The 57671-nt window shown below is 60.9% G+C and carries 47 protein-coding genes, 1 pseudogene and 1 riboswitch (1 of these 49 running past the window's edge); of the genes and pseudogenes, 20 read left to right on the top strand and 28 right to left on the bottom strand.

From position 1 onward, the window contains the following. Both BN1139_RS15640 and BN1139_RS15635 read right to left on the bottom strand, forming a co-directional pair. Window positions 1–1070, bottom strand: the 5' portion of a protein-coding gene (locus tag BN1139_RS15640; RefSeq protein ID WP_005352775.1) for a TerC family protein. It extends 466 nt beyond the left edge of the window; the window shows 1070 of its 1536 coding nt (coding positions 1–1070); the start codon lies at window positions 1068–1070; its stop codon lies beyond the left edge, outside the window. Between the two features lie 302 nt (window positions 1071–1372). Beyond that, window positions 1373–2299, bottom strand: coding sequence for a cation diffusion facilitator family transporter (locus BN1139_RS15635; protein WP_005352774.1), 927 nt, complete (start codon window positions 2297–2299; stop codon window positions 1373–1375). A 167-nt stretch (window positions 2300–2466) separates the two neighbouring features. On the opposite strand from BN1139_RS15635, the gene ydiJ reads away from it, so the two are divergent. From ydiJ to BN1139_RS15615, 4 genes are all read left to right on the top strand, one after another. After that, window positions 2467–5538: a D-2-hydroxyglutarate dehydrogenase YdiJ gene (ydiJ, locus tag BN1139_RS15630; RefSeq protein ID WP_013723637.1), complete on the top strand. Its 3072-nt coding sequence runs from the start codon at window positions 2467–2469 to the stop codon at window positions 5536–5538. Further along, on the top strand, window positions 5538–6026 hold the full coding sequence (locus BN1139_RS15625; protein ID WP_013723638.1) for a hypothetical protein: 489 nt from the start codon (window positions 5538–5540) through the stop codon (window positions 6024–6026). The genes ydiJ and BN1139_RS15625 overlap by 1 nt, the downstream gene beginning before the upstream one ends. A 168-nt stretch (window positions 6027–6194) precedes the next feature. Then, window positions 6195–6656 carry a hotdog fold thioesterase gene (locus BN1139_RS15620; protein ID WP_005352771.1) on the top strand — a complete coding sequence of 154 codons (462 nt, stop codon included), beginning with the start codon at window positions 6195–6197 and terminating at the stop codon, window positions 6654–6656. Window positions 6657–6836: 180 nt separating this feature from the next. Next, a complete protein-coding gene (locus BN1139_RS15615; RefSeq protein ID WP_005337260.1) occupies window positions 6837–8738 on the top strand; it encodes a DEAD/DEAH box helicase in 1902 nt (633 codons plus the stop codon). Between the two features lie 490 nt (window positions 8739–9228). Here BN1139_RS15615 and BN1139_RS15610 read toward each other — a convergent pair whose 3' ends face one another. From BN1139_RS15610 to BN1139_RS15600, 3 genes are all read right to left on the bottom strand, one after another. Then, window positions 9229–10551: a Na+/H+ antiporter family protein gene (locus tag BN1139_RS15610; RefSeq protein WP_005352770.1), complete on the bottom strand. Its 1323-nt coding sequence runs from the start codon at window positions 10549–10551 to the stop codon at window positions 9229–9231. A gap of 291 nt (window positions 10552–10842) precedes the next feature. After that, the gene (rnt, locus tag BN1139_RS15605) at window positions 10843–11520 is read right to left on the bottom strand and encodes a ribonuclease T (protein ID WP_005333780.1); all 678 of its coding nucleotides are present in this window, start codon (window positions 11518–11520) and stop codon (window positions 10843–10845) included. A 99-nt stretch (window positions 11521–11619) separates the two neighbouring features. Beyond that, entirely contained in the window at window positions 11620–12363 is a 744-nt protein-coding gene (locus tag BN1139_RS15600) for a phosphatase PAP2 family protein (protein WP_005352769.1), read from the bottom strand. A 247-nt stretch (window positions 12364–12610) separates the two neighbouring features. On the opposite strand from BN1139_RS15600, the gene BN1139_RS15595 reads away from it, so the two are divergent. The 9 genes from BN1139_RS15595 (at window position 12611) to BN1139_RS15555 (ending at window position 22893) form a co-directional block, all read left to right on the top strand. Next, window positions 12611–13732, top strand: a complete 1122-nt coding sequence (locus tag BN1139_RS15595) for a 4-phosphoerythronate dehydrogenase (RefSeq protein WP_005352768.1) — start codon at window positions 12611–12613, stop codon at window positions 13730–13732. A gap of 193 nt (window positions 13733–13925) precedes the next feature. Continuing rightward, window positions 13926–14942, top strand: a complete 1017-nt coding sequence (locus BN1139_RS15590; protein WP_005352767.1) for an aspartate-semialdehyde dehydrogenase — start codon at window positions 13926–13928, stop codon at window positions 14940–14942. 271 nt (window positions 14943–15213) lie between these two features. After that, entirely contained in the window at window positions 15214–17418 is a 2205-nt protein-coding gene (locus tag BN1139_RS15585; RefSeq protein WP_005352766.1) for a FimV/HubP family polar landmark protein, read from the top strand. A 201-nt stretch (window positions 17419–17619) separates the two neighbouring features. Further along, window positions 17620–18429: a tRNA pseudouridine(38-40) synthase TruA gene (gene truA, locus BN1139_RS15580; protein ID WP_005352765.1), complete on the top strand. Its 810-nt coding sequence runs from the start codon at window positions 17620–17622 to the stop codon at window positions 18427–18429. 119 nt (window positions 18430–18548) lie between these two features. Beyond that, window positions 18549–19412 carry an acetyl-CoA carboxylase, carboxyltransferase subunit beta gene (accD, locus tag BN1139_RS15575; protein ID WP_013723642.1) on the top strand — a complete coding sequence of 288 codons (864 nt, stop codon included), beginning with the start codon at window positions 18549–18551 and terminating at the stop codon, window positions 19410–19412. A gap of 2 nt (window positions 19413–19414) precedes the next feature. Next, on the top strand, window positions 19415–20674 hold the full coding sequence (gene folC / locus BN1139_RS15570; protein WP_041202717.1) for a bifunctional tetrahydrofolate synthase/dihydrofolate synthase: 1260 nt from the start codon (window positions 19415–19417) through the stop codon (window positions 20672–20674). Window positions 20675–20748: 74 nt separating this feature from the next. Next, window positions 20749–21549 (top strand): cell division protein DedD, encoded by an 801-nt coding sequence (dedD, locus tag BN1139_RS15565; RefSeq protein WP_005352757.1) that lies wholly within the window; start codon window positions 20749–20751, stop codon window positions 21547–21549. 171 nt (window positions 21550–21720) lie between these two features. Next, window positions 21721–22038, top strand: a complete 318-nt coding sequence (locus tag BN1139_RS15560; protein ID WP_005352756.1) for a heavy metal-binding domain-containing protein — start codon at window positions 21721–21723, stop codon at window positions 22036–22038. Window positions 22039–22290: 252 nt separating this feature from the next. Further along, window positions 22291–22893 carry a hypothetical protein gene (locus BN1139_RS15555; protein WP_005352755.1) on the top strand — a complete coding sequence of 201 codons (603 nt, stop codon included), beginning with the start codon at window positions 22291–22293 and terminating at the stop codon, window positions 22891–22893. 100 nt (window positions 22894–22993) lie between these two features. On the opposite strand, the gene cysG is transcribed toward BN1139_RS15555, so the two are convergent. The 5 genes from cysG to BN1139_RS15530 all read right to left on the bottom strand — a co-directional run bounded on the left by cysG (window position 22994) and on the right by BN1139_RS15530 (window position 28548). After that, a complete protein-coding gene (gene cysG / locus BN1139_RS15550; protein WP_005352754.1) occupies window positions 22994–24385 on the bottom strand; it encodes a siroheme synthase CysG in 1392 nt (463 codons plus the stop codon). A 197-nt stretch (window positions 24386–24582) separates the two neighbouring features. Next, window positions 24583–25593 carry a sulfite reductase subunit C gene (gene asrC / locus BN1139_RS15545; RefSeq protein WP_005352753.1) on the bottom strand — a complete coding sequence of 337 codons (1011 nt, stop codon included), beginning with the start codon at window positions 25591–25593 and terminating at the stop codon, window positions 24583–24585. Between the two features lie 11 nt (window positions 25594–25604). Beyond that, window positions 25605–26444 (bottom strand): anaerobic sulfite reductase subunit AsrB, encoded by an 840-nt coding sequence (asrB, locus tag BN1139_RS15540; protein ID WP_005352750.1) that lies wholly within the window; start codon window positions 26442–26444, stop codon window positions 25605–25607. 1 nt (window position 26445) lies between these two features. Further along, window positions 26446–27504, bottom strand: a complete 1059-nt coding sequence (asrA, locus tag BN1139_RS15535; protein ID WP_005352749.1) for an anaerobic sulfite reductase subunit AsrA — start codon at window positions 27502–27504, stop codon at window positions 26446–26448. Between the two features lie 201 nt (window positions 27505–27705). Then, on the bottom strand, window positions 27706–28548 hold the full coding sequence (locus BN1139_RS15530; protein ID WP_005333746.1) for a patatin-like phospholipase family protein: 843 nt from the start codon (window positions 28546–28548) through the stop codon (window positions 27706–27708). A gap of 265 nt (window positions 28549–28813) precedes the next feature. On the opposite strand from BN1139_RS15530, the gene BN1139_RS15525 reads away from it, so the two are divergent. Continuing rightward, on the top strand, window positions 28814–29830 hold the full coding sequence (locus tag BN1139_RS15525) for a S66 family peptidase (protein ID WP_005352748.1): 1017 nt from the start codon (window positions 28814–28816) through the stop codon (window positions 29828–29830). A 64-nt stretch (window positions 29831–29894) separates the two neighbouring features. Here the strand turns inward: BN1139_RS15525 and BN1139_RS15520 are convergent, their stop codons facing one another. Beyond that, the gene (locus BN1139_RS15520; RefSeq protein WP_005352747.1) at window positions 29895–32150 is read right to left on the bottom strand and encodes an LTA synthase family protein; all 2256 of its coding nucleotides are present in this window, start codon (window positions 32148–32150) and stop codon (window positions 29895–29897) included. Window positions 32151–32405: 255 nt separating this feature from the next. On the opposite strand from BN1139_RS15520, the gene BN1139_RS15515 reads away from it, so the two are divergent. Next, window positions 32406–33491, top strand: a complete 1086-nt coding sequence (locus BN1139_RS15515) for a protein kinase family protein (protein WP_005333743.1) — start codon at window positions 32406–32408, stop codon at window positions 33489–33491. Between the two features lie 82 nt (window positions 33492–33573). On the opposite strand, the gene lysC is transcribed toward BN1139_RS15515, so the two are convergent. Continuing rightward, on the bottom strand, window positions 33574–34926 hold the full coding sequence (lysC, locus tag BN1139_RS15510) for a lysine-sensitive aspartokinase 3 (RefSeq protein ID WP_005352746.1): 1353 nt from the start codon (window positions 34924–34926) through the stop codon (window positions 33574–33576). A gap of 90 nt (window positions 34927–35016) precedes the next feature. Then, window positions 35017–35240: riboswitch (Lysine riboswitch) on the bottom strand. A 107-nt stretch (window positions 35241–35347) separates the two neighbouring features. Next, window positions 35348–36676 carry an amino-acid N-acetyltransferase gene (gene argA / locus BN1139_RS15505; protein WP_005345063.1) on the bottom strand — a complete coding sequence of 443 codons (1329 nt, stop codon included), beginning with the start codon at window positions 36674–36676 and terminating at the stop codon, window positions 35348–35350. A 268-nt stretch (window positions 36677–36944) separates the two neighbouring features. Here argA and msrA point away from each other — a divergent pair, with 268 nt between their 5' ends. Continuing rightward, window positions 36945–37577: a peptide-methionine (S)-S-oxide reductase MsrA gene (gene msrA, locus BN1139_RS15500; RefSeq protein WP_005352745.1), complete on the top strand. Its 633-nt coding sequence runs from the start codon at window positions 36945–36947 to the stop codon at window positions 37575–37577. A gap of 261 nt (window positions 37578–37838) precedes the next feature. On the opposite strand, the gene BN1139_RS15495 is transcribed toward msrA, so the two are convergent. From BN1139_RS15495 to BN1139_RS15485, 3 genes are read right to left on the bottom strand one after another with little or no spacing between them, the layout of a single operon-like run. Next, window positions 37839–38174 (bottom strand): DUF3802 family protein, encoded by a 336-nt coding sequence (locus BN1139_RS15495; protein WP_005333735.1) that lies wholly within the window; start codon window positions 38172–38174, stop codon window positions 37839–37841. A gap of 57 nt (window positions 38175–38231) precedes the next feature. Continuing rightward, a complete protein-coding gene (locus BN1139_RS15490) occupies window positions 38232–38708 on the bottom strand; it encodes a GNAT family N-acetyltransferase (RefSeq protein ID WP_005352744.1) in 477 nt (158 codons plus the stop codon). Then, complete coding sequence (locus tag BN1139_RS15485) at window positions 38705–39088, bottom strand: MmcQ/YjbR family DNA-binding protein (protein ID WP_005333730.1); 384 nt, start codon at window positions 39086–39088, stop codon at window positions 38705–38707. The genes BN1139_RS15490 and BN1139_RS15485 overlap by 4 nt, the downstream gene beginning before the upstream one ends. A 118-nt stretch (window positions 39089–39206) precedes the next feature. Here BN1139_RS15485 and BN1139_RS15480 point away from each other — a divergent pair, with 118 nt between their 5' ends. Together BN1139_RS15480 and BN1139_RS21075 are read left to right on the top strand one after the other, a co-directional pair. Next, window positions 39207–39989: an alpha/beta fold hydrolase gene (locus BN1139_RS15480; RefSeq protein WP_005352739.1), complete on the top strand. Its 783-nt coding sequence runs from the start codon at window positions 39207–39209 to the stop codon at window positions 39987–39989. Between the two features lie 252 nt (window positions 39990–40241). Further along, window positions 40242–40461 (top strand): annotated as a pseudogene (locus BN1139_RS21075) (IS481 family transposase); the annotation flags it as partial. An 84-nt stretch (window positions 40462–40545) separates the two neighbouring features. Here BN1139_RS21075 and BN1139_RS15475 read toward each other — a convergent pair. The 4 genes from BN1139_RS15475 to BN1139_RS15460 form a co-directional block, all read right to left on the bottom strand. Next, window positions 40546–40911 (bottom strand): hypothetical protein, encoded by a 366-nt coding sequence (locus tag BN1139_RS15475; RefSeq protein ID WP_005352731.1) that lies wholly within the window; start codon window positions 40909–40911, stop codon window positions 40546–40548. A gap of 301 nt (window positions 40912–41212) precedes the next feature. Next, entirely contained in the window at window positions 41213–42298 is a 1086-nt protein-coding gene (locus BN1139_RS15470; protein WP_005352729.1) for a lipocalin-like domain-containing protein, read from the bottom strand. Beyond that, window positions 42295–44724 (bottom strand): ABC transporter permease, encoded by a 2430-nt coding sequence (locus BN1139_RS15465; RefSeq protein ID WP_005352719.1) that lies wholly within the window; start codon window positions 44722–44724, stop codon window positions 42295–42297. Before BN1139_RS15465 ends, BN1139_RS15470 begins: the two co-directional genes overlap by 4 nt. A gap of 30 nt (window positions 44725–44754) precedes the next feature. After that, the gene (locus BN1139_RS15460; protein WP_005352714.1) at window positions 44755–45435 is read right to left on the bottom strand and encodes an ABC transporter ATP-binding protein; all 681 of its coding nucleotides are present in this window, start codon (window positions 45433–45435) and stop codon (window positions 44755–44757) included. Window positions 45436–45632: 197 nt separating this feature from the next. On the opposite strand from BN1139_RS15460, the gene BN1139_RS15455 reads away from it, so the two are divergent. Together BN1139_RS15455 and nhaD are read left to right on the top strand one after the other, a co-directional pair. Further along, complete coding sequence (locus BN1139_RS15455; protein WP_005352711.1) at window positions 45633–46100, top strand: DUF4357 domain-containing protein; 468 nt, start codon at window positions 45633–45635, stop codon at window positions 46098–46100. Between the two features lie 107 nt (window positions 46101–46207). Then, a complete protein-coding gene (nhaD, locus tag BN1139_RS15450; protein WP_005352707.1) occupies window positions 46208–47632 on the top strand; it encodes a sodium:proton antiporter NhaD in 1425 nt (474 codons plus the stop codon). 76 nt (window positions 47633–47708) lie between these two features. Here nhaD and BN1139_RS15445 read toward each other — a convergent pair whose 3' ends face one another. The 8 genes from BN1139_RS15445 to BN1139_RS15410 form a co-directional block, all read right to left on the bottom strand. Then, the gene (locus tag BN1139_RS15445; RefSeq protein WP_005352704.1) at window positions 47709–48920 is read right to left on the bottom strand and encodes a Bcr/CflA family multidrug efflux MFS transporter; all 1212 of its coding nucleotides are present in this window, start codon (window positions 48918–48920) and stop codon (window positions 47709–47711) included. A 70-nt stretch (window positions 48921–48990) separates the two neighbouring features. Further along, the gene (locus tag BN1139_RS15440; protein WP_005352701.1) at window positions 48991–50298 is read right to left on the bottom strand and encodes a hypothetical protein; all 1308 of its coding nucleotides are present in this window, start codon (window positions 50296–50298) and stop codon (window positions 48991–48993) included. A gap of 158 nt (window positions 50299–50456) precedes the next feature. After that, window positions 50457–51017 carry a hypothetical protein gene (locus BN1139_RS15435; RefSeq protein ID WP_005352698.1) on the bottom strand — a complete coding sequence of 187 codons (561 nt, stop codon included), beginning with the start codon at window positions 51015–51017 and terminating at the stop codon, window positions 50457–50459. A 34-nt stretch (window positions 51018–51051) separates the two neighbouring features. Then, the gene (locus BN1139_RS15430) at window positions 51052–52476 is read right to left on the bottom strand and encodes an NAD(P)/FAD-dependent oxidoreductase (RefSeq protein WP_005352695.1); all 1425 of its coding nucleotides are present in this window, start codon (window positions 52474–52476) and stop codon (window positions 51052–51054) included. A 102-nt stretch (window positions 52477–52578) separates the two neighbouring features. Beyond that, entirely contained in the window at window positions 52579–53418 is an 840-nt protein-coding gene (locus tag BN1139_RS15425; RefSeq protein WP_005352689.1) for an FTR1 family iron permease, read from the bottom strand. Further along, entirely contained in the window at window positions 53418–56408 is a 2991-nt protein-coding gene (locus BN1139_RS15420) for a YncE family protein (RefSeq protein ID WP_005352688.1), read from the bottom strand. Before BN1139_RS15420 ends, BN1139_RS15425 begins: the two co-directional genes overlap by 1 nt. A gap of 4 nt (window positions 56409–56412) precedes the next feature. Then, window positions 56413–56862: a hypothetical protein gene (locus tag BN1139_RS15415; protein WP_005352687.1), complete on the bottom strand. Its 450-nt coding sequence runs from the start codon at window positions 56860–56862 to the stop codon at window positions 56413–56415. Between the two features lie 128 nt (window positions 56863–56990). Continuing rightward, entirely contained in the window at window positions 56991–57476 is a 486-nt protein-coding gene (locus BN1139_RS15410; protein WP_005333692.1) for a YqhA family protein, read from the bottom strand. Between the last annotated feature and the right edge of the window lie 195 nt (window positions 57477–57671).

The following is a 57671-nucleotide window of genomic DNA, read 5'->3' as shown; positions in this document are numbered from 1 at the left end:
TCGTTCAAGGCAAACAGCAGATCGCGTGCCTTGACCACTCCGATCACCTCGTCCAGATCCCCGTCACAGATAGGGAACAGGCTGTGGGGCTCGCGCTGCAACAGGGCGCGGATCTCGTCGCTGGAGTCGTTGATATCGATCCAGGCCATCTCCGAGCGCGGGGTCATGATGGTGCGAATGGAGCGCTCGGCCAGCGACAGTACGCCGGTCACCATATAGCGCTCCTCTTCGCCAAAGCTCACCGGCGCTACGGCCGGGGTATCCAGATCGTCATCCGGCTGATCCTGATAGGCTTTGCTCCCCATCAGCTTGAAGATGGCGGCTGTGGTGCGCTCGCGCAGCGGCTGTTTGGATTCGTGACGCATGGCGCTGCGCTGGGCAAGCTGGTTGAAAAACTCGATCAGCACCGAGAAGCCGATGGCTGCGTAGAGGTAGCCCTTCGGAATATGGAAACCGAACCCTTCCGCCACCAGGCTGAAGCCGATCATCAGCAGGAAGCTCAGACAGAGCACCACCACGGTGGGGTGGGCGTTGACGAAGCGGGTCAGCGGTTTGGAGGCGAGCACCATCACCACCATGGCGATGGTCACGGCGGCCATCATCACGCCCAGGTGTTCCACCATGCCGACGGCAGTGATGATGGAGTCGAGCGAGAAGACCGCATCGAGCACCAGAATTTGGGCGATCACCACGCCGAAGCTGGCGTAGGCGCCGACCGGGCCATCATCCTGGGGTTTGGCTTCCAGCCGCTCATGCAGCTCGGAGGTGGCCTTGAACAGCAGGAACAGGCCGCCCCCCATCAGGATCAGGTCCCGACCGGAGAAGGGGTGATCCCACAGGTGCAAAATCGGGGTGGTCAGGGTGACCAGCCATGACATGACGCTCAAGAGCCCAAGTCGCATCAGCAGGGCCAGCGACAGGCCGATGACGCGTGCCTTGTCCCGTTGGGCGGGGGGCAGTTTTTTCACCAGGATGGCGATAAAGACCAGGTTGTCGATCCCGAGCACGATTTCCAGAATGATCAGGGTAAACAGACCGATCCAGATATGGGGATCCAGCAGCAATTCCATTGTGACGACCTCAATAAAAACAGACAGAGCAAACAGTGATCACGGCGCACGATGGCCGCAGTAACAGCAAGGCAAAGGTGTTATTCAGAGGCGCTGATTAAGCAGAAAAAGATAGGCTTTGACAGAGAGAGACGAAGGGCAACTTCGGGGATTGTCCATGATGGGCAATAAAACCTCGGGTGAAAAATGAGCCCTGATGATAGCGGCTGGCGCCAATTTGGCAAGCGCAGCGTCAGTGGGGCGTCAGTGGGGTTGTGATGCGACAGGGGGAGGCAGCGGTGCCGCTCTCCCCCGTGCGGTCGTTACAACCAGCGCTTTTCGCGGGTGAAACAGACCGACAGCCAGGCATCCCCCAGGGTGTCGCCAAGGCGAGACCAGAGCTCCTGGCGCAGGGCATCCTGACGTTCGACGGGCCACTCCTGACCCGGCGCCACCAGAATGTTCAATTCCAGATCGAAGCGGCGACCGCTCTTGGCCAGATGGCTGTAGCACTCGATGCCATGGCGCTGGCGCAGCGCCTCGATCTCCTGCTCGACTTGCCGTGGCACATCCCCCTTGGGGGCGATCTTCAACACTTCCCGCAGGTTGCGACCGAGCACCTTGATGGGAATGAGGGTGGCACAGAGGGCCAGCAGCGAGACCAGCACCGGGTCTATGTAGCGGTTGTATTGGCCGTAGCCGATGGCATCGAGGCCGATGGCGACCACGAAACCGATAAGCAGGGTGGCGCTGAGCAGGGTATCCACCAGCCACTCCTTGGAGTCGACCCGCACCAGCTCGGAGTCTACCTGTTCGGCGACCTGGGCTTCGATGCGATAGATGATGGCGCAGAAGAAGGTGGAGACGGCGGCATAGATAAGGGCGTGGCCGAGATCGATCTCCCGTCCGCCATCCAGCAGGGTGGTGATGCCGCTATAGAGGGCGCCGAGACAGAGCAGCAAGATAATAGCGCCATTGATGACGTTGGTGATGGGCTCGAAGTGGGCGTAGCCATACTGGAAGCGCGCATCGGAAGGGCGGGTAACGAGATAGGCGGTAACAAGACCGAGGCCCGTCATGCCCATGCTGAACAGGGTGAAGATACCATCGAGCATGATGGCGTTGGAACCGACGAAGAGGCCGTAGCCGATGCCGAAGATGGCAAAGGTGATACAACCGAACAGCGACAGGGTAAGCGCCTGTTTTTCGGTGGTGACCAGCGTACTGATAACATGGCTGTGGTGAGCCATAAAAGTCCTCCTTTCAAATGGTGAATATTGCCAAGCGCAAGCGGTTTTCTAGCTGATATACTGCCCGCTCACATGTGAGCGGACTGGCCTGACTGCCATTGACAGGCGGCTGGCCAGTCGTTGTCGCCGGCGTGCCGGCATCAAGCAAAGGATGGGAACAAGGATTCATGATCCCGAGACTCGATTACCAGGACAGTTTGTCACCCGCAACCCTGCAGTTTCTTGAGTTGCTAGAGCGCAGCGCATTTCGTGGTGATATCGAAAAGTCTTATGCAAGCCGGTTGGCGATGGCGACGGATAACAGCGTCTATCAGGTAGTACCTCAGGCGGTTCTCTATCCGCGCAGTGCGGACGACATAGCAGCAATGCTCAAGCTGGCCGCAGAGCCGGCGTTCGCCTCACTGAGTTTTTTCCCTCGCGGTGGCGGTACCGGCACCAATGGTCAGTCATTGGGCGGCGGCATTATCGTCGATCTCTCCCGTTATATGAACCAGATCATGGAAATTAATCTGGAGGAGGGGTGGGTACGCGCCCAGGCTGGGGTGGTGAAAGACCAGCTCAACGCCTATCTCAAGCCCCACGGCTACTTCTTCTCGCCGGATCTCTCCACCTCCAACCGCGCCACCTTAGGCGGCATGATCAACACCGACGCCTCGGGGCAGGGGTCTCTGGTCTACGGCAAAACCTCGGATCACGTGCTGGGGCTCAAGGCGGTGCTGGAGAACGGCGACCTGATGGCCACCGAGCCGCTGACCGGTGAGCGGCTTGCCGACAAGCTGGCGCTGGAGAGTCGCGAAGGAGAGATCTATCGCACCCTCTATCGCATCGGCAAGGAGCGCCGCGCCTACATCGAGGCGACTTTCCCCAAGCTCAACCGCTTTCTGACCGGTTACGATCTCAAGCACCTCTATCAACCCGACAGCGACACCCTGGATGTCAGTCGGGTGCTGTGCGGCTCGGAAGGATCCTTGGGATTCATCACCGAAGCCAGACTCAACATTACCCCCATTCCGCGCTACCGCACCCTGGTCAACGTCAAGTACGACAGCTTCCCCTCCGCCCTGCGCAACGCCCCCTTTATGGTGCAGGCGCAAGCTCTCTCGGTGGAGACGGTGGACTCCCGGGTGCTCGGGCTGGCCCGTGCCGACATCATCTGGCATTCGGTGAAAGATCTTATTCAGGATGTGCCCGGCAAGGATCTGCAGGGGCTCAACATCGTCGAGTTTGCCGATACCGACGAGGCAGAACACAAGGCCAAGGTGGCAGAGCTGTGCCGTCGTATCGACGAGCTGCTGGCCAAGGGCGAGGCCGGGATTATCGGCTATCAGGTGTGTGACCACCTGCCGAGCATCGAAACCATCTACACCATGCGCAAGAAGTCGGTGGGGCTGCTTGGCAACGCCGAAGGACGCAAGAAGCCAGTGGCCTTCACTGAAGATACCGCCGTGCCGCCAGAGTCACTGGCCGATTTCATCATGGAGTTTCGTGCCCTGCTGGACGCCCACGGCCTCGACTACGGCATGTTTGGCCACGTTGATGCCGGTGTGCTGCACGTGCGCCCGGCGCTGGATTTGTGCGATCCCGAGCAGGAGGAGGTGCTGCGGCGTATCTCCGATCAGGTGGTAGCGCTCACCGCCAAATATGGCGGCCTGATGTGGGGGGAGCACGGCAAGGGCTTTCGCTCCGAATACAGCCCCGCCTTCTTTGGCGAGCTGTGGGAAGAGCTGCAGCGGGTCAAGGGGGCGTTCGACCCGGCCAACCGCATCAACCCGGGCAAGATCTGTATCCCCTACGGTAGCGGCGCCGAGCTGGTGTCGGTGGATGGCCCCAAGCGTGGCAAGTATGACCGCCAGATCCCGCTCGCGGTGCGCACCAGCTACACCCGCGCCATGGATTGCAACGGCAACGGTCTGTGCTTCACCTTCGAGACCGACTCCCCCATGTGCCCCTCGGTCAAGATCAGCCGTGATCGCCGCCACTCCCCCAAAGGGCGGGCGGGTCTGATGCGTGAATGGTTGCGTCAGCTGGCGGAGCAGGGCTTCGATCCGCTAGCGGAAGAGGTGGCGCTGCAATCCGGTGGTGTGCGCTTCAAACAGCTGGTGGACAAGGTGCGCAACAGCTGGGCCAAACAGCGCGGCGAGTATGATTTCTCCCACGAGGTGATGGAGGCGATGGCTGGCTGTCTGGCCTGCAAGGCGTGCACCAGCCAGTGCCCGATCAAGGTGGATGTGCCCGATTTTCGCGCCCGCTTTATGCAGCTTTATCATGGCCGCTACCTGCGCGCCCCCAAGGATTACTTCGTCGGCACGGTGGAGAGCTATGCGCCGTTGCTTGCCAAGGCGCCGAAGCTGGTCAACTTTTTCCTCGAAAAAGAGTGGGCCCAGAAGGCGACCGAGAAGAGCATCGGCATGGTCGATGTGCCGCTGCTCTCGGTGCCGACCCTGGCCGAGAGCCTGCATGACAACCGCGCCCGCTATTTTGATCTGCCGGGTCTGGAGCGGATGAGTGCCGAGCAGCGCAAGCAGGTTGTGCTCATCGTGCAGGACCCCTTCACCAGCTATTACGACGCCCCTGTGGTGCGCGACCTGGTGAAACTCGCCAGCAAGCTCGGGTTCCAGCCCTACTTGCTGCCCTTTAAACCCAACGGTAAACCCCAGCATATCAAGGGGTTCCTGCGCGCCTTTGCCCGTACCGCGGCCAACAGCGCCCAGTTCCTCAACAAGGTGGCGGCGCTTGGCATTCCCATGGTGGGGGTGGATCCGGCCATGGTGCTCTGCTATCGCGACGAGTATGCCAAGGTGCTGGGGTCGGCTCGCGGCGATTTTCAGGTGTTGTTGCCGCAGGAGTGGCTGCTCTCGCTGCCGGCAGATCAGTTGCCTGCTCGAACCGACAAGACCAAGAGCGGGGAGGGGTGCGAGCCCTGGTATCTGTTTGCCCACTGCACCGAGAAGACCGCCAAGCCCTCCACTCACGGTGACTGGAGCACCCTGTTTGGCCGTTTCGGGGCCAGCTTGCAGCCGGTCTCTGTGGGTTGCTGCGGTATGGCGGGCACCTATGGTCACGATGTCAAACAGGTGGAGAACTCCAAGGGCATTTATGGGTTGAGCTGGGCTGACCCGCTCGCCCGTCTACCCAAAGCGCGCTGTCTGGCGACCGGCTATTCGTGCCGCAGTCAGGTCAAACGGATGGAGGGGGAAAAGCTCAAACATCCATTGCAAGCCCTGCTGGAGCTGCTCTGATGCTGACGTTTCCCAAGCGGTTTCGGGTGCCGAAGGCCTATCGGCATCCGCGTTTCTTGCTATTACCCGCCACTCCCGCTCAGGCGGTGGTGGAGTTTGTCGCCATGTTGCGCGAGCGCGAGCAACTCCATCAGCTGTTTCGCCCGCACGATATCTGGCCCTCGGCCAACTTCAGCCTGAGCCAGCACGAAGGAGATCTGGAGTGGCAGCAGTCGGAGTTTCTGGCCAAGCGCTCCTTTGCCTATGGCCTCTGGAGCCCGGATCGGGAGCCGCAATTTTGGGGCGGGGTTTATCTCTACCCCTCGGTGCTGCCGGAGGTAGCGGTGGAGCTCTTCTTCTGGAAGGTGGCAGAGGCGCCCATCACGGATGAGGAGCTGGAGATTCAGCTGCGCGAGTGGCTCGCCAGGGTGTGGCAGTGGCCAGACCCCCGCTTGCCGGGGCGAGAAGTGCCTTGGTCCGAGTGGCCCGGCGTTACCTACCCCTGGTGATATCCCGCTTGAGGGCATGATTGTGTAACACGCAGCGCCGGGTCGGAGCTGCGTTGTTACCACGTCACCCGGTAACCAACAACTCACATAACCGAACCATTTTGCCGATGGAGGGCGTTTCACTCATATCGGTACGCATTCATCGCTTACATAAGGAGTCTGCTCGCAATGAGTCACGATATTGCGCCCATCTGGCGTAAACCCATGAGTTTGGAGGGGCTCAATGCCACCTCTCGCAACACCCTGATGGCCCATCTCGATATCGTCTACACGGCTTTTGGCGCCGATTGGCTGGAAGCGACCATGCCAGTGGATCACCGTACGCACCAGCCCCTTGGCATGCTCCATGGTGGCGCGTCCGTGGTGCTGGCGGAAACCTTGGGCTCGATTGCCGCCAACATGGCGGTGGGACCAGATAGCTACTGTGTGGGGCTGGAGGTGAATGCCAACCATCTGCGAGCCAAACGGGAAGGGGTGGTGACCGGGCGTTGCACGCCGCTCCATCTGGGAGCAACAACCCAGGTGTGGCAGATTGAAATTCGGGACGAACGTGAGCGTTTATTGTGCACCAGCCGACTGACCATGGCGGTGCTCAAACACAAGCGGGGCAAGGACTCCAGCGAGGAGTGATCTGCAATAACGCACTATGAGTGCAAAATAAGCAAGCCATACTCGTCAGATCCCTCTATAATTGCCAACGTCTTGAGAGGCTTATCACATTTTTCAAGACAGCAGAACAAAGTGGCGCTATAATCGCCGCCTTTTTGCTATTCCGCGGTGTTAGCCGCCTGCCTTAATCTGGAAGAATCTATGTCTGATACCGAACAACTGCCCCTTTTTAGTGAGCTTGGACTGGCCGCGCCTGTATTGAAAGCGCTGCAGGACGTGGGCTATGAGCGCCCGTCACCGATCCAGGCCGCAGCAATTCCCCACCTGATGGCGGGACACGATCTGCTGGGGCAGGCGCAAACCGGTACAGGGAAGACCGCTGCTTTTGCCTTGCCTCTGTTGTCTCGTCTGGAAGCTGGTAACCGCAACACCCAGATCCTGGTGCTGGCGCCTACCCGCGAACTGGCGCTGCAGGTGGCTGAAGCGTGCCAACGCTATGCCCACCACATGCCTGATTTCCACGTGCTGCCCATCTACGGCGGTGCCTCCTACGAAACCCAGACCCGCGCTCTGCGTCGCGGTGCCCAGGTTGTCGTCGGTACTCCGGGCCGCGTGATGGACTTGATCCGTCGCAAGAACCTGGACCTCTCCGGCCTGAAAGCCCTGGTACTGGACGAAGCTGATGAAATGCTGCGTATGGGCTTCATCGACGACGTTGACTGGATCATGGAGCAGTGCCCGAGCACTCGTCAGGTTGCCCTGTTCTCTGCCACCATGCCGGAGCAGATCCGTCGCGTGGCCCAGAAGCACCTGAAGCAGCCCAAAGAGATCAAGATCGCCTCCAAGACTGCTACCGCTACCACTATTCGCCAGCGCTACTGGCAGGTAACCGGTCTGCACAAGCTGGACGCCATGACCCGTCTGCTGGAAGTGGAATCCTACGAAGCCCTGCTGGTGTTCGTGCGTACCAAGAACGCTGCCGAAGAGCTGGCTGGCAAGCTGGCCGCCCGTGGTCACGCCTGTGAAGCGCTGCACGGCGACATCCCGCAGAAACTGCGTGAGCGTACCGTTGACAAGCTGCGTCAGGGCCAGCTGGACATCCTGATCGCCACCGACGTTGTCGCCCGTGGTCTGGACGTTGAGCGCATCACCCACGTAGTGAACTACGACATTCCGTACGACACCGAATCTTACGTTCACCGTATCGGCCGTACCGGTCGTGCCGGTCGTAAAGGCGAAGCCATCCTGTTCGTCGCTCCCCGCGAGCGTCGTATGCTGCGCGCCATCGAGCACGCAACCCGTCAGGCCATCGAGCCGATGAAGATGCCGAGCACCGAGGACATCAACCAGCATCGTCTGGCCAAGTTCAAAGAGCGCATCCGCGAAACCATGATGGGTGAAGAGCTCGAGATCTACCACAACCTGGTAAACGAGCTGATCGAAGAGGATTCTGCCGATCCGCTGGAGCTGGCTGCCGCATTGGCCAAGCTGGTACAGGGTGACCAACCGCTGCTGCTGGATGATTCCATTCCGGATCCGCTGCTGAACGCTGGCAATGATCGTGGTGGCTTCGAGCGCCGTGACTTCAACGACCGTGGCGGTCGTGATTTCGGTGACCGTGGTGATCGTCCTGCCCGTCGCATGCCGTCCCTGGAGCCCCGTCCGCTGAAAGACAACCCGGATGTGGAGATGGAGCGCTATCGTGTAGACGTGGGTGCTCATCACGGCGTCAAGCCGGGCCAGATCGTGGGCGCCATCGCCAACGAAGCGAACATCGAGAGCCGCTTCATCGGCAACATCGACATAGCCGATGACTTCTCCACCGTCGATCTGCCGAAAGGCATGACCGCCGATGTACTGGAAGTGATCAAGAAAGCCCGTGTTTGCCAGCGTCCGCTGCAAATCACCCGCTACACCGAAGTGCCTGCCGGTGGCAACACCAGCAGCCGCCCGCCCCGTGGTGATCGTCCGTTCCGTGGTGACCGTCCTTTCAACAAGGATCGCCGTCCCCAGGGTGACCGTCCGTTCAACAAGAGCGGGGAGCGCCGTGAAGGTGGCTTCAACAAAGATCGCAAATTCGGTGGCAAGCGTCGCGAAAGCTGATTGCTGATCCCGTTATGAAGAAGGCCGCTCATTGAGCGGCCTTTTTTCTGCCTGCGGTTTACCCTGTGTTCTTACTGAACGCCAGATCGGCATAAGCCGTTACATGGGTGAGCGCATGATGGCCACTATTTGATAACTGGATGTCGGGGAAAGAGAGAATACCTTTTCTACTCGACAGGCGGTTGTTACGTGGTCGGGTATCATCCGCCGTTCTGCCATATGTCTGAGCTGGCAGCCGTTTCTTTGTATTGGCAAGCGTTGGGACGTGTGCACTTGGGCGGATGGTTGGATGGGGAGTGACAGCATTGCGCCCGCTGACTCCGGCGGTCGCAAGGGGGGGCGACTAGGTGGCCGCTCAGAGGCTTTGTCTGGCAGGCAGCCATTATTCATATCGAGCGGGGTAATTGGTTGGCATCAATGAAGAAGGCGACCATCTGGTCGCCTTCTTGTTGTGCATTGTGACGTGCGGAGTTCGCAGCCCGAGGGGCTATCAGAGCACCATGGCGGCAATCCAGCCGAAGATCACCAGCGGGATGTTGTAGTGAATAAAGGTGGGCACCACGCTGTCCCAGATATGGTCGTGCTGACCATCTGCGTTGAGGCCGGAGGTGGGCCCCAGAGTCGAGTCGGAGGCCGGTGAACCCGCATCCCCCAGCGCGCCTGCGGTACCGACCAGGGCGATGATCGCCATCGGTGAGAAGCCAAGCTGCAGGCAGAGCGGCACATAGATGGTGGCGATGATGGGCACGGTGGAGAAGGAAGAACCGATCCCCATGGTGATGAGCAGACCCACCAGCAGCATCAGGAAGGCGGCGATGCCTTTGTGCTGGCCGATGCCTGAGGCAACCACCTGAACCAGAGAGTCGACCCCGTGGGTTGCCTTCATCACCGCGGCAAAACCGGCGGCGGAGATCATGATGAAGCCGATCAGCGACATCATCCGCACCCCCTGAGTGAAGGCATCCTGGCTTTCGCGAAACTTGATGACGCCGCCGCAGGTGAAGATGACAAAACCGGCTAGCGCACCCAGTACGATGCTGTTGGTCATCAGTTGCAGCCCCAGCGCTACGCCAATGGCCAGCAGAGCTACCCAGATGTGGGTAAGGTTGAGCTCGACCGCTTCGGGCTCGGCATCCAGGATCTTGGCCAGATCGTACTGGCGCGGTTTGCGATAGCTGATGAATACCGCAATCAGCAGGCCCAGTACCATACCGGCGACCGGAAGGGCCATCGCCAGCGGGATCTGGCTGGTGGTGATGGGCACGCCGTTATCGATCAGGTTCTTGGCCAGAATGTTGTTCAGGAAGATGCCACCAAAGCCGACCGGTAGCACCATGTAGGTGGCGGTCAGACCAAAAGTGATGACACAGGCCACCTGACGACGGTCGATCTGCATCTGCGCCATCACATGGAGGAGGGGCGGGATCAGGATGGGAATAAAGGCGATGTGAACCGGGATCAGGTTCTGGGAGGAGATAGCCACGGCCAGCACGGAAGAGAGCAGCAGGGTTTTGACCCACATGATGCGGGTCGAGCTGGCATCCTTGCCCAGCTGGTTGATCACCTTGCGGGCCAGCAGGTCGGTGATCCCGGAGCGGGAGATGGCAACCGCAAAGGCGCCCAGCATGGCGTAGGAGAGAGCAATCTCGGCGCCACCGCCCAGGCCACCGCTGAAGGTGGTGAGGGTATCGGTTAACGACAGCCCACCGACCAGGCCGCCAGCAATGGCCCCCAGCGCCAGCGAGACCACCACATTGATCCGCAGCAGACTGAGCACCAGCATCAGCCCGACTGCGATAACAACTGGATTCATTTGATTTCCTTATAGTTTGTTATTGCTGTCTGTCATGTGAAGGGGAGTTAGTTTGCGAAAAATGTGACAAATGTCGAGAAAAAAATCAGTCAACCCCCTCATATCGCAGCAGCATGTGGCACAAGGTTGCTCAACATGAGGGTTTGTGACCTGTTTGTCTCCCTGCATCCCGTGCATCCCGTGCATCGCATGCGCAGCGATTGATAGTGACATTGATGGCTATTTCCGGTGCGCCGTGCAATCAATCACGTCCCAAAATAGCGAAGGCTGCCTGTGGCAGCCTTCGTCCGTTTATTCTTGTCCCTCATCGTCGGCAGGGGCATCGGTTGTGTCATCATCCGGATGCGCTGGCGGCCAACCCCCCATGCTCTTCCAGCGGTTAACGATATGACAGAACAGCTCTGTGGTGCGTTCGGTGTCATAGAGGGCAGAGTGCGCCTCTTTATTGTCAAACGGGATGCGTGCGCTCTGGCACGCTTTGGCCAGCACGGTCTGACCCAGCGCCAATCCGGAGAGAGCAGCGGTGTCGAAGGTGGCAAACGGGTGGAACGGATTACGCTTGAGGCCAGCGCGCTCGGCGGCCGCCATCACGAAGCCGTGATCGAAGGTGGCGTTGTGGGCCACTATGATGGCGCGGCCGCAATCCTGCTCCTTCATCCCCTTGCGGATCCCCTTGAAGATCTCGGTCAGTGCCTCTTTTTCGGAGACAGCGCCACGCAACGGGTTGTAGGGGTCGATGCCGGTGAACTCCAGCGCGGCTTTCTCCAGGTTGGCCCCTTCGAAGGGTTCGACATGAAAGTGGAATACCTGATCGGGAACGAGCCAGCCCTGCTCATCCATTTTCAGGGTGTAAGCCGCGATTTCGAGCAGGGCATCGGTCTTGGCGTTGAACCCGGCTGTTTCAACATCGATGACGACGGGGTAAAAACCACGGAAACGGCCCTTGAGGGTATGAACTGCGTCGGTCATGGGATCTCGGTCGGGATAAAATGAGGCGGCATTATGGCAAAAAAGTGCTGGCTTGTCCTCCCATCCCACGCAGGATGCGGCGCCAAGATGGCGCAGGATTCAATATCTGTGCAGCCACCAGCGGGCGGCAATCAGCGCCGTGAGCGACCCCAGCAGGGCGCTGGCCAGCACATCCACCGGCCAGTGCATCCCCATTACCATGCGCGACAGACCAATTCCCAATGCCCACAGTGGCAGCAGCCAGACGCCCGTGGGGGCACGGGCCAGCCAGATAAGGCCAAAGAACTGGGCCAGGCTGATGGCGGCGATACTGTGGCCGGAGGGGAAGGCGTAGTTCACCTCGGCCTGCCAGTGGTGGCCGAGCCACTCTGGCAGGGCCAGCAACTGGCTGGCGGCGTGAACCTGTTCACTGCGCACATCGACGCTACTGGCGTAGAAGTGCTTGATGGCCGGGATCAGCGCCAGACTCTCCAGCCAGAGCAGATAGGGTCTGGGCTCTTCGGTCAGGTGCTTGATCAGGCTCTTGAGCCCCCAGTCGCTGGCAAGCAGGGCCGCCAGTGCACACCCCAGCGCAATGAAAGAGGCCCACTCCAGTCTCAGTTTGTAGCGAGTCAGCAGCAGCAAGAGGGCGCCACTGACCCCGATCCCGGGAAGATCGACCATGCGGGTGAGGGCGTATGACCACCATAACCAACCTGATTGCAGGGAGCCGGTCAGAAAAGGCTGCCAGGGCAGGGTGGCGAGCAGTAACAGGGGCAGGATCAACAGGGCAGTGAAGCCAAGCACCTGGCTGCGGGTGAGTGAGGCGGTTGACGTTGGGAGCGACGAAGCGTGTGGCGGCATGGTGGGTATGGGCGATCGCGAAAAAGAGGGGCATTGTGCCACCGTGATATGCCCGGACAAAGCCGAGCAGCACGTTTGTTACCTCTGCTTACACATTTGTGGCGACATCCTCTGTTTGAGCGGGCGGATGGAGCGGCTGCCGCGCAATGTGGTCCCGTTTCGCGCCGGATTGCATCACAGGCTGAAATCTCGGGCGGCTTTGCGCTAGAATGGCGCCCCCGTGGCGGTTGTGACCAAAGAGAGCCCGATGAAGATAGTCGTTGATGAGAATATGCCCCATGCCGTGGAGCTGTTTGCCGAATTTGGCGAGGTGATCCCCTTGCCCGGACGGCAGATGCAGGCCTGCGATCTGCTCGATGCCGATGTGCTGCTGGTGCGTTCGGTCACCCGCGTCAACGGCGATTTGCTGGCGACCAGCCCCAAACTCGGGTTTGTCGGCACCGCCACCATAGGTACAGACCATGTGGACAAGGCGTTGCTGGCAAGCCGCAATATTCCCTTCTTCAGCGCTCCCGGTTGCAACAAGTATTCGGTGGGGGATTATGTGCTCTCCGCTTTGCTGGTGCTAGCGGAGCGCTATGAACTCGACCTCTCGGCCATGACTTTGGCGGTGATTGGCGCGGGCAATACCGGCGAGTGCGTGGCTGGCAAGGCCCAAGCACTCGGCATGCGGGTGCTGCGCTGCGATCCACCCAAGGCGCGTAATACCCCCGATGCGGGCTTTGTCGATTATCAGACCGCTCTTGGTGCCGATATCGTCAGTTTCCACGTGCCCATCACCCGTGAAGGGCTGGATGCCACCTACCATCTGCTCGATGCCGAACAGATTGCCGCGCGCCCTGCCGGACAGATCCTGATCAACGCATCCCGTGGCGAGGTGTGGGATAACCGGGCCCTGCTGGCGCGCCAGTTGAGCGATAAGCCGTTGCGACTGGTGATGGATGTGTGGGAGAACGAGCCCGAGCCACTGGCAGCGCTGGTGCCCCATACCGAGATTGCCACCCCCCATATCGCCGGTTACAGCCTGGAGGGGAAGGCGCGCGGTACCTGGATGCTCTATCAGGCGCTCTGCCAGCAGCTGGGACGCCAGCCTCGTCAGGATTTGAGTCAGCTCCTGCCTGCCCCCGATGTGCAGGCGGTGGTGCCGGGCCGCGCACCGGATCAGGCGTTGATCAAGCAGCTGGTGCATCTGGTTTATGACGTGCGTCGCGATGATGCCCGCTTCCGGACCCGACTCGGCTTGCCCGGCAGCTTTGACGAGCAGCGCAAACACTACCCCGAGCGCCGTGAACTATCCTCCCTGCAGGTTGAGGGGGCGTTTGCCGACCAGGCGCTGGGCGAGCTGGGATTTGCGCTGTCACGCCCCTGAATCGGGGCCTAGGAGTTGGAAGATAACCGGAAGGGGTGAGCCTTACTGGCTACCTCGCCCCCATTTTTTACTGAGCAGGCTCAGATGCTACTGCGCCGGCTCAGCCATATCTGGCAGCGTCATCTCGCAGCGCGGGAGCCTGCCGACCATGGCGCCACCCGGCGCCATTGCAGCATTATCAGAGGAGAACAGAATGAGCCAGCAGTTTAACGTAGCGGTATTGGGTGCCAGCGGCGCCGTGGGTCAGGCGATGATCGAGATCCTGGAAGAGCGCGAATTTCCGGTAGCGACCCTCTATCCGCTGGCTTCCAGCCGCAGTGCCGGTGATACCGTGCGCTTTGGCGGCAAGAACTTCGATATCCTCGATGTGGAGGAGTTTGACTGGAGCCAGGTACAGATCGCACTCTTCTCCGCCGGTGCCGAGGTCTCTGCCAAGTGGGCGCCGATTGCTGCCGAACACGGCTGCATCGTCATCGACAACACCTCCTGCTTCCGTTACGACGAAGATATCCCGCTGGTGATCCCGGAAGTGAACCCGGATGCGCTGGCCGATTTTCGCAATCGCAACATCATCGCCAACCCCAACTGCTCCACCATCCAGATGCTGGTGGCCCTGAAGCCGCTGCACGACGAAGTGGGCATTGCCCGCATCAACGTGGCCACCTATCAATCCGTGTCAGGCTCCGGCAAAGAGGGGGTCAGCGAGTTGGCGGGTCAGACCGCTCATCTGCTCAACGGTCGTCCGGTGGAACCGACCCTCTATCCGCAACAGATCGCCTTTAACCTGATCCCGCAGATCGACAGCTTCACTGACAACGGCTACACCCGTGAAGAGATGAAGATGGTATGGGAAACCCAGAAGATCCTCGGCGATGCCAGCATTGCCGTGAACCCCACCTGCGTGCGGGTGCCGGTCTTCTACGGCCACGCCGAGGCGGTACACGTCGAACTGCACCAGCCGCTCGATGCCGAACAGGTCAAGGATCTGCTGCGCAATGCGCCGGGTGTGACCCTGTTTGATGACGAAGGGGACTATCCGACCCCGGTGCGTGACGCAACCGGCAAGGATGAGGTGCTGGTGGGTCGGGTGCGCCAGGATATTTCTCATCCAAGTGGTATCAATATGTGGATCGTGGCCGATAACGTTCGTAAGGGCGCGGCAACCAACAGTGTACAGATTGCCGAGCTGCTGGTTCGCGACTATCTGTAAGGCTGGTCAGATGCCACAGATGCGCAGCAGGGAGTGCTGCGCATCCGGCCTGTGATCAAACCGGGGTGTGACCCATGCCGCACTCCGTCACTTCAAGATTCTGTTGCGATATCAACTGATTAAGTTTTTTCCTACACTCAGGGTCAAGTTGGGTGCTAAATGTGTCGGACTGCTGGCTTGCCAGGCGAGCCTGATTTATATTGAACCGACTGTTTTGGGGTAACTATCCAGATTTTTCAATGTGATAGGGCCGTCATACGAAGGAACGAATATGGGACATTCCCGCATAACATTGGCAACGCTACTCGCATTGGGTCTGCTGGGCACCGTCCAGGCTGAAGACTCGGCGCGGGAGCCTTTTTTTGTCGAGCTAAAAGGCCCTGACGAACCCGCACCTCCCGCCGTCAATTCCCAGCCGCTGGCGCAGCCGGTCGCCAGACCCGCCGCACAACCGGTGCGTACAACCGCCCAGCCGGTGGTGCGTCAGGTCACTGCCAATGCCGGTAGCTATGGCCCTGTTCGTCCGACCGATACCCTATGGAGCCTAGCGAGCAAATATCGCCCCTCCAATCGGGTCAGCGTCTACCAGACCATGGTGGCGATTTACGAGAAAAACCCCCGCAGTTTTGCCGATGGCAATATCAACCACATTCTGGTGGGATCCCGCATTCTGCTGCCGACCGCGGCCGAGGCGAGCGTCATCACTGATGCACAGGCCCGCGCCAAGTTCCGCAGCGACAACGCCAGCTGGAAGGGGTTAAGCCCCAAATATCTGGCTGACAAGCAGGCCCATACCGCCAAGCCGGCTGCCGCCAAACCCGCGAAGGTGGAAGCCGCCAAGACCGAGCCGGTGAAGGCTGCGCCTGCGCCGCTGCCAGTGGCGAAAGCCGCCCCCATTCCCGCCCCGGTGGTGGCACCGCAACCGGCTGCTGAAACCAAAGAAGTGGCCAAGGTGAGCGAGCCTGCGCCGAAAGAGGCGGTAGCACCTGCTCCTAGCGCTGCAGAAGGCACCACCCCGGCGCCTCTGCCTTCCGATCTGGATAAACCGGTGGGCAAACCGGCTACCGAGATGGCGCTGGCACTGGAAGATGCCAATGCCCAGCTCGGCCAGGTGACCGAGATGAATCATAGGCTCAAGCTGCGTCTGCAATCCCTGACCGAAGAGGTGGAGACCCTCAAGGCCCAGCTGCAGGATCAGACGGCGCTGCAAAAAGAGATTGCCGAGCTGAAGGCCCAACCGGTCCCGCCGGTGGCAGCCGAGCCTGAGCCTGAGAAAAACTGGTTGATGGATCTGCTCTCCTCACCGCTCAACCTCGCCATGATCATTCTGCTGCCGGTGCTGCTGGTATTGGCGCTGGTGACCCTGTGGCTGCGTGCCCGTGCCCGCCGCGAACTGGAAGAGCAGGAGAAGAGCCTCTCCGAATCCACCGCCATGATGATGGATCAGGAGCAGAGCGAGTTTGATGATCTGCTGAGCGTCGATGTGACCGACAACGAGCCGGTGCGCCCGGTGCCGGATCTCAACACCCCGGATGGCTTTATGCCGATGGAGCCTGACGAGCCGGCCGCTAAGTCTGATGTCGATCTGGTGTTCAGCGACGAGGGCGAGATGGAGCTGCAGGGCTTTGAGCCCGAGCGGATGGCGACCCAGCCAGCCAGTCGCGACCCGGACCTGGTGCCGGATCTCGATCTCTCGCTGGATGAGCCCATCGCGCTTGCCAACGAGCCCGCCATGGATCTGGCCAGCGAGTTCAACCCCAAGCCCAAGGCCGCTGACGAGATCATGAGCGAAGAGGAGCTGCAGGCAGCCCTGTTCGCCGAGCTGGATGCGGATCTCTCCGCCGACCTCGAGCCCGATTTGAGCTCCATCGACGAAGTCGGCGCCGCTGACGACGATCTGGCGAGCTTCGATCTCGGTGATTTCGACAGTGCCCTCGACGAGTCCGCCACAGGGAAAGATGACAACGCCATTGATCTCAGTGCCGCGGAGGACACCGACGAGAGTGCGGATGCCATGCTGGCCGAGCTCGGTCTTGAGCCTGTCAAGGCGAAGGAAGCCGAGCTGGATCTGGAGTGGGACCCCAACGAGCTGGCGCTCTCCGATTTTGAAGACGCGTTCGCCGAGGTGGAATCTCATCCGGCCGATGTGCAGCCCCGTGAGCAAGCGCAGGAGAGCGGCTACGTCGAGATCGACAAGCTGCTGGCCGAGGCCGATGCCAGCACCACTGAGCAGGAGCCTTATCAGGGCTTCTCGCTGGATGTGGGGCTCGATGGCTTTCCCGAGGTGCTGCCGGAATCCACCGGGTTTGATGTGGATGCCGACGACGGCGGTGTGGGTGCCAAGCTGGATCTGGCCCGTGCCTACCTCGAAATTGATGACAAGGATAGTGCCCGCGAGCTGCTGCAAGAGGCGGCAGAGCAGGGCAGTGATCACCAGCGCGCCGAAGCCGAGAAGTTGCTCAAGCGGTTGGGCTAAAGCATCTCCCATCACGGGGTCAGCAAAACGGGGGCAGCCAGCAGGCTGCCCCCTTATTTTGGCGATTTGCGATGGGGGGATCATGGCCGCGCAGGCTGACCATCCAGGCCAATTGCGGCGTGTGGTGGGACTTTTCAGGCTGAGCGCGTATAATCCGCCCCGTTTCTTTCACTGCGTTTTCACAACAAGACAAGTTTATCCATGCGAATTGCCCTAGGTATTGAATATGACGGCAGCCGGTATTTCGGCTGGCAGCGTCAGCGTGAAGTGATCAGCGTGCAGGCTGAACTGGAGACGGCGCTGAGCCGGATTGCCAACCACCCTGTCTCCATCCAGTGTGCCGGGCGCACCGATGCCGGTGTCCATGCGACCGGTCAGGTGATCCACTTCGATACCGAGGCGAACCGTGCCGAAGGGGCCTGGACCCTGGGGCTCAATTCCAACCTGCCGCCGGATATCGCCGTGCGCTGGGTCAAGCAGGTGGACGAGAGCTTCCACGCCCGCTTCAGTGCTACCGCCCGTCGCTACCGCTATGTCATCTACAACCACAACTACCGGCCGGCGATCCTCGGCAGTGGCGTCAGCCACTACCACGAGACCATCAATGCCGAGTTGATGCATCAGGCGGGCCAGAGCCTGCTGGGGGAGCACGACTTCAGCACCTTCCGTGCCGTCGCCTGCCAATCCAACACCCCGTGGCGCAATGTGACCCATCTGTGTGTCAGCCGTCAGGGGCCCTATATCGTGCTGGATATTCGCGCCAACGCCTTCCTGCACCACATGGTGCGCAATATCACCGGCTCCCTGCTGCTGGTGGGGCAGGGGCTCAAACCGGTGGAGTGGATTGCCGAGGTGCTGGCTGCCAAGGATCGCAATCTGGCCGGGCCGACCGCCAAGGCCGGTGGCCTCTATCTGGTCGACGTGGATTACCCGGCCGAGTTTGCTCTGCCGCAGTTGCCGCTTGGCCCGCTGTGGCTGCCGGACTCGGCACCGGGTACGACCAGTTTTTAGTAACTGCGCCCGAAAAATTGTGGTTTAATGACCCGTCATTTGTTGCCATCGAGCTATTAAGTCATTGAACAATCTAGGCTCGATGCGTTTTGTCAGGCACAAAAGCATTAAGGAATTCCATGAGCTGGCTTGAGAAGATTCTTCCCAAGAGCAAGATCACTGCGCCCCGTCGTCACAACATTCCGGAAGGGGTGTGGACCAAGTGCAGTGCTTGTGAACAGGTGCTCTACCGGGCAGAGTTGGAGCGCAACCTCGAAGTGTGCCCCAAGTGTGATCATCATATGCGCATCAGCGCCCGCGCCCGTCTCGAGAGCTTCCTCGATGAGCAGGGTCGTACCGAGATCGGTGCCGAGCTGGAGCCGCAGGATGTACTGAAATTCAAGGATTCCAAGCGCTACAAGGATCGTTTGTCTGCCGCTCAGAAAGAGACGGCGGAGAAAGATGCGCTGGTGGTGATGAAAGGGATCCTCAAAGGGGTACCGGTTGTCGCCTGTTCGTTCGAATTCTCCTTCATGGGTGGCTCCATGGCCTCCGTGGTCGGTGCCCGCTTCGTGCGTGCCGTCGAGGAGTGCATCAAGGAAGGCCGTGGCCTGGTCTGCTTCTCCGCCTCTGGTGGTGCTCGCATGCAGGAAGCGCTGTTCTCCCTGATGCAGATGGCCAAGACCAGTGCAGCGCTGGACCGACTCACCAAGGCGGGCCTGCCCTATATCTCCGTGCTGACCGACCCCACCATGGGTGGCGTCTCTGCCAGTCTGGCGATGCTGGGTGACATCAACGTGGGCGAGCCCAAGGCGCTGATCGGCTTTGCCGGCCCGCGCGTTATCGAGCAGACCGTGCGCGAGAAACTGCCGGAAGGCTTCCAGCGCTCCGAGTTCCTGCTGGAAAAGGGTGCCATCGATATCATCATCGATCGCCGTGAAATGCGTAACCGTCTGGCCAGCCTGCTCGCCAAAATGCTGAATACTCACGTCATCGAAGAGTGAAGATGAGTTCAAACATGCAACAATCCCAAAGCCGGTCGCTTGTCGACTGGCTTTCTTATTTGGAGCAGATCCATCCGGTCAATATCGACATGGGGCTGGATCGGGTCGGTGCTGTCGCCCGGCGCATGGGTCTCACCCAGCTGCCGTTCAAGGTGATCACGGTGGCGGGCACCAACGGCAAGGGCTCCAGCTGTGCCATGGCGGCCAGCATTCTGATGGCCGCAGGCTACAAGGTCGGCGTCTACTCCTCGCCCCATCTGCTGCGCTTTACCGAGCGGGTACGGGTCAACGGGCAAGAGCTGTCCGACAGCGATCACTGCGCCGCTTTTGCCGAAGTGGAAGCGGCGCGTGGCGAGATAGCGCTCACCTTCTTCGAGTTCGCCACCCTGGCTGGCTTGTGGCTCTTCTGCCGCGCCGCCCCCGATGTACTGCTGCTGGAAGTGGGACTGGGTGGTCGGCTCGACGCCACCAACGTGGTGGAGTCCGATGTGGCGATGATCACCTCCATTGCCCTCGATCACTGCGACTGGCTGGGTGATACCCGCGAAGCTGTGGCGGTGGAGAAGGCGGGGGTCTATCGCGCCGGTAAACCCGCCATCAGTGGCGAGCCCAATCCGCCTGCGACTATCGCGAGCGAAGCGGCGCGTCTTGGCGCCAACCTGCGTCAGGTCGGTATCGATTTTCGTGGCGATGAGCACAAGAGCGGTTGGGATTATCACGGCCTCAACCAGTGGCGGGATCTGCCAAAACCGGCGCTACCGCTGATGAACGCGGTGACCGTGCTGGCGGCGCTGGAATCCCTCGGCTTGCCGCTGCCGGAGTCCGCCATTCGTGACGGGCTTGCCAATGCCCGGCTGGCTGGCCGGATGCAGCAGCTGCAAAGTGCGCCGCTGGTGATCGTCGATGTGGCCCATAACCCCCATTCGGCGGCCTATCTGGCCGCGCAATTGCGCAAGATGCCCTGCACGGGTGTGCGCCGCGCCGTGGTCGGCATGCTCAAAGACAAGGACATGGCGGGATCCCTTGCCGAACTCGATGGCCTGATTGGCGAGTGGTATCTGGCCAGTCTCACCGGCCCGCGCGCCGCCACCGCAACGCAACTGGCTGCGGCGTTGGGGGAGGGCAAGGGGCCAGCCAGAGAGTTTGATGATGTCAGCGCCGCTTATCAGGCAGCGTTGGCCGCATCGAGTCCGGACGATATGGTCATTGTGTTTGGTTCGTTTTACACTGTCGCCGACATTCTGGCGGGTGTCGCCGTCTAGGCCACACTCCGGCCCCCCGGCCTTCGGGCGGGGAGCCAAATCGCATATTGAGTTACGTAAAGGTAGGATTCAACTTGGCCTCGAAGTTTCAAAACCGTCTGGTGGGCACCGTCATCCTGGTGGCCCTGGTTGTTATTTTCCTGCCGGACTTGCTGGATGGTCACAAGCTGGCACAAAAGGAGGAGGCCTTTGCCAAGATCCCGCTGCGCCCCGAGCTGGAGCCCGCCAAGCCCGCGCTGCAGGTCTCGGCAGCCAGCAGTCTGCCCGCCGATCATCTGGCCAGCCAGCAACAGGCCTCTGCGGCCCAGCAGTGGCAAGTGGAAGAGGTGGCTGACCCCATGACCCTCGCCGGTCAGGGCAACGGTGCGCAGCCGGCGACAACCCCTGCCGCACCGGCGCCGGTTCAGCCGCAACAGAATGCCCAACCCAAGCCACAGCCCAAGCCGGAAGTGGTGGCCAAAAAGCCGGTCGAACCGCCCAAGCCTGCACCCAAGCCGACGCCAGCCAAACCGGTTGAAGTGGCCAAAGCGCCCGCACCGGCCAAGCCGCAGGCGGGTCAGATCAAGTCCCTCGACGATCTGATTGAAAGCAAAATGACCCAACCGACCACCCCCGCGCCTGCTGCGGCACCGGCACAGGGTAGCTGGATCCTTCAGCTTGGCGCCTTCAAGAACGTCGACAGCGTCAACGCGCTGGTGAGCAAGCTGCGGGCGGCGGGCTACTCTGCCCACACCTCGCCGCGCACACCGGTGCAGGGTCAGCTCAACCGGGTCTTTATCGGACCGGATGTCTCCAAGGCCAAACTGCAGGGGATGCAGGGGCGGATCTCCCAGATGACCGGCCTCAGTGGCTCGGTGGTCTCTTACAATCCGTGACGGCTTGCCGTTGGCAATGGCCCTCTGAAACAAACACCGCGCCCCGTGCGCGGTGTTTTTTTATCTGGCCGTCGTGATTTTTAAGGACGGCGTCGTATAGGTCACCCCCCGGTTGGGATTTTCGGGCAGTTGGGGTAGTCTGAGCCCTTCTGCTACTCACAGGAGTTCAAGATGATCCTCTCAACGACCCCCACGCTGGAAGGCAAAGCCATTCGTGAATACCGCGGCATCGTGGTAGGCGAAGCCATTCTCGGCGCCAACATTTTCAAGGATCTCTTCGCCGGGATCCGCGACATCATCGGCGGTCGCTCCGGCGCCTATGAAAAAGAGCTGGCCCGTGCCCGCGAGATCGCTTTCGACGAGCTGAAAGAGCGCGCAGCGGCCCTTGGCGCCAATGCGGTGGTCGGCATCGATATCGACTACGAAGTGGTGGGGCAAAACGGCAGCATGCTGATGGTCAGTATCAGTGGCACCGCCGTGGTGGTCTGATCGGGCACCCGCCTCTGAATGGGCAATGAGCCGATAACTGGGTTATCGGCTTTTTTATTGCCTGTCTGATACGTGGCGGCTGGCGGGGTTGTCACTCAATCTATTGATTTTAAATATTTATATTTATTAATAATTCCACTGACCGGTTTTATTTTTTTTAACTGGGTAGCCCGAGAGGGTCAAGCTAGAGTGCCGCCATCAGGAACGACACCGCTCACGGACGAGGTTCTCTTCTCTTGAAGGCGTATCACTATGAATCAAAAACCTGCTCTGCTGACCCTTGTCATGTTGGCCATGACCGCCCATGCCGGCAGTGCCCTCGCAGCGCTGCCCAACTTCAGCGCCACTTGTCCCACCGATATTCGGGTCAAGTCGCAAGGGGGCAACGTCTTTATCAATGGCAAGAAGGCGACCCTGAAAACGCTGGCGCCCGCCGCCTATTCGGCCACAAACGGCAAGGTGGTCATTGGGATCACCTTCGATCTGCCCGCCAGCGAACCCACCCTGGATTACGTCATCAAACATGATCGCCGGGCCCACGGCTTTTGCACCGTGCACGCCTGGTCGGCGGGCAAGGCAGCCGCACTGCCGATGGCCAAAGGGGACTCGCCCTATCAGGGCAAGTGGATCGCCAAAAATAGCGAGACCGGCGCCACGGTGGCCAATATTCAGGTGGATGGCAAGGAGCAGGTGTGGGTCAACGGAGTCAAGGTGAAGGCCAAGCGGGCCGATGGCGCGCTGCAGTTTCGTCAGGGAACCATCCTCTACACCTTGCAGGGGGATCCGCGTATTCGCGATGAGAGCGACTGGAATGACAGCGATGTTCAGAATACCGGCCCCATCCGGCTCGAGTAACAGACACGCCGTGCCACGGCTTGGTCATTGATGCAAAAAACAGAGAGCGGCCATGCCGCTCTCTGTTTTGTTGTCTCTATTGGGTGATAGCCGTGCGGGGTTAGATGCCGTGGATGGCGTTGGCTTCCCCATACCAGTCCAGCTTGTCGGCCAGAGTGACCACCGAGCCGATGATGATGAGACTCGGGCTCTTCACCTGACGAGCCAGTTCGGCCAACTGCTGCAGCTCGCCGCGCACCACCCGCTGGCTGAGCTGGGTGCCTTGCTCCACCAGCGCCACCGGGGTGTGGCCGGGCATGCCGTGGGTTTGCAGCGCATCCTGAATGCGGGCGGCGTGGGCCAGCCCCATGTAGAACACCAGGGTCTGGCGTGGGGCCGCCAGCGCCGACCACTCCTGGGCGATATTGCCCTCCTTGTCATGCCCGGTGATGAACTGCACCCGTTGGGCGTGATCGCGGTGGGTGAGGGGAATGCCGCTGTAGGCAGCGCAGCCTGAGGCTGCCGTAATGCCCGGTACCACCGAGAAGGGGATGCCCGCCTCGGCCAGGGTTTCCAGCTCCTCGCCACCCCGGCCAAAGATAAAGGGATCGCCCCCCTTGAGTCGCACCACCTGTTTGCCGAGGCGAGCCTGCTCCAGCAACAGCTGGTTGATCGCCTGCTGGGGCACACAGTGGCGGCCCGCCTCCTTGCCGACAAAGATCCGCTCGGCATCCCGGCGAACAAGTGCCAGCACCGCCTGCGACACCAGCCGGTCATAGACCACCACATCCGCCTGTTGCAGCTGCTGCAGACCGCTTAGGGTAAGCAGCCCCGCATCGCCGGGGCCTGCTCCCACCAGGGTTACGCTTCCCTTGCTCTGCGGTTGCTCATCGAGTAGCTCGGCGACGCTCTGCTCGGCGGCCTGTTGTTGGCCGCGCGCCAGCTGGCATGCCAGTCGCTCATGGCTAAAGAGCCGCTCCCAGAAGCGGCGGCGGGCCAGCTTGTCCGGAATGAGTTTGACCTGCTCGCGCAGCTTGCCCGCCAGCGCCGCGAGTTGGCCGAGGTGTTGCGGTAGCAACGCTTCAAGTTTTTCCCGCAGCTGGCGGCTTAGAACCGGCGCCGCGCCTGCGCTGGAGATGGCCACCATCAGCGGCGAGCGGTCGATGATCGCGGGCATGATGGCGCTGCAGTGGGCCGGAGAGTCCACCACATTGCAGAAGATCTGGCGCAGGTTCGCCTCATGAAAGACCTGATGGTTGACCTCTGGCTGGTTGGTGGCGGCGATCACCAGCCACTTGCCATCGAGCAGTTCGGGATGAAAATCGGCGGCGCAGACGGTCAGGCGACCCTGCTCGGCCCAGCTCATCAGCTGGGGTTCCAGATGGGGGGCATTGATGGTGATCTTCGCCTTGGCATCGAGTAGCAGGCGCGCCTTGCGCACCGCCACCTCACCGCCGCCGACGATCAGGACCGGCTTGTTTTGCAGCTGACAGAAGAGAGGGAGAAAGTCCATAACAGGCTCCGGATGCTGGCCCGCTCGCAATGCCGCGCCGGGCGAGATAGCAGGGCGCGCCGTGACGCACCCCGGATGGTCGGGGGAAAGATCCCCCGACGGGAATAAAAAAGGGGAAGGGTGATCTACGCCCGGGCCAACGACAGATCCCCACCGGTGTCGGCCATTTGATCACGCTTCCCCAAACGAGGTTTTTCCTATTGCACCGCTTTGACGTGCATGTTGGCGACGTACTGATCTTCGGCCCAGAAGATGCGGTCAGCGACCATGGCTTCCGGGTTGAGGGTGACGCCGCGCAGCACCCGCTCCTTGAACTTGTGATAACCGGCCCGGTCGATAAGGTGACCCATGTGCAGGTAGATGGGCTTGCCATCCAGCATCTCGGCCTCGAACTCGAACAGGTTCTTGATCACCGCATGAAGCACCTCTTCGGTCACCCAGTTGAGGAATAGCTTGCCAGTGCGGGGGGTCTTCTTGCTGGTGCGCCCCCCCAGCTTGACCATGTAGAGCTGCTTGGGATCCCGCTGCCAGGCCAGTGTCGGGCAGGCCAGCACGCACTCGCCACAGCCGATACACTTGCTCTCCTCTTTGACCGCCTTGCCATGCTTGATGGCGAGGCAATCCACCGCGTGGTGGTTACATGCCTTGACACAGGCGCCGCAGCCGATGCAGCGCTCGGCATTGAAGTGGATTTTGGCGATGCCGAGGATACCGAAGTCGGCCATGTTGGCCTTGGCGCAGTCGTTGGGGCAGCCGGCGATCACCATTTTGAGGTGATAGGGGTTGGGGTAGAGGTGTTTCTCCATCCGCTGGGCCAGCCCGGTGCAGTCGATATTGCCCTTCTGGCAGATGGTGTTGCCCTGACAGGCGACGATATTGCGCCCGCCGATGGTCTGGTAACCGGCTGTGGTGTCCTCTACCTCGATGCCGCAGGTCTCCACCTCGATCTCCTTGATAAAGGGTTCGAGGGCGGCGTTGACCTTGTCCATGTCCTGATACTTGATGCCGGGCATCGCCAGCTTCTGGCGGGTGGTGAGGTGGATCAGGCCGTTGCCATACTGTTCGGCGATCTGCTGGGCCACTGCCAGCAGGTGGGCGGGCATGATCCCGCCTGGAATGCGTACGCTGATCATCGCTTCGCCGCGCACCTTGGAGAGGCGGTATTCGTTCTTGGCGCGGGCCTTGATGATGTCGATATCGAGACTCATGGTGTTCTCCCTCAGTCGATCAGATGCTGGGCCTGGTCAAAACGAAAGACCGGTCCATCCACGCAGATATAGGTGTCGCCCATCCGGCAGTGGCCACACTTGCCCACGGCGCAGGCCATGCGGCGTTCGTAGTCGACCCAGATGCGATCCTTGGGGATGCCCCGCTCGAGGAAGGCGTGCACCACGAAGCGGATCATGATGGGGGGGCCGACCACGATCACCTGGATATCCTCCTTGTCAGCGAGATCCAGCTGGTCGATGTAGTCGGTGACCCGGCCAATGCGAAACTGCTCGCTCTCCTTGCCCTCGTCCAGGGTGACGATGAGGTTCTGCTGCTCGGCCCAGAGCGGCATCTCGTGGCGATAGAGCACCGCCTGCTCGTTCTTGAAGCCGAGGATCATGTCGAGGGATTTCACCTCTTCCGGATGTTTGCTGAAGCGGCGCAGCAGCCCCTTGACCGGCGCGACGCCGGTACCGCCCGCCACCACGATGAGGTGCTGGTTGCGGTAGGTCTCCAGCGGATAGCCGTTGCCGTGGACGCCGCGCATCCACAGCTTGTCGCCCACATCGAGGGCAAACAGCGCATCGGTTACCTTGCCGACCTTGCGGATCAACAGATCCACATAGCCATCGCCATAGTCGGAGACCGAGATGGGCGCTTCGCCAACGGTGGGCAGGGAGATCTCCACAAACTGGCCGTAGTGGACATCAAAGTCGCGGGAGACCCGAAAGTTCCACTCCAGCTCGGTGTGACGCTCGATGGCCAGAATGGTGTAGGCCTTGGGCAGCAGGCGATTTTCGACCACGTCCTGCTGCGGTTCTGCTGTTGCGGTTTGCTGGCACTGGCACATATCAGTTCGCCCCCTGCGCGTTGTCGGCTGCGATGGTCTGTTCGACCACATCGGTCATCTTGTTGATGATGTTGCTAAAGGAGATGTAGTGAGGGCAGCGATCGTCGCAGCGGCCACAGCCGACGCACATGTGCTCCTCCCCCTGACGGGCCTTGTAGTCGTTGACCTTGTGCAGGGCGCGATAACGCAGGCGCTCGCCATGTTTGGCGCGAAAACCGTGGCCACCGGCCATGTCGCTAAAGCCATCCACCATGCAGCTGGCCCACTGGCGACGGCGCTCACCCTGCTTGGGGTTCTCTGCATAAGTGAGGTCGTGCACGCTGTAGCAGCTGCAGGTCGGGCAGGAGGTGGTACAGCGGCCGCAGCCGATGCAGCGGCTGTCGTACTCGGCCCAGACCGGATGGGCGGTGAGGATCTGGCGGATCCGCTGGGGGTCGTTACAGACGCTGTCCGGGGTGCGAACCTTGACCGGGTTGCTCTGGACAAATTCCGGGGTGAAGTCGTCGGATTCACCCAGTTCGGCAAAGTAGCCGAGCAGCTCGGGATCCTTCACCTCGATACGGGCACCCTCATCGCTCAGACGAATGGCGGCGGCGTAGTCCTGGGTCTTGTTGCTGCCCATGGAGACGCAGAAGCAGTTCTCGAAGCTCTCGCGGCACTCCAGCAGCACCAGCTTGAGCTTGCTGCGCAGCCGGGCGTAGTAGACGTCGCTGTTCTGGCCATTTTTCAGGTAGACCTGATCCAGCCTGCGCAGAGCGTGGATATCACAGCTGCGCAAGAACAGCAGGGTGGGCTTGGCCTCCACCTTTGATTCGCGCAGCTCCAGATTGTCGAAGTGGAACAGGGTCTGGGTGATGGGGAGCACCACCTCTTTCGGGGAGAAGTGGGACTTCTCCTGCCACACCAGATCGGCCGGATGGCGGATGCTGTGGTAGGTGACGTTGTCGGTGTCGGAGAAGCGGCCGCCCCGATATTCGGCCGCGGGCGCCATGATCCGGTAATCGGGCAGCAGCCGCTCGAACAGCTGCGCCAGCGCGGGATGGGTGAGAAGAAACGACATAAATAAACACCTTGTATGAGGGTGAGATGCCCTGGCATAGGGATGAGGAGCGGGCCGGGTCTGGGTGTCTGGCACCGGTTCTGGCCGCGCTTGCCTCGCCACGGTCTGTTTTTATGACTCATGTTGCTCAACTGACCCGATTGTTATTGTGTTGGCGGCGCGTGCGTCGCGGCAGGTCGGGTCATGCCTGTAAAACCCTTATCAATTGAGCAGGGCGGCCTGATAGCCTGCGCACTTGCCCATCACGTATCCCATCTCCAGCTTGTTGATATCGCGGGTAAAACGGGAAACGGGGAAGTAGTCGGCCGGGGCGATCACCTCGATCTGGCAGTCCTCCGGCGGATTGGCGATAAAATCGAGCGCCTCGTTGTAGCTGCGATCCCGCTGCTCCAGCGCCTGTGCCAGCGCGGGGCGGGTCTTGAGCAGGGTGCGGATCATCCAGGGGAAGGGCATCGGCTTGAGCCGGTAGCCAAGGGGCTCGGAGAGGATCACCGTCAGGTGACGGGCACCGCGGCGGTAGGCCTCGATCACCGGGATGGAGTCGGCCACCCCCCCATCTGTCATCGGTACCCCGTGCACCTCCGGGTATTCGTGGGAGGCGAGGGGAATGGCGCAGCTGGCGGGCAGCACCTCGTTCATGTTCTCCGGCTTGACCCGGATGTACTCCGCCTTGCCGGTCAGGGTATTGGTCACCACCGCATAGAAGGGGATGCCGGTCTCCCGGTAGGCGTGAATGTCGAGGGGATACTTGCGGCAGCTGGTGTTCCACAGCCAGTGGATATCCACCAGATTACCCCCCTTGGCAAAGCGCAGGGGATCCATAAACTGCTGGCTGCACGCCAGTTTGGTCAGGATCTCGTGGCTGCGGCCATGCTGGCTGGCGAGATAAGCCAGCAAGTTGGTGGCCCCCGCCGAGACGCCGATGGCGAAGTCAAAGGGGCGATAGTCATGCTCGATAAACGCATCCAGCACGCCGCTGGCAAATATGCCGCGCATGGCGCCGCCTTCTACAACCAATGCGCTGGGGGATGCGTTTTTGTTCATGACAGGCACCTCATTGATAAGTCAGAGAGAAAACGTGGGAAAGAGAACGTCCGGGCTGTCAGGCCGACCGTTCTGACAACCAACCGGGGTTGGCCATCGCAATGAGGTCATTCTAGGAAGGGGATGGTGTTTAGAATATCTGTTAATAATGAATCAAGTGTTTTGTATTTCTAAACGATGGTGATAAACCCGTTGTGATCAAAGGGATTGTGTAGGAGTCTCAACAACTCTGTGATGGCTGGATATTGGCAAGGATGAGTGTGTCATGACGTTATTGGTTCCCCCGCTGCTCCGACGTGGCGATACCATCGCTTTTTTCTCCCCTTCCAGCGCGGCGACCGCTTGGGCACCCAACCGTTTTGCCCGCGCAAAAGCCTTTCTTGAGGGGCAGGGCTTTAGGCTCAAGGCGGGCAGCCTCACCGGCCAGCAGGATCACTGGCGCTCCGGCTCCATCGCCGCACGAGCCGAGGAGCTCAACGCCCTTATTCGCGACCCAGAAGTGCGCTGCATCATATCGGTGATTGGCGGCAGCAACTCCAACTCCCTGCTCCCTTATCTCGATTTTGATGCGCTCAAGCGCGACCCCAAGATCATCGTCGGCTACTCAGATGTGACGGCGTTGCTGCTCGGCATCCATGCCCAAACTGGCCTGGTTACCTTTTATGGCCCGGCGCTGGTGGCCTCCTTTGGCGAGTTGCCGCCGCTGGTGGATGAGACGCTGGCCAGTTTTTTACAGATTGCGTTGGCCGATGAAGCTGGCGTCCCCTGCACGTTGCCCACCCCGGCAAAGTGGAGCGATGAACGGCTGGACTGGGAGAACCAGACCCGGGTCAAGTTTTGCCAGCCCAATCGGCTGATCTCGGTGGGCTCTGGCCGGGTAGTGGGACGACTGATCGGCGGCAACCTCAACACCATGGCGGGGATCTGGGGCTCCCCCTATATGCCGCCCATCGAGCACGGCGACATTTTGCTGCTGGAGGACAGCCTGAAATCTGCCGAGACGGTGGAGCGATCTTTTGCCCATCTCAAGCTGTGCGGGGTGTTTGAGCGGATCGGCGCGCTTATCCTCGGCAAGCACGAGCTGTTCAACGATCAGGGGAGCGGCAAGCGCCCCCTCGATATCCTGCTGGAGGTGGTAGGGGAGCCGAGCTTCCCCATTCTGGCGGAGTTTGACTGCGCCCATACCCACCCCATGCTGACGTTGCCGCTGGGTATCGAGGTAGCGCTCGATCTCGACCGCCAGCAGCTCACGCTACTGGAGCCATGGTGGCGAGCAGAATGAGGGCGAAATGAATGTCCAACAACAAGGCCGCGGATGCGGCCTTGTCTGTTTTTGTGGGGATGGATCAGGGCAGGGCATCGGGTCGGAAGCTGGCGCGGATCTGCGGCACCAGGCTTGATGGGTCGAACCCTTTCTCCTCGCCTAGCACCGGATGGAGCAGGGGTTTCTCTTCGATGGGGGTGATATCCCCCGCCAGCAGCTGGCGGGTGGCCTGACCCATCTGGTAGAGCTGGCGCACCGGCGCAAACTGGGTCGCCAGATTGAGGGGGTCATCGGCGCGGGTGAAGGCCATCATGGGGATCTGGTAGGTGGCATCGCGTGCCGGCTTGTCACCGTGAATGCCCTTGCCGGCAGACATCAAAAACGGCTGGTGATCGCCAAAGGCCACCACCAGATAGCGCTTGCCCGACTGGTCGAGGGTCTTGAGCAGCCGCTCCAGCGAGGCCATGGCATCCACCACCCCGGTGTAGTAGGTGTTGAGCAGCTGGGTGTCGCTCTCGCTCTGGTTCGGACAGGCGCCGCTGCGCTCCTGCCCCTGATAGCGGGGGCCATCGAAGGGGCCGTGCCCCTGCATGGTGACCGCATAGGCAAACAGCGGCTTGTCATCCTGCTCGCTGCGTTTGAGTATGTGGTCGATCAGCGCATCATCGGAGATATAGAGCCCCTTGTGCTCGAGGGTGGTGAAGCGGGTGTCGAACCAGCGCTCCTCATAGCCAAGCGCCGGGATCGCCTTGGCGCGGCCCCAGAATTTTTCCACATAAGGGTGGGCGAACAGGGTCTGGTAGCCGCTCTGTCTGGCGCTCTGGGCCAGTCCCGGCACCTGCTGCGAGAGGTAGTAGTAGGGCACCACCCCCTGCTTGAGCAAGCCCACCGGCAGGCCGGTGTTCATCTCGAACTCCGCCAGTACCGTCATGCCGCCGGTGGTGGGGGAGTGGATGGTTTTTTGCCACTGCTGCACGCTGGCGGGCAGGGAGAGGGTGGGAGCCGGTGCGCAGATCCGCCCCTTCCAGTCGAGCCAGAGCGACTCATATTGCAGCACGATCACCAGATCCCAGCGCGGCGCAATGCCCTGGGGCGGATAACTCAGCTGCGGGGTCAGCTCGTTGATCTGCAAGGGGTAGCGAAACACGCTGCCGCTTTGCAGCATCTCGTCCACCAGATTGAACAGATAGAGGCCGGGGCCGGAGCGGATGATGTCTCTGTGGTAGTTGACCGCGCGATCCACGTAGCGAATGTTGGCCCCCAGCAGCTTGTTGCCGGTCTGGGTGGCAAAGACGCACAGGGCAAAGAAGGCGACGGTGGCAGCGGCTGTGCGCAGCACCCAGCGTGACAGGGCAAAGCGCCAGCAGAGAAACAGTGCCAGCAACACGGTGAAGATGGGTAGGATGGGGTGCTGGTCGAGCAGGATCCGCAGCAGCGCCAGCAGGTTGCCAAAATCGTCCCCGCCGAGCGGCACGCCGTAGATGGCGATCTTCATAAAGTTGGCCAACAGACCTATGCCCGAAAGCGCGGTAAAGACCAGCCCCATATAGAGGTTGAAGCCCGCCAGCGCGCATAGGCTCCAGCCTAGCACCATGCTGCCCCAGGCCAGATAGTAGTGCTCTGGGCGAAAGCCTGACCAGAGCAGAAACTCCCCCAGCTTGAACACCACGAAGCCGTGCAGCAACACGAAGGTGAGGTTGCCGAGCAGCAGGCTGCCGATGATCCGCCAGCGCAGGCTGCGGCGCAGCTTTGGCAGCACCGTCTTGAGCACGGCGGCGCTCAGGGCCAGCACCAGCGTCAGGCTCACCACCAGATAGGTGAGGTTGAAGCCCTGCTCCGGCAGGGTTTGCAGGATCTGGCTGAAGTCGCCGCTCTCGGGGCGATCCTTGAGCAGCAGACCGATGCGCAGCTGATAACGGCTGGCCAGCGCGTCATCCGGGGCGCGCAAGGTGCTGTTGAGATCCAGGGTGCAGCGGTTATTGCGGCACACCTGACGTTTATCCACCGCTTGACTCAGCTGGTCAATCCGCTCCCCCTTGTCGTTGAGCAGCTCCACCCGCACCTTGTCCCCCGCTTGCAATGGCCCTCGCAACTGCCATTGACTGCGCACCACCAGATAGAGGCCGCGGCTGTCGCTTTTATAGAGCAGGGCGTGGCGGGTGAGGGTAGCCAGCGGATTGTCGGCGGGGCCCAGCACCAGCGGCTGGGCACGGCCCAGCCAGCTGCCGGGATTGTTCAGCGGCAACAACAGGGTCAGCAGCAGCAATCCGCCCAGCAGGGCAAGCAGCAGAGAGGGCAGACTCAGGACGCGGGGGCGGCCTGAGGAGGGGCGATTCATATAAGCTCATCCTTTGAGCGAGTGAGGGAGAGATCGTTCATCCGCATAGAGTTTGACCCGATGGTGCGGGCCTTGTTTCAGCTTGTCAATTTAATGACCACTTAATGAATATTTGGTTACAGCTCAACCTTGCAAATTGTGATCCCGATCGAGGGGTTGTTCGGAATATGTGATGAAAGCGTCATCATGGGGTTTTGCCACTGGCTTGGGAGGGAGCTGCTGTTTAGTCTCTCGATAGCGACTGGAGGTACATGTATGAATCCCAAAGTGATGGCACGTCAGGCCAGATTGCTGCGCATGCTGGAGAGCAAGGAAGAGATCCGGATCGGACGCGAGCGCGACTGCCCGCTGCCGCTGGCCCAACTGGTCAAGCTGAAGGATAGCCATCCGGCTGTGGTCAAGGTCTATCGCCACGGTCTCACCGCCGAGGTGTTTCACCTCAAGGTGGAGGGGCATCACTGGTGCCTCAAGCGGCGCCGTCAGGATTCGCTGGTGGCCAACCTCGATGGCAAGACCGCCTTTCTGACCGAGCTGGAGCGGCGGCGCGAAATCGAGGCGCTGCGCGAGCTGCACCCTACCGTCCTCTCCCACGTGGTCTGCACCAGCTTCGGCTCGGCGCGGGCCGGTGTGCTGGTTTCCCCCTGGTTGCGGGGTGTGCCGGTCCATCAGCTCAACGAGCGCAATCTGGCCCAGATGCTGGAGGTGCAGGGGGAGCTGGCCCGCTGGGGCTGGTTTGACTGGGACCCGAGCCCGGGCAACCTGCTCGATGACGGCGAGCAGATCTGCGTGTTCGACTTTGGCTATATGTGGACCTTCGATCCCCGCTTTGAATACAACTCCAATGGTCTGGTCGACCCGCAGTTTCATGTGCCGGAGCGACTGGAGACCCGTACCCTCTCCGGGCTTTGGCTCGATGAGGCCGATCCTTTGCCGCAATTTCGCTACTGGCGCGAGCTTTGTCTGAAATGGGTGAAACGGGAGATCCATCACCTGATCCGCGAAGGGGCCAGTGCCCCTGTGCTGGCCCGCCTGCACGCCCTGCAAGGGGAGTGGAGCGCCGCGCTGGCGAGCGACGAGGCGCTGGTCGCCAACTGGTGGCGGGACATGTATCGCAGCCACCGGCTCGATGTGGCCGATGATCTGAGCGGCCAGAGCTGCGGCCCGCTCACCCTGCGTCGCCTCGACTGGTTGATGCAGGCAGTGACGGATCACTATCCGCTGCTGGTGGACAATCTCTCGCCTCAGGAGACGGAGCTCGGCCAGACCGGGCTGCTGGCCCGCTTGCAGCAGCTGCGCCGCGAAGCCGTGGCCTGTCAGCTGCCTGCTACCAGCCTTGCCTGAGCCAACACATCTGCGAAATACAAATGAACAGGGCGCCTTGCTGGCGCCCTGTTGCATGGCCGTAATTTCCTCGCGGTGAGGGTCAGTCCAGCAACTCCTGATGGAGGCGGTTGACGATATTGCCCGCCTCGCTCTCCTTGACCAGGAAGCAGAGGTTGTGGGCGCTGGCGCCGTAGCAGATCATCCGGATGTTGTGCTCGCGCAGGGCGTCAAAGACCTGACTGCCCACCCCGTTCACTTCGCTCATCCGGTTGCCGATGAGCGCCACCAGTGCCAGACCGGTTTCCACCTCCACCTTGCAGAGCTGCCCCAGCTCGGTCAGTACCTTGTCGCTCAGGATCGGTTCGCCGTTGCTCTGGCTGCCGGTGTGATCCAGCGTCAATGACACGCTCACTTCTGACGTGGTGATGAGATCAACCGAGATGCGGTGACGGGCCAGAATGCCGAACACTTCGGCCAGAAAGCCGTAGGCGTGGAACATGTTGAGGCTGTGCAGGGTCACCAGCACCTGCTGGCGGCGCAGGGCGACGGCGCGAAACAGCGGGCTTGAATCTGTGCTGGCACGGATCCAGGTACCACCGGCGGCAGGATCCTTGGCGGAGCCGACAAACACCGGAATATTCTGGCGCACCGCCGGTTGCAATGTGGCGGGGTGCAGCACTTTGGCGCCGAAGGTGGCCATCTCGGCCGCTTCGACAAAGCTGATTTCCGGGATCGGGCGGGCGCGGGTGACGAGGCGCGGATCTGTGGTGTAGATGCCGGGCACATCGGTCCAAATCTCGATACTGGCGGCATCGAGCGCTTCGGCGAGCAGGGCTGCGCTGTAGTCAGAGCCGCCGCGACCGAGCGTGGTGGTGCGGCCATCGCCATCGGCGCCGATAAAGCCCTGGGTGATGATGAGGCTGTCGCCAAGCTGCGGGCCCAGCGTCTGCTGGCAGAGGGTACGGGTAGTGGCCAGATCGACGGTGGCCTTGCCAAAGCGGCTGTCGGTGCGCATCAGCTGGCGCACATCCTGCCAGTGGGCCTTGACGCCGCGCTGGCGCAGCAGCTCGGTAAAGAGGCGGGTAGACATCAACTCGCCGCAGGCGATGAGGCGATCGGCCAGCTCCGCATCGGTATGCTGGTGAGCTTGCTGGGCCATGAGGCGAATTTCGTCCAACTGGCCATGAATGAGGGCGCTCACATCAACGGGGTTGCCGAGATCGGTCAGAATGGCCTGCTGGATCCCGGCCAGTTTGGCCAGCTGCTCGTCGCGGCCCGCTTCGTCCAGCTCCCCTTGAGCCAGAGCGACCAGCAGGTTGGTGACGCCGGCGCTGGCGCTCAGTACCACCACCCGGGTGGCGGGATTGGCCAGCACGATGTCGGCGCAGTGATTCATGGCCGGGAAGTTGGCGACACTGGTTCCGCCAAACTTGGCGACATTGATCGGGCTCATTGCTTACTCCTGTCTTATTTTAAGATTCCGGTTCCATCGGGCAAAAAAGAGAGGAGGAGGCTGAAAATGGCAGGAATGAACGAAGCTATCCCGGCCAGAAGCACTCCACCTGCAGAGCCCATCCCGTACCGCCCCTGACAGGGCGCGGTGGGGGATGATCACTACCGATGGCAACCCGGGGGATTCAGCCCCCGCAGCCGACGTTGAGGTCACCAGTCTCCTCACTCGTCTCGGCGCTGCTCCCCCTGACCCAAGTTCACCGGACGCTGGCGTCCTCCCTTGGGCTGCCTGGGCAGCGCTCCTCTTCTGGCTCCACCAGGGCGGTGGAGTGCATTTAGAAATACCCTGCGTTGGATTGCACTGTCAATCGAGTTTGTGAAAAAGTTCAAATTGTCGGCTAACTCAACACAGAATCAATGGCTTAGGCAATGGTCTTTGACAAAACCTTGGAACGACGCTGCCAGTTGTAGAGACGCTGACGCGCCACCGGCAGATCTTCCACTTCCAGCGGATCGAAGCCCCGCTCCCGGAACCAGTGGATGGAGCGGGTGGTGAGCACGAACAGGCGGCGAATGCCAAGCCGCTTGGCCCGCTCGGCCACCTTGGCCACCAGCTGATCCCCCCGGTTGGAGTTGCGATAGTCGGGGTGAATGGCGACGCAGGCCATCTCCGCCATCGCTTCTTCCATAAAGCAGTAGAGGGCCGCGCAGCCGATGATGAGACCATCGCGCTCGATGATGGTGAACTTGTCGATCTCCATCTCCAGCTGCTCGCGGGAGCGACGTACCAGAATCCCTTCCTCCTCCAGCGGGCGAATGAGATCCAGAATGCCGCCGATATCCTCGATGGTGGCGGCGCGGGCCTGCTCGGCACTTTCCCGCACGATCTGGGTGCCAAGGCCGTCACGGCTGAACAGCTCCTGCAGCATGGCGCCATCATCCTGATAGCTCACCAGATGGGAGCGGGGCACGCCGCCGCGGCAAGAGGCAATGGCCGCACGCAGGTAGCGGGCAGTGCCGGACATCTCTTCGCCCGCCTGCTCCAGCTCCACCAGCAGCTCTTCGGCCTGCTCGGGGAAGAGCTCGGAGATGGCTTCTCCGCGCCTGTCCATTACCCCCTGGGTGCTGCTAAAGCAGATGAGCTTGTCCGCCTTGAGGTCGACCGCCACCCGGCGGGCCACCTCTTCCGAGCTCAGGTTAAAGCTCTCGCCGGTGACCGAGCAGCCGATCGGGGAGATGAGCACCAGACTCTTCTGATCGAGCTGGCGGGTGATCCCCTCCACGTCGATGCGGCGCACCCGGCCGCTATGGCAAAAGTCGATGCCATCATCCACCCCCAGCGGCTGGGCGGTGACGAAGTTGCCGCTCACCACGCTGATCCGCGCCCCCTGCATGGGGGTGTTGGCGAGCCCCATGGAGAGCTGGGCGGTGATGTCATATTGCAGGCCGCCACACACCTGCTTGATGATGGTGAAGCTCTCGTCATCGGTGACCCGGATCCGCTTGTGGTACTGGGCCTCGATACCGGCGCGGGCCAGCGCCTCATCGTTTTGCGGACGTGAACCAAACACCAGCACCAGGCGTATGCCCAGTGTCTGCAGCAGAGCGATATCGCTGACGATATTGGCGAAGTTGGGGTGGCAGATGGCTTCTCCCCCCATCATCAGCACAAAGGTGGCACCCCGATGCACATTGACATAGGGGGTGGATTGCCGGAAGGCATTGACCAGACTGGGTTCGCGTTCACGCACTTGATATTTCTTCCATAAAAAAACAGCGATTGGCTCAATATATGAAAATTAATTCACAAATCAAGACTAAATATTGATTTTGGCCGTTTCTGGTCTACGAGGGGCGGCTTGGCCGTGCGAATTGGGAACGTGTGGCAGGAAGCGCAGATGGCCGTTGGGGCGAGCGGGGAGGGGCCCGCCGGTTGATCCGGCGCGATAAACTGCTATCTTCGATGCTCCTTTTCGTCAGCTGTGTGATTTCACAGGGTTTTATACAAGGACAGAATTCATGGAACAGATTATTTCACCGGCAGATGCCCTGCCGGGGCGACGCGAAGCGATGGTGATTGGTCAGCAGCATGCGGTGAATGGTAACCCGACCCAGGGCCCCTGGCCCGAGAACATGGAGATCGCCTGGTTTGGCATGGGTTGCTTCTGGGGCGTGGAGCGCCTGTTCTGGCAGCAGCCGGGCGTCTACTCCACCGCGGCCGGTTATCAGGGCGGCGTGACCCAGAATCCCACCTACAAAGAGGTGTGCAGCGGCCTGACCGGCCATGCCGAGACGGTGCAGGTGGTGTTTGATCCGGCGGTGATCAGCTACGGCGATCTGCTCAGACTGTTCTGGGAGCAGCACGATCCGGCGCAGGGGATGCGTCAGGGCGGGGACATTGGCACCCAGTATCGTTCGGTGATCTTCTATGGCGATGAGAGCCAGCAGATCATTGCCCAGCAGAGCATGGCGGCCTATCAGCAGGCGATGGCAGCAAGCGGCGACAGTCGTGCCATTACCACCCGCATTCTGCCGCTGGCGCCCTTCTACTATGCCGAGGATTACCATCAGCAATATCTGGAGAAAAACCCGGATGGCTACTGCGGATTGGGTGGCATTGGAGTCTGTTTGCCGCCCAGCCTGAACCGCTGAACAGGTTTGTAGTCGATTTCTTAATAAAAGTGAAAATAAATGGTCGGAGGAGGGAACTTATTGCGACCAGTCGGGACTAACTAGGTAGCGTCCAGGGATCGGATGCAAAGTCCAGACACATTTCTTGCCTTGATAACCGCCTGATGAATGAACGCACTGGCGGGTTGAAAATGATAGCAAGCAGGGCTGCCCACCAAGGCGGCCCTTTTCCTTATCTGCTGCTTTGAAATCTTGCGTTGGGCGGGAGAGCCGGACGTCAGATCAGCCGATGGCGCTGTCGAACAGGTTCTTGATGAGATCGATAAACTCGATGAGGAAGGTTTTCTGTTCCGGGGTCGGGGCGCGCAGCCAGACGGCGGAGAGTACCTCTTCCAGATCGGCGACCACGGCGTCGGCCTCCTGCATGATGGCGAAACGCACCTTGGGATCGAGCTGGGGGTTTTGCTCGCAAATGGCCATCAGGTTGCTGGCAACACGGCCACTGACCAGATCTTCGATGGTCTCTTCACCATCGTTCTGCTGCTGGGATTCAAACAATCCCAAACTCTCCACCAGATACTCGATCAGCGAGATATAGCCTTCACTTTCTACCACCATGGTTGCTGCCTCAATACAGTAACAATACGAAAATTAAGCGTATTTTAGTGGCTTGCCCTAGCTTGGCAAGCAGCAGTGCAGGCGATGCCGAGTAAAACTGACTCCGCCCCGCTCCACGCACTCCAGCCCGGTCAACGTAAAGCCATGTCGTAAAAATAGCTCATAACTGAATGCGCTGGCCTCGGTGGTGATGAGGGTCATACCGAGCCCTCGGGCCCCCGCGAGCGCCGTGGTGAGCAGCAGATTGCCCAGTCCCTGGCGCTGATGGTCGGCGCTCACATAGAGCAGACTGAGGTGGCCATCGGGGCTCAGGGTGACAAACCCGAGGGGCACATTTGCCTGCTCCGCTACCCAGCCGTGGTGCTCGCGCAGCTGGCTGACAAAGCCCGGATGTTGTGAACCGAGGGCCCACTGCTCCACCTGCTCGGCGCTGTAGTGCTCGGGGCCGCTGCGTCGCACCGCCTGCTCAAACAGGGTCACGAGAGCGGGGATATGTGCCTCGCCAAGGGGGACGATACGCAATGCTGGCGTCATAAGGTTGGGTCGTCAGTGGGGGAGAGGGGGCGCGGCGCCTGTGGCCGTTTGGCTTTGGGCAGACCCGCGACAACCCGCTCATAGGAGTGGTGCACCCAGCCCTGCCACAGATCATCTGGCAAGGTGCTGTTCAGGGTCACTGTGTTCCAGTGTTGCTTGTTCATATGCCAGCCCGGTTTGACCTCGGGGTGGATCTCGCGCAGCAGCAACGCCAGCTCGGGCTCGCATTTGAGGTTGATGGTAAGCGGCTCGGCCTGCCAATCCACCAGCGCGAACATCTTGCCCGCGATGCGGTAGACCAGGATCTCCGGACCAAACGGGGTATCTTCGGTGGCGCCCGGCAGGGTCAGCAGAAAGTGGCGCAAACGGGTCAAATCCATGGAAAGTTCTCGCGCAAGGGGTGATCCGGGTCATGTCAGGCGCATATCTATCGGCGGGCCTGTTCTGTTAATATGCGCGCAGCCGAGTATACCCCCCATCACCAAGGGAGCCTATTGGATGTTGTATCACAAGACTTTCGAACTGGGTCCCGAGCGGGATTGGGTGGTGTTTGTCCACGGCGCCGGTGGCAGCTCCTCCATCTGGTTCAAGCAGCTGCGCGCCTATCGCGAACACTTCAACGTGCTGCTGCTGGACTTGCGCGGCCACGGCCAGTCCCACCAGCTGCAACAGGTGGTCAAGGGCCACTACAGCTTTCGGGAAGTGACCGAAGATATCGTTCGGCTGCTCGATCATCTCGATATCCGCCGCGCCCACTTCGTCGGCATCTCCCTTGGCACCATCCTTATTCGCCATCTGGCCGAGCTCTGCCCGGAGCGGGTGAAGAGCATGGTACTGGGGGGCGCCATTTTGCGGCTCGATATCCGCTCGCGGGTGCTGGTGCAGCTGGGCCGACTCGGCCAGCACTTCCTGCCCTATATGTGGCTCTACCGGCTGTTTGCCTTCATTATCATGCCGCGCCAGCACCATCAGGAGTCGCGCAACCTCTTTGTGCGCGAGGCTCGCAAGCTCTGCCAGAAAGAGTTCAAGCGCTGGTTCCGCCTCGCCACCGAGGTCAACCCGCTGATGCGTTACTTCCGCGAGCGCTCCCTGCCCATTCCCACCCTCTATGTGATGGGGGAGGAGGATCATATGTTTCTGGCACCAGTGCGCGAACAGGTGGCCCGCGATGCCAGCTCTTCGCTGGCGGTTATTGAACAGTGCGGCCATGTCTGCAATGTGGAGCAGCCGGAGCAGTTTAATCGCCGTACGCTGGCCTTTTTAACGGCCCAACCTAGCTGAATCGGCGTCAACTGCCGATTTGATGCGGTCTTGGTGGTTTGAGCCTGCGAGGTAATGTCTGGTTTGGGGCCTCAACAGCTGGGTGTGAGCCCACTACAACCCGGCTGGCTGAGCTCGTGGTTACCCTGTGACTCTTATCACCAAGGAGTCCCGATGATCAAACTCATCCACACAATGATTCCGGGTTCGTGACCCGGATATATCACTGCATTTCTATCATGAGGCCCTCAGCGGGCTCACTTCCCCTTCGAGGGCTTTATCGAGCGACTGCATCGCACACGGCTGAATGAACACTTTCGCATCAAAGTGCGGACGACCTAGTATGAGTCGGTAGAGTAGATGCAGACAGTCCTGGATAGCTACCTGGCTGCGGCCACATCAGGGTTGGATTATGGAGGGTCAGACCCTCTACAGCATGTTCAAGAGGGTTCTGAAATTGATACCGAAGGAAGTGCGCATTAAAGTAGCGTAAAAAGACACCGGTTTGAGGCCGGTGTCAGGTGATAACTGGATCTGTACAGATTGGCACAAGCTTGAAATGTATCAGGGAAAGGATTTAGATTTTATCCAATGCTTTGGTATCTGATGCATACTTGCACATGGTCGTTGTATTATCAGCAGCATAGTTGTAGCTGGTCTCAATATAACTTCCTCTATCGCCAGTCAAAATGATATTTACTTTGCTGCTGGGGTTAGGATAGTGATTGTCACCATCACCACCATACCAATGACCTTTATTAAGGTCGTAGAAGTATATATTACCCAGCACTCTGATTTTTAATATGAATCGTTCAAAGTTGGTTGCAACGTTTGCCACTGCTGACTGGCCATTCTTGATGGTCAGGGTCATGAATTGATAAGGGCTTGCTTCGATAATTTCTACATCAACACCCAAGGCATTCACTATAGTTAAACTTCCCATATTATCATCCTATAATCTTTAGTAATGATGCTGCTTTTTAATTTCGAAGAGGCCGAATGGATGAATTAAATTGTCATCAAGGGCACTGCTGAAATTAAATTTATGAAAGCTTTTATATTTTAGATAGATATACAATGCTATCTGTAAAAGTATCAACTGCAAGATCTGACACTTTGCGTACGGTGGATTTCTGCTATTTTATCTGGGAATTAAATCCCTGTGTTTTCAATCTATTGGGTGTGGTAAGAGAAAGTCATTCAGATATCGGGTAAACAAACTCATTTCCTAATATCTGCATGGCTCAGTAGCCGGTCATCTCCAGATAGCCGACCCCCTTGGCATCCCCCGAGACAGAGACAGCTCCCTCCCAGTAGTCAAAGCGACCTGTCATGGCCTGATTGGGCTGACGGGCTTTGATGGTGAGGCTCATTCCGGCGGCGTTTAGCTGCCACTCGACGGGGTAATTCTGCCCCTTGGGGCCGCGCCAGGTGTTGCCCGGCGTCAGGTGAATCGTGTCGGGGGCGAGCACCCGGCTGCTGCCATCCCGCTCAATCAAGATGCCGTAGCGGTTTTCGGGCTGGTTCTCGGGATTAGCGCGTCCCGATTTGGTGCGCAGGCGAAACAGCATCAGCTCGCGGCCATCGGCCAGTTGCAGCGAAAACCAGTCCCAACCCGATTGCCATTCGGCTAATACCGAGCTGCTCCACTCGTGATCAAACCAGCCTTGTCCGGTGACGGAGCTGGTCTCGCCATCACGAGTCAGGGTGCCGCGAAGAGTGAGGCGCGGGTAGGAGTAGTAAAAGGAGGCGTTGCCCGGGCTCTTCTCGCTGTAGCCGGCCTTGCCTTGCAGCACCAGCGGCTTGGCGGCAGTGACGGTGAGGTTCAGCTCGCCAATCTTGCTCTGCACCTTGAGGGTGGCGGGGAAGAGCGCGGCCCCTTGCGAGGTAAGCCGCCACTCTCTGAGCCAATATTGGCCGCCGCTGGCCCCCGCCAGTCCCGGCCCCTGCCGACTGGCCCGTTCATCTTGCTGGTGGCTGCCACGATCGAGATCCGTGATGGCAAACTGGGCCAGCCAGAGCTGGGGAGTGAGCCAGGGGTTGCTGGTGCGGAGTTCTTGCTCGATACCCTGCCTAAACAGGGTCCACTGCATGCCATATTCACGCCCCTGTTCATCCTTGAGGTTGCCGGTGAGATACCACCACTCGGAGCGGTAATCGGGGTGGGCGGCGTGATCCTCCGGCAATTGGATGGTTTGCCCCGGCTGCACCTTTTTAAAACTGTCGTTGCCACCGCCGAGTAGGGCGCCCAGATCGCTGGCAGCGATAGCCCCGCTATAGAGCGTCCAGAGCATACCCAGCGCCAGCGGCCACCCTTTTATCTGTTTCATACCACTCTCCTTGCCGCATACCAGGATGCCAATGCGCCACAGACCGGTGCCAGCAACAGGGCGGTGACCGCATGAAGGGGGGCGGCCTCGAAGGCGAGGCGCCAGCCAAAGGCGCGGGGGTTAACCACCTCGATCAGCACCCAGGCGAGGCCATACCCCACCGGCAGTGCCAGCAGGGCGGTGAGCAGCCCCAATCCCGCCCCTTGCCACACCAGCAGCTGGCGGCAGTGGCGGGGGCTCAAGCCCAGACTCTGCAAGGTCTGCAGCTCGCCACGGCGTGCCAGCCCCAGTACCATAAAGGCCGAGCCGATCCCGACAAAGGCGATGCCAAGGATCAGCAGTTTCAATAGCTCGGTCACCACAAAGGTCTGGTCAAACACCTTGAGCGCCGCGCTGTGAATGGCGGGGGCTGAGAGCAGATTGAGCTGCTCGCCAAAGCGCTCGCGCAGGCGATCGGCCAGTTGTTCGGGGTCGTTGCTAAAGAGGGCGAGGGATTGCACCGCCCCCGCCTCGAAGGCATGCAGGATCTGCCCCTTGTCGCTGCCGTAGTCCTGATAGACGCCGGTGACAGTGAACTGCCTTGGCCCCTGCTCGCCGCTGATTGCCAATGTCTGGCCCACTTTGACCCCGAGGCGCACCGTCAGCGGTTCGCTCGCCAGCACCTCGTCAGGACGGGTCGGCCAGCGTCCTGTCAGCAGCGGATAGGCCGCTTTAAGCTGGGGGATAAAGTCCATCTGCGCCCACTCGATGGGCTGCCCCTGCCAGCGGGCAGGATGCACCGAGCGGCGCGAGGCGGCGCTCACCAGCGGGTTGGCGAGCAGGGTCTTAAGGGTCGCTTCGCTCAAGGTGCCCTTGCTGCCCGCTACCCCCTTGGGGGCGGTGACATAGAGATCGGCGGCCAGACGCTGGCCGAGCCAGATCTCCACGCTGGAGCGAAAACTCGACACCATGACCCCGATGCCGATGGCTGCCGCGATGGCGAGCTGCAACGCCATCACCGCGATAGCGGTGCGATCGAGGTGATAGAGAGTCTCGGCCACCCCGAGTCGGGCGGTGAGGGGGCCACCCGCACGCCGTCGCAACCAGCCAAGCAGGCCGCGCAGGGCATCGGGTAGCCAGAGCGACATGGCCAGCAGCCAGCCGCCGGCGATAAACAGGGCGCCGGTCAGACCCGTTTGCGGCAACCACAGGCACAGAGCGCACAGCAGCAAGATGGCGATGGCCAGCACGCGCCGTCGCCACGGGTGAGCGGGGGGGCGGCTGCTTCCCGCTCGCAGTTCGAGGGGGGATTGGCGCAGCAGTTGCCACCAGCCGGGCAGGTTGGCGGCCAGCGTGCCGAGCAGCCCGATCAACAGTGCCTTGAGCAGGCTCACAGGGGAGAGGCGAAGCAGATCGATGGGGTTGGGCCCATAGAGATCGGCCAGCGCCTGGGTGAGCTGCCCCATCAGCGCCAGCGCCAACAGGCTGCCGAGCAGCACCCCGAGCAGGGTGCCGATGGTGGCGAGAATAAGCAGCTCCAGAATGAGCCAACGCAGTACCCGGCTCGGCCCCATCCCCAGAATGATCAGCTGGGCCAGCTGGGGACGGCGCACGCTCTGCACGAAGCGCTGGGCGTTGAACACCAGAAACAATCCCACCGCCATGGCGAGCAATGACAGCGCCGTCAGGTTAAGGGCCAGCGCATCGCCAAGCTGGCTGGCATCGAGCGCCGGGCTGATGGGCTCAAGCCACAAAGGCTGGTTAGGGTAACGGGTTTGCAGGGGGGCCTGCAGGGTGCGAGCCTCTGATTCGCTTAGCTTGAAGACGATGCGATCGAGCCGACCCGCTTTATCCAGCAGCGGCTGGGCGAGGCCGATATCGGTTATCAGCAGCCGCTCCATGGGCACGGCGCCCGGTTCAAAGGTGCCCGCCAGTGTCAGGGTCAGGGTTCGGGGGCTTGTACCATCACTGCCGCCCAAGACAAAGCGTCGGCTCTGGCCTGCTTGCCAGCCAAGGCGATGAGCCTCGGGGGCCGCCAGCCAGATGCTGTCGGCACGGTTGAGGGAAAAGTCGGGCTCGCTCGCGGTTTGGGCGCCAAACAGCTGGCGCAGGGGGCCGGGGTTGAAGAGATCCATTCCCAGCAGTTGAAAGCTGCGCCCCTCTTCATCTTTGAGCCAGCCATGGATCTGGGGCATGGCATCGAGGGCGGGCTGGCTGGTCACCAGCTGCACGTAAAGCTGCTCATCCAGCCCGCCAGCGGGGGCCAGCCGGTAGTTGGCTTCCCCTGCCAGCTGGCTGCGGGCGGCGACAAAGTTGGTGCGAGCACTGTGATTGAGCAGCTCGATGGCCACCACCAGCGACACCCCCAATACCAGCCCTGCCAGACTCATCAGCAGCAACCAGGGGTGACTGCGATAGAGGCGCAGCAGCGCTTTGAGTGGCAGCATCAGCGTGTCTCCGGCTGGCGCAGTCGCCGTTTAGTCATGACGTGGCCCCTTGAGCTCGATAAGTTGGCCCCCTTCAAGGCGCAGCACCCTGTCGGCCAAGGCGGCATAGGTCGGGTTGTGGCTCACTAGCAGCAAGCCGGCGCCGGTGCCCCGTACCGCCGCCACCATCAACGCCATCACCTGTTCGGCATTGTGCTCATCGAGGCTGCCGGTGGGTTCGTCGGCGAGCAGCCAACTGGGTTGATGGATCAGGGCGCGGGCCAGCGCCACCCGCTGACGCTGACCGCCGGAGAGCTGCTCCGGCCAGGCATGGCGCTTGTGGCTCATATCGAGCCGATGCAGCAACTGGTCAATCTTTGTCTCATCTGGTGGCAGAGCGTTGATGGCCAGAGGCAGGGCCAGATTCTCGGCCACGTTGAGGGTCGGCAGCAGGTTGAAATCCTGATAGACGATACCGAAATGGCGACCCCGCAGGCGTGCCCGCTCGTCGGGGGATCGGGTGTCGATCCGGGTCTCCCCCAGCCAGATCTCCCCTTCATCCGGTGCAATCAGCCCGGCGATCAGATTGAGCAGGGTCGACTTGCCGCAGCCGCTTTGGCCCAGCAGCAGGGTGATCTCGCCAGCGGGGAGGGCGAGATCGAGATGGTGGAACAGCGGCAGTCGTTCACTGCCGTTATCGAAGCTCTTGCAGAGGTTGCGCAGGGTCAGCATGGGATAACCGTTTGATGGTCAATGGCTTTCATCATGCTTGGTACGCTAGCACGGCCAGCAATGATCAACACCCCTTACGGTTGATCAAGAGTGCCAGTTAGTGATCAAGGCGGCAAAAGAGCAGTGGATCCTCGCTGGATCCCGCTTGCCCGAGGTGGTTAGAATAGGGGCTTCCATGGGTCACAGGATGAGCAAGGATGTTACACAAGCAAGTCAGTTTTATCATCGATAGCAAGGGCAACAAGCAGGCTGCCGTCGTCCCCATCGAGATCTACAACGAGCTGATGACCCTGCAAAAGGCACTCTCCGACAACCGGCCGGGGGAGCGCGAGCTCTACCACTTCAACGGCAAAGGGGCCGAGGCCCACGGTTATCCGGTGGGCAAGCGGCAAAATCCGGGCTTTATGGTGCTGGCCGGTTCCACCGCCAATGGCGAGGATGCCGCCTCTTTGCGTGAAGCGGTGATCGAGCTGCGTCACGAACTGCTGGAGAAGGGGGTTATAGTGCACCGCAGTCAGGGCGGCTTTGTCTTTACCGCCGATCAGCTGTTCAACAGCCCGAGTCTGGCCGCCAGTCTGGTGGCGGGCAATAACCGCAGCGGTCTGGATGCCTGGCAAAACAGCGCAGGCTATACCCTCAAGCAGTCGGGTTTCGGCAAGAAATAATCCCGCGTTTCGATAGCCAACCAATTAAGCGTTAATTGACCTGGATGAATTTTTCTTTTCATCCAGGTGCTAGCATCATTGCCAGACGGTTCTAAAAGGAAGAGACCATGTCTGCGCTCACCCCTGTTATTTTGCTGCTGTCCCTGTTTATCCCTCCCGCCCATGCCAGTAGTGGCCCTGTTCTGTTGACATCCTCTTCAATCGGACTTTTTTGTGTCGGATTGTTTGTGTTGGCCTACGCCCTGGTGATGGCTGAAGAGTATCTGCAACTGCGCAAGTCCAAACCCGTGCTGGTGGCCGCCGGGGTGATCTGGATCCTGATCGGTATCGCCTATGCACAGCAGGGGATGAGCCCTGCGGCCGAACAGGCCTTCCGCCATACCTTGCTGGAATATGCCGAGCTGATGCTGTTCCTGCTGGTGGCGATGACCTATATCAACGCCATGGAGGATCGGCGGCTGTTCGATGCCCTGCGCGCCTGGCTGGTGCGATCCGGCTTTCACCTGCGCACCCTGTTCTGGTTGACCGGCGGGCTTGCTTTTTGTATTTCGCCGGTGGCAGACAACCTGACCACTGCGCTCTTGATGTGCGCCGTGGTGTTGAAGGTGGCCAATGGTGATCGGCGTTTTGTCAATCTTGCCTGCATCAACATAGTGATCGCCGCCAACGCCGGAGGGGCGTTCAGTCCCTTTGGCGATATCACCACCCTGATGGTGTGGCAGGCGGGCAAGGTGCAATTTGGCCAGTTCTTCACCCTGCTTATTCCCTCTCTGCTCAATTTTCTGGTCCCGGCCATCCTGATGAGCCTGATGGTGCCGCGTCATGTGCCGGAGGCTGATAACGAGGTGGTTGATCTCAAGCGGGGGGCCCGCCGCATCGTCGCGCTGTTCTTGCTGACCATCATCACGGCGGTGCTATGCCACAGTTTCCTCCATCTGCCACCCGTACTGGGCATGATGCTGGGGCTCGGTTATCTGCAGTTTTTCGGCTTCTATTTGCGCAAATCACTGCCGCGATCCCTTGCCCGCAAGCGTGCGCTCTATGAACGCAATGGTGATGAGGTGCGGTTGCGCAGTCTGGGTTCTGTGGTGCCATTTGACGTGTTCAACAAGGTGGCCAAGGCGGAGTGGGATACCCTGCTCTTCTTCTACGGGGTGGTGATGTGTGTCGGTGGGCTGGGCTTTATGGGGTATCTGGAGCTGGTATCACACTGGTTGTATGACGCTGGGGATCCCACCATGGCCAACATCTTCATCGGGGTCTTGTCTTCCGTCATCGACAACATTCCCGTGATGTTTGCCGTGCTGTCGATGAATCCGGATATGGCGCTGGGGCAGTGGCTGCTGGTGACCCTGACTGCCGGAGTGGGCGGCAGCCTGCTCTCCATCGGCTCTGCGGCCGGTGTTGCCCTGATGGGGCAGGCCCATGGCATGTATACCTTCTTTGGCCACCTGAAGTGGCTGCCTGCCATCTTGCTCGGTTATCTGGTGAGCATAGGGGCGCACCTCTGGCTCAACAGCGCCCAGTTCTGAACGTCTGGCCGCCAGTACGAAAAGAGGCTTCCGTTGATGGAAGCCTCTTTCGTTTTCCTGACAGGGGGGAGGGGGATCAATCGCCTCGCTTGCCGGTCAGCAGCCAGTAACTCAGAGTCGAACCCACCCCGCAGCAGGCGATGGCGATGGCCATGGGCAGCGGCGAGTGGGGCGGATTGAGGTTGACCAGAATGCCGACCAGGGCGCCGATGCCAAAGCGCAGGGTGCCCGCCAGTGCCGAGGCGGTGCCCGCAGATTGCGGGAAGTGGCCCATCAGGCCGGTCATGGCGTTGGCGCCCACCAGACTGATATGGCCGACAAACAGTACCACCGGAATGACGATGCCCCACAGACCGCCGGTCTGGCTCCAGGCGTTGTAGACCAGCAGGGCGCCCGCGCAGGGCAGCACCAGCAGACCGTATTGCAGCATCCGCTCGGCGCCCACCCCTTTCACCAGTCGGCTGTTGACGAAGGTGACCACCATCATCAGCAGAATATTGAGGCCAAACAGCCAGCCGTAGTGCTCGGTCGGCACCTTGAAGTACTCGATATAGACGTAAGGGGAGCCGCTTAAGAAAGCGAACATGCCGGAGCTGGAGAGGGAGCCGCACAGCACATAACCCATGGCGCCGCGATGGGAGAGCACCCCCCAGTAGTTCTTGAGGATCTGGCCCAGATTAAGGGGTTGGCGATGTTCCGGTTTCAGGGTCTCCTGAATTTTCCACTGCATCACCAGACAGATCAGCAGGCTGATCCCCACCAGCAGCCAGAAGATCACCCGCCAGTCGGCGTGGGCACTGATATAGCCGCCCACCACAGGGGCCACCAGCGGCGCCAGGGTCATCACCAGAATGACGAACGACATGGCGCGGGAAAACGCATCCTTCTCGAACAGATCGCGCAGCAGGGCATTGACCACCACAGAGCCCGCCGCGCCGCCCGCCGCCTGCAACATCCGATAGGCCAGCAATTCGGGCAGGGAGTCCGCCATGGCGCAGCCCACCGAGGCGATGGCAAACATGATGAGCCCCGCCAGGATCACCGGCTTGCGGCCATAGCTGTCGGCCAGCGGGCCGTAGAAGAGCTGGCCGATGGCAAAGCCGCCCAGAAAGGCGCTGATGGTGAGCTGGGCGCCGTCGATGCTGGTGGCCAGATCCCGGGCGATGGCCGGAATGGCCGGCAGATACATATCCACCGCCAGCGGGGTCAGACCCGCCAGAGCACCGAGCAGGATAAACAGGAAACGGGGAGAGAGGGCGGCAGCCTGAGCTGTTGGCGATTGGGGCATAGGGTGTCCAGTTGATGCGAAACGTCGGGTTGAAAAGCGCGAAAAAAGCAGTCTATCAGTTTTGTCGCGGCTATGGATCCGGTATGGCGAGCCAGAGGCCGGGCTCGGCGGCAAAGCGCGGGGCAAACCAGTGCTGGCGCACCGCAGTGGGCATCTCGCTCGCGGCGATGGGGCGGCGACTGAGGCGGCAGGCTCCCTGAGAGAGCGCCAGCGCCGCATCCCCCTTGTACCAGCCATCGGTGACGGCCAAGGATGTGGTTTCCCGCAGCAGCCGCACGCCCCACTGGGTCACCAGCGCCGGGCACGCTGTTTCTGCCAGCCTTGCTGCCTGCACCATGGCGGGTGGACGGGGCAGGGTAAAGGTCGCGCCGAGCAGCAGCAATCCGGCCACCGTGACCAGCCCCTCCCCACGGAGCGGCAGCCAGCCTGCCAGCAGCACGATACCGAGCAGGGTGACGGGGGCCAGATGTCGGGGGTTATCGGGATTCTGGCCGAACAGGGTCCAGAGCAGCAGGGCGAGCCAGTAGATCGTCCAGAGCGGTGAGAGGGCGGCAGGGTGGTTTTTTGATCTTTGCCAAAGCGGCAGTACCAGCAGCGCCCCGACAGCCAAGGGCCAGAGCGGGGTGAGCTGATCGTTGAAGGTGCTCGCCCAGCTCAGCAGTCGATCGCCGTGAGCCGCTGCCGTGTTGCCCCACAGGGTAAAGTGGCCGTCGGTAAAGCGGCGCCCCTCGGCAAAATAGGCCCAGCCATCGGCCTGCCAGACAAACAGCAGGCTGATAAGTCCAACCAGTGCGATGGGGAGCACAAACCTGACGTGCGTGCCCTGCTGCGCCAGCCCGAGCCACAGGGGCAGCAGTGCCAGCACGAAGTAGGAGGGGCGCAGCGCCAGCATAAGGCCCAGTAACAGACCCGCCAGTGCAATTCTGCGCTGCTGCAAGGCCAGCAGCGTCCCGAGCCAGGCGGCGAGCGCGGGCCCGTCCGAAAGGCCGGAGAGCGCCAGCGTCGGGGTGAGCGGCAGGGCCAATACCAGCAGCCAGACGGGGGCGAGCAGGCTGGGCCGTTGCCACAATCTGACCGCCAGCAAGGCGGCGAGCGGCGCCAGCAAACTGCTCCCGAGCAGACTTGCCCACTGCACCGCGCGGGCCGGCTCGTCTACCGCCAGATTGATCAGCCGCGCCAGCCAGATAAAAGCGGGGTAGCCCGGAAAGTGGGGGGAGAACTCCAGCACGCTAAAGCGCGTCACCCCGTGGGCGAAATTGAGGGCATCGTCGGAATCGAGCGCCACCGGGAAGGTCAGCAGCCAGCTTAGCCAGGCCAGTTGCAGCAGAATGAGCAGCCAAATGGTGGTGGAGCAGGGGGAAGGCCAACGCCGGGCCATTACCTTCCCCCTCATCCCCAGCCCTTCTCCCGCAAGGGGAGAAGGGGGCAAACCGGCGTTCGGGTGCATTTATCGGCAGGCCGTGCGTAGGGTGGGTAGAGCGCAGCGAAACCCACCGTTTGTCACAGCGAGGTGGTGCAATGATTGGCAGGTTGCCATCAAAGCGGCGCCAGCACGGCCATCAGCGCTTTTTCCGCTGCGGCAAAGGCGGCGGCGTCGGCGGGCTTGGCGCCCACCCCGAATACCCCCGGGTTGCCGATGGCATCCAGCACCTTGGCCAACGCCTGTTCGGCTGCCTTGCGATCCTCTTCACTGAGTGATGGGAGGATCAAGTCGAGGAAGCGCTTGCTCTTGACCACCAGCACCTTGGCGGTCTGGTAGTCGCCAAGATTCTGGCTGGCCCCTTCGAGGCGGCGCTCGATCTCCGCCTTGTAGGCGCGGTTGAGCAGGGCGGCGGTGGCGGCAGCGTCTTTGGCCTTGATGGCGGCGGCCAGCGGCCCTTGCAGCTCCACCTTGTGGTGCTGTTCCAGATAGGTCAGCTCGTCGGCAATCTCGCTCAAGGTGGCGCTGGCATCCTTGCCGTCAGTGGCGGCGCCCAGCAGCGCTTCGCGGGCGTCGATCAGTGGCTCCTTGCCGGCGGCGGCGTAGGAGTAAGCCTGCGCCTGCCCGCTCAGGGTCAGCAGCAGGGTGAGGGCGAGTAAACCCGGGCGTATGGTCATCCTGTTCTCCTTACTTATGCCAATGGCGCGGCTATCAGGCCACGCTCTGGGTTTCGATCACGGTATTTTCGTTGCGATGGTTAAAGATGGCGTGGCGTCTGTCCACCCCGTCGATCACCATGTCGGCGGCCATCATCCCCATCTCCATGGCGGTGTCGGTGAAGATGTAGCGGAATGTCCCCTGACGGCCGGTTATGATGAGGTTTGTGATGGGCATCAGCGCCTTGATGGCTTCGTTGCGACGGGCCTGATAGCCCAAATCCATCAGCGGATAGGCGTACTCGCTGCGGGCTTCGAAGGTCTCATCGCCAAGCTTGGCGGTATCGACACCGAGGCTCGCGAGATCGGCGGTAACCCGACCGCGCAGATCAGAGAGCGGCGCCTGCCAGGTGGCATCCCCCGGATTGCAGGGGATCTCCAGCATCACCGAGGTCTGGCCCTGGGGCGCCATAAAGGGGCTGCGGCGGCGCGGCTCCTGCAGGCGGGTCGCCAGAATATGGGGGTCGGAGAGGTACTGCCAGGTGTTGTCCGACAGGTTCTCCTGTTTGAGGGGCATATTGACGAAGCGAAGCGACCGGTAGTGCAGATCGCACGGCAAGCCAAGATGCTGGCAGGTGAGCGGCAGCGGCAGGGTAGAGATCACCTGATCAAAGCGTTCGCTCTGCTCAACGTCATCTTGTTTCCAATACACCCGTTCAATGCGGCCATCGGCCTGCTCAAGGCGGGTGATGGTGGCGCCGGTTTTCAGCTCCACCCCTTCGGCTACCAGCCGCTCCCCCAGAGTGGTGAAGATCTGGCCGAAGCCATATTTGGGGTAGCGGTATTTGCGGGCATAGGTGCGCACCGAGATACTGCCGTTGCGTCTTGGCAGCAGGCGGCGGGCCACGTCTTTCAAATCGATGAGGCTGATGCGCTGGCCGGCCCAGTCGGCGGAGAGCTTGTCCGGGTTGATGCCCCACAGCTTGCCGGTGTAGCCCTCGAAAAACTGGCGATAGAGGGTGCGGCCGAAGTGGCTCTGGATCCACTCGGCAAAGCTCGCCTTGGCGAAATCATCCGGCTTCTTGCTAAAGGGCAACAGCAGCAAGTCTTTTACCGCACCGGCCATCAGGGCCAGCGGCGCCGTCTTGAGCAGGTTGGGCAGGTTCAAGGGGTAGTCATAGGTGCGCCCGCCAAAGCGGATCACGCTCTTGCGCTCGGCGTGGAGCAGGTCATCCCCCATCAGCTCGTCGATAAAGGCGAGCAGCTCGGGGTTCTTGGTGATAAAGCGGTGGCCGCCGTAGTCAAAGCGATACTCCCCATCGCGCCCCTTGAAGGTCTGGGTAGCGCACATGCCGCCGACCACCGGCTCCTGCTCGAACAGGGTGACTGCAAAACCGGCGCGGCGCAGGCGCCAGGATGCCATCAAACCGGCGGGGCCAGCACCCAGCACTGCAATGCTTTTCTTGTTGTTATCGCTCATGACCTATTCCGAAACTGCTTGATAGATAAGGGAACCGCACCGAGGCGCGGCTCCCGAATGGTGTTGTTACCCCGTGGCCTTGTTGCCACAGGGCGAGTTGGCTCAGCCTTTGCCAGTCGCGGCGCTCACCTGCGGGCGATAGCTGCGCTGCCAGAGGGTAACGAAGATCGCCAGATAGAGGGCCCAGGTCAGCAGCTGCAAGCCAGCGGGTGAGGCATTGTAGCCAAACAGGGCGCGCAGGAAGGTACCAAATACCCCCTGATCGTCGAGAATGTGGCTGATGTCGAACACCGGCGTGGTCCAGAAGGTGATGATCTCTGCCGCCTGCAACATGTTGACGGCAGACGAGAGCAAGCCTGCGGCGATGATGATGATCAGCAGCCCAGTCCAGCGGAAGAAAGGCGCCAGCGCCACCTTGCGGGTGGAGCGCAGCAGCCCCCAGACCAGCGCGATGGAGACCAGCAGCCCCGCCAGCGCACCTATCAGGCCGGATTGCAGATCGACCCCTTGGCCCGAATAGAGCAGGGCGGAGAAGAAGAGCACGGTTTCAAACCCTTCGCGCATCACAGCAAGGAAGGCGAGCAGCACCAGCCCAAACAGGTTGCCGCCATCGATGGCCGCATCGATGCGCGCTGTCATGGCCCCCACCTGGGATTTGGCCTGTTTTTGCATCCAGATCGCCATATAGGTAAGCACCAGAGTGGCGAAGATGAGGATCCCCGCCATCAACAGGTGGTTGTAGCGCTCGCTCTCGAACTGGCTCACCACCACCTGGAACAGGAAGGCGACCACAAGGGAGGCGACAAGGCCAAGCCCCACCCCCAGATAGATGAATTTGTTGTAGCGGCTCGCCCCCAGCTTGGCGAGGTAGGAGAGGCAGATGCCGACCAGCAGGAAGGCTTCCAGCCCCTCGCGCAGGGTAATCAGAAAACTTGCAAACATCAGGATTGAGGCTCCGTAGCGGGCGTGACGGGAAGAGGCTGCAGGGTAAGTTGCAACCGATTTAGCTGCACTATGGGTGGCTCCGGCAAGCTGGGCTCGGCGGCGCGCACCGCATCATTGACCCACTTGGGGTAGGTGCGGAAATTGAGTTTGATATCGGCCTTGAAGGGCCCTTGGGCATCTGCTGGTAGCAGCCAGGCTTCATCGCGCCAGCCATCGGCCGGAATGCGGGTATCTTCCAGCAGTTTGGCGTAACGCCAGAACTTGAGCCCTACCGGCTTGCCCTCGGCATCGCCGAACACTTTTCTAAACAGTCGCGCATCTTCAGGGACGGCACCATCCACCGGCTGGCCGCTGGCAAGCACCACCTTGCCGCTGGCGTCGGTGACGGTCAGCTCCAGCCAGAGTTCACGAAAATCAGCTACGCCAGTGGGCAGAGCATGGCCCGCGCCGGTATTGGCGACCCGCACCACCAACTGCTGGCTATCGGCCGCCTGTTCGATACGGGCGGAGAGGGTCGCGCTGGAGCGCAGCAGGGCCAGACTCTCCTGCTCGAGTTCTGGATTGCGCAGCCCCACCAGCTGGTGCTGGGCACCGGTAAAGTTGTGGCGATAGAGCCGGGCTTTCATGGTGCCGTTTTCGGTGGACTGGCCCGCCACCGGCGCGCCGCCATTGCCCGGCTCCGGGTTCATATGGCAGTCGATGCAGGTGCGCCGCTTGGCGGGATCCTCGGCCTTGGCGAAGCTGGATTTTTCCCACTCGTCCCAGGTGTTGACGATATTGGCGCCGGTGCCCGGGGCAAACTCGTTGTGGCACGACTTGCACAGGGCGGCATCGCGGTAGAAATCCTTCTGATAGGAGGCTTTGTGGGCCGCCGGACGGGCGTTGATCTGCCGCTCAGCCAGCCAGTGCTTAAGGCTGCCACCCGCGGCATCCTCGAACACATAGCTCTCGCGGTCTTTCAAATTCACGGTAAAGGCGCTGTTGCCGCCCGCATCTTCTACCTTGGTGATGCGATGGCAGAGCACGCAGCCGGTCCCTTCCTCCACCACAGGTTCGCCCGCTTTGTGAGCGGCAATCAGCGAGGCGCCACCCTGCTCGAACATGTGAGAGCCCTTGGGCAGATCCAGCTGGCCTGTCATCACCTGCTGGGGCATATGGCAGCCCTGGCACCACTGACCGAACGCTTCCCCTTCGGTTTCGCGGGCCAGCGCCTGCACCACCTTGTAGTAGGGGTGGGAGTTGCCCATCAGTCGGTGGTTGCTCTCGCTCCAATCCTTGAACGCTTGGCTGTGGCAGTTCTGGCAGGAGGCGGAGTTGAGCCACTCCTTCGGGTGGGTAGTCGGCGCCTTGGCGGGATCCGTGCGCGGGGCATCGAGTCGCAGCCAGTTGGCCAGATAGGGGAGGTTGCCATCGGCGGTGACGAAGGCGTGCAGGTCTTCCATCATCGCTTTCACTTCCGGTTGGGGCCTCGCGGGGTCAACTGCCTCGGCACCATCGCGGGTGTCATGGCCCATGCCGCCCTGGGTCTGCTGGGTCATGCGCAGGTATTCGCCGACAAAATCCCCCGCCACCATGTTGGTGAGGTTGGCGTGGCCGTTGATGGCGTTGTCGCCGCTCTGCTGGCGATGGGCCGCCATCAGATAGCGGTTGGTGAAGTTGAAACCGTCCAGATGGCAGGAGTTGCAGCTCATCCAGTTGTCCCCCGCCATGGGGAAGCGTGAGTTGGACGCTGTGTTACCAAGGTTGAATAGCCGCTCGCCGCGCTGAAGCGGCTCGGGGCGCGGATCCGTCTCTACCAGTTTGGCGAAGTGGGGCACATCGACGGTGACCCGGGCAAACGGGCCGCTGCCGCCGCTATTGAGGCGGGTGAGATCCTGCCCCATGGCGTTGTGCACCAGAATATGGTCGCCATCGATCAGCAGATCCCGCGGATTTTGGCCCGGCAGGTGGCGCAAGAGCTGGGTCGCCTTGGCGCCCCCCTGAAACTTCTTGCGGCGGTGGCGGTTGTTGTTGGACTTGCCGCTGCGGGAGAGATCGAACACCAACAGATCTTCCGAGCCCGCCAGGGTCAGATAGACCCGTTTTCCGTCGGCGGCGAAGCGCGCAGCAAACGGGTTGGAGACGATCTGGCTGCGGTTGCCGACGCTGGGCAGGTTGATCTGCAAAAAGAGCTGTTTTCTTTCATCGACCCGCTCTTTCTCCTCATCGAGATCGATGATGGAGACGGCCGGAAAGACGGTGCTCTGAAACTGGAAGGGGTGGCTGAAGCTCCACAGCACATGGGGCAGCCAGGCCTCGCTGCCATCGGGGGAGAGGGCGATGCCATCGAGCAGGCGCGGCAATCCCTGAGAGTCGCTCGGCGTGTCGCTATGGGTCTCGGCCAGGGTGATGAGCTTGGGCTTGGGAAGCGAAGCTCCCTTGGCGCCATTGCCAAGCTTGGCGAGATCATAGATGGCGAGCTGGCCTGTCATGGCGTGGGTGAGCAGCAGGCGATCGTCGTCGGTCAAGGCCAGCCCGCGGGGTGTCTCGGCAGTGGCCACTTCCAGTTGCAGCTTGCCCGCTGTGTCGTAGGCCTGCAGGCGAGCTGATTCGAACAGCGTGACCCAGAACCACTGCCGCTTGGCATCGAAGATGACCCCATAGGGGCGGTGGCCGGTGGGGATCGTCTTTTCCAGATCGAGATCATCATCCAGCAGCAGCAGGCGATCGCCGCTGTAGTCGGTGACCAGCAGGGTAGCGTCATCGGCGCGGGCCAGCTGGCGCAGATCGCCCCCCAGCGGCACCTCTTTTAGGCGCTTGCCGCTATCGCGCTCAAGCAGGGTGACCGAGCCAGCGCTCAGGTTGGCGGTGACGAGGCGCGGGGCGCTTCCCTCCTCATAGGCGAGCATCCCTGAACTCATTTGCTGGGCAAACGCGAAGGGGCTGGCCAGCAGCAGGACGAGTGCCAACAGGGGTGACAAATATGCAGAGAACGATGACTTCAACATGGGATCAGGAGCGCCATTTCAAGATGGTCCAGCGCCAGGCGTGGCGCAGCACCAGAGGAGTTAACGCCAACGCGCTCAGCCAGTGGGCCCAGCTGGCGAGGTTGCCCATGGCATCGCCCGGAGTGCCGTGCAGCACCAGCAGCAGGCCGCTGGCCAGACAGATCAGCAGCAGGGCTTCAATAATCCGCCCCGTGGTGCGTAAAAAGGGTTTGTTGCTGCGGTTCAACAAGCTGCGATGGGAGAGCCAGAAGGCGCCAAATAGCAGCGGGAACAGGGTGAGCGAGAGCATCACATGGAAAAACAGATTCCAGCGAGCCAGCGACCAGAGCGGGGTCAGCGGTTCCCACAGCAGCAGACCGGAGAAGAACATCAGATAGAGGGTGCCCTCGGCGGCCTGATGGTGGTAGGCCAGCCACTGCCAGAATTGTCGGGGTGAGAGAGAAAGGCTTGTCATAAAGGCTCCAGCACCCGGGCGGGGCAGCCCGGGGGGAGCAAGTTTATAACGCAGTAAGAGTAATGAAAAGTGTTATCAATTGTATTGCTGGTGAATCAAGGCTGAACAAGCACAGTGATCAAACTCGACTATTTATGCTCCGCCATCCGCTCGGTCACCGCATAGATGAGCGCGGCCAGCGAGAAGGCGAGAAACACCACCACGGACCACTTCATATCGACTTCATTGATGATGCCATCTTCGAGGAAGGCTTTGAGGACCTCTACTCCGGCGATGGTCACCAGCGAGTTGATGACGATGAGCTTGAGGGAGGCAAAGTTGATCTTGCTAAGCCAGTTGCTGCTCAGGGAGGCGCGCTGCTCTTCCGTCTGGATAAATTGCACATAGCCACAGATAGCAACCAGGATCAGCATCTGGGCCACCAGTATAAAGTCCACCAGGGTCAGCACGCCGGTAATGAGGTCCAGATAGGGGATCTCGAAAATGTTTACAGAAAGCTGATAGAGCTGCATAGCAAACTTCACCATCAGCAATACCACGCAGATGAGAATGCCAATGTAGAAGGGGAACATCATCAATCTGCTGCCATTGAGCATGAAATTGAATCGACGCATGAGAACTCCGATGTTGGGAACAGGGCTAAATAGAGTGAGTATGGCGCGAGCAGCCCGCAGCGTTGCAAGGCCGTGGGGACTGATTATGCCGGGTCGCCCCCTGCTTGCGCCTATAAAAAAATAAAAAGCCATCATAAAAAATAAAACCGCATCCCGCAGTCTTATTTGTGATTTTTGTCCCGTCCTGAATATGGT

It is taken from the genome of Aeromonas veronii bv. veronii (assembly GCF_000820225.1).
Lineage (GTDB): Bacteria > Pseudomonadota > Gammaproteobacteria > Enterobacterales > Aeromonadaceae > Aeromonas > Aeromonas veronii.
The sequence above is the reverse complement of the archived record's forward strand: the minus strand, read 5'-3'. Positions and strand labels throughout refer to the sequence as shown.

Coding starts and splice junctions, on each gene's coding strand:
- BN1139_RS15635 (WP_005352774.1), bottom strand. CDS start 2,299: ATGGCTCACCACAGCCATGTTATCAGTACGCTGGTCACCACCGAAAAA.
- ydiJ (WP_013723637.1), top strand. CDS start 2,467: ATGATCCCGAGACTCGATTACCAGGACAGTTTGTCACCCGCAACCCTG.
- BN1139_RS15625 (WP_013723638.1), top strand. CDS start 5,538: ATGCTGACGTTTCCCAAGCGGTTTCGGGTGCCGAAGGCCTATCGGCAT.
- BN1139_RS15620 (WP_005352771.1), top strand. CDS start 6,195: ATGAGTCACGATATTGCGCCCATCTGGCGTAAACCCATGAGTTTGGAG.
- BN1139_RS15615 (WP_005337260.1), top strand. CDS start 6,837: ATGTCTGATACCGAACAACTGCCCCTTTTTAGTGAGCTTGGACTGGCC.
- BN1139_RS15610 (WP_005352770.1), bottom strand. CDS start 10,551: ATGAATCCAGTTGTTATCGCAGTCGGGCTGATGCTGGTGCTCAGTCTG.
- rnt (WP_005333780.1), bottom strand. CDS start 11,520: ATGACCGACGCAGTTCATACCCTCAAGGGCCGTTTCCGTGGTTTTTAC.
- BN1139_RS15600 (WP_005352769.1), bottom strand. CDS start 12,363: ATGCCGCCACACGCTTCGTCGCTCCCAACGTCAACCGCCTCACTCACC.
- BN1139_RS15595 (WP_005352768.1), top strand. CDS start 12,611: ATGAAGATAGTCGTTGATGAGAATATGCCCCATGCCGTGGAGCTGTTT.
- BN1139_RS15590 (WP_005352767.1), top strand. CDS start 13,926: ATGAGCCAGCAGTTTAACGTAGCGGTATTGGGTGCCAGCGGCGCCGTG.
- BN1139_RS15585 (WP_005352766.1), top strand. CDS start 15,214: ATGGGACATTCCCGCATAACATTGGCAACGCTACTCGCATTGGGTCTG.
- truA (WP_005352765.1), top strand. CDS start 17,620: ATGCGAATTGCCCTAGGTATTGAATATGACGGCAGCCGGTATTTCGGC.
- accD (WP_013723642.1), top strand. CDS start 18,549: ATGAGCTGGCTTGAGAAGATTCTTCCCAAGAGCAAGATCACTGCGCCC.
- folC (WP_041202717.1), top strand. CDS start 19,415: ATGAGTTCAAACATGCAACAATCCCAAAGCCGGTCGCTTGTCGACTGG.
- BN1139_RS15560 (WP_005352756.1), top strand. CDS start 21,721: ATGATCCTCTCAACGACCCCCACGCTGGAAGGCAAAGCCATTCGTGAA.
- BN1139_RS15555 (WP_005352755.1), top strand. CDS start 22,291: ATGAATCAAAAACCTGCTCTGCTGACCCTTGTCATGTTGGCCATGACC.
- cysG (WP_005352754.1), bottom strand. CDS start 24,385: ATGGACTTTCTCCCTCTCTTCTGTCAGCTGCAAAACAAGCCGGTCCTG.
- asrC (WP_005352753.1), bottom strand. CDS start 25,593: ATGAGTCTCGATATCGACATCATCAAGGCCCGCGCCAAGAACGAATAC.
- asrB (WP_005352750.1), bottom strand. CDS start 26,444: ATGTGCCAGTGCCAGCAAACCGCAACAGCAGAACCGCAGCAGGACGTG.
- asrA (WP_005352749.1), bottom strand. CDS start 27,504: ATGTCGTTTCTTCTCACCCATCCCGCGCTGGCGCAGCTGTTCGAGCGG.
- BN1139_RS15530 (WP_005333746.1), bottom strand. CDS start 28,548: ATGAACAAAAACGCATCCCCCAGCGCATTGGTTGTAGAAGGCGGCGCC.
- BN1139_RS15525 (WP_005352748.1), top strand. CDS start 28,814: ATGACGTTATTGGTTCCCCCGCTGCTCCGACGTGGCGATACCATCGCT.
- BN1139_RS15520 (WP_005352747.1), bottom strand. CDS start 32,150: ATGAATCGCCCCTCCTCAGGCCGCCCCCGCGTCCTGAGTCTGCCCTCT.
- BN1139_RS15515 (WP_005333743.1), top strand. CDS start 32,406: ATGAATCCCAAAGTGATGGCACGTCAGGCCAGATTGCTGCGCATGCTG.
- lysC (WP_005352746.1), bottom strand. CDS start 34,926: ATGAGCCCGATCAATGTCGCCAAGTTTGGCGGAACCAGTGTCGCCAAC.
- msrA (WP_005352745.1), top strand. CDS start 36,945: ATGGAACAGATTATTTCACCGGCAGATGCCCTGCCGGGGCGACGCGAA.
- BN1139_RS15495 (WP_005333735.1), bottom strand. CDS start 38,174: ATGGTGGTAGAAAGTGAAGGCTATATCTCGCTGATCGAGTATCTGGTG.
- BN1139_RS15490 (WP_005352744.1), bottom strand. CDS start 38,708: ATGACGCCAGCATTGCGTATCGTCCCCCTTGGCGAGGCACATATCCCC.
- BN1139_RS15485 (WP_005333730.1), bottom strand. CDS start 39,088: ATGGATTTGACCCGTTTGCGCCACTTTCTGCTGACCCTGCCGGGCGCC.
- BN1139_RS15480 (WP_005352739.1), top strand. CDS start 39,207: ATGTTGTATCACAAGACTTTCGAACTGGGTCCCGAGCGGGATTGGGTG.
- BN1139_RS15475 (WP_005352731.1), bottom strand. CDS start 40,911: ATGGGAAGTTTAACTATAGTGAATGCCTTGGGTGTTGATGTAGAAATT.
- BN1139_RS15470 (WP_005352729.1), bottom strand. CDS start 42,298: ATGAAACAGATAAAAGGGTGGCCGCTGGCGCTGGGTATGCTCTGGACG.
- BN1139_RS15465 (WP_005352719.1), bottom strand. CDS start 44,724: ATGCTGCCACTCAAAGCGCTGCTGCGCCTCTATCGCAGTCACCCCTGG.
- BN1139_RS15460 (WP_005352714.1), bottom strand. CDS start 45,435: ATGCTGACCCTGCGCAACCTCTGCAAGAGCTTCGATAACGGCAGTGAA.
- BN1139_RS15455 (WP_005352711.1), top strand. CDS start 45,633: ATGTTACACAAGCAAGTCAGTTTTATCATCGATAGCAAGGGCAACAAG.
- nhaD (WP_005352707.1), top strand. CDS start 46,208: ATGTCTGCGCTCACCCCTGTTATTTTGCTGCTGTCCCTGTTTATCCCT.
- BN1139_RS15445 (WP_005352704.1), bottom strand. CDS start 48,920: ATGCCCCAATCGCCAACAGCTCAGGCTGCCGCCCTCTCTCCCCGTTTC.
- BN1139_RS15440 (WP_005352701.1), bottom strand. CDS start 50,298: ATGGCCCGGCGTTGGCCTTCCCCCTGCTCCACCACCATTTGGCTGCTC.
- BN1139_RS15435 (WP_005352698.1), bottom strand. CDS start 51,017: ATGACCATACGCCCGGGTTTACTCGCCCTCACCCTGCTGCTGACCCTG.
- BN1139_RS15430 (WP_005352695.1), bottom strand. CDS start 52,476: ATGAGCGATAACAACAAGAAAAGCATTGCAGTGCTGGGTGCTGGCCCC.
- BN1139_RS15425 (WP_005352689.1), bottom strand. CDS start 53,418: ATGTTTGCAAGTTTTCTGATTACCCTGCGCGAGGGGCTGGAAGCCTTC.
- BN1139_RS15420 (WP_005352688.1), bottom strand. CDS start 56,408: ATGTTGAAGTCATCGTTCTCTGCATATTTGTCACCCCTGTTGGCACTC.
- BN1139_RS15415 (WP_005352687.1), bottom strand. CDS start 56,862: ATGACAAGCCTTTCTCTCTCACCCCGACAATTCTGGCAGTGGCTGGCC.
- BN1139_RS15410 (WP_005333692.1), bottom strand. CDS start 57,476: ATGCGTCGATTCAATTTCATGCTCAATGGCAGCAGATTGATGATGTTC.